At 47.0% G+C, this 57,671-nt stretch carries 56 protein-coding genes and 4 tRNA genes (2 of these 60 cut by a window edge); 6 read left to right on the top strand and 54 right to left on the bottom strand.

Annotation, left to right across the window (positions count from 1 at the left end; all coding sequences use genetic code 11):
* The 16 genes from KVG29_RS06215 to KVG29_RS06140 all read right to left on the bottom strand — a co-directional run.
* Window positions 1-755 carry the 5' portion of a PHP domain-containing protein gene (locus KVG29_RS06215; protein WP_252227369.1) on the bottom strand. It extends 112 nt beyond the left edge of the window, so only the first 755 of its 867 coding nucleotides appear in the window; its start codon is at window positions 753-755; the stop codon falls past the left edge of the window.
* 38 nt (window positions 756-793) lie between these two features.
* Window positions 794-1,741 carry a dipeptidase gene (locus tag KVG29_RS06210; RefSeq protein WP_252227368.1) on the bottom strand — a complete coding sequence of 316 codons (948 nt, stop codon included), beginning with the start codon at window positions 1,739-1,741 and terminating at the stop codon, window positions 794-796.
* A 139-nt stretch (window positions 1,742-1,880) separates the two neighbouring features.
* The gene (locus KVG29_RS06205; protein ID WP_204486267.1) at window positions 1,881-2,141 is read right to left on the bottom strand and encodes a stage V sporulation protein S; all 261 of its coding nucleotides are present in this window, start codon (window positions 2,139-2,141) and stop codon (window positions 1,881-1,883) included.
* A 136-nt stretch (window positions 2,142-2,277) separates the two neighbouring features.
* Window positions 2,278-3,834, bottom strand: coding sequence for a ribonuclease Y (rny, locus tag KVG29_RS06200; protein WP_252227380.1), 1,557 nt, complete (start codon window positions 3,832-3,834; stop codon window positions 2,278-2,280).
* Between the two features lie 388 nt (window positions 3,835-4,222).
* Window positions 4,223-5,248: a recombinase RecA gene (recA, locus tag KVG29_RS06195; protein ID WP_252227367.1), complete on the bottom strand. Its 1,026-nt coding sequence runs from the start codon at window positions 5,246-5,248 to the stop codon at window positions 4,223-4,225.
* A gap of 124 nt (window positions 5,249-5,372) precedes the next feature.
* Complete coding sequence (locus KVG29_RS06190; RefSeq protein ID WP_252227366.1) at window positions 5,373-6,608, bottom strand: competence/damage-inducible protein A; 1,236 nt, start codon at window positions 6,606-6,608, stop codon at window positions 5,373-5,375.
* 17 nt (window positions 6,609-6,625) lie between these two features.
* Window positions 6,626-7,162: a CDP-diacylglycerol--glycerol-3-phosphate 3-phosphatidyltransferase gene (gene pgsA, locus KVG29_RS06185; protein WP_252227365.1), complete on the bottom strand. Its 537-nt coding sequence runs from the start codon at window positions 7,160-7,162 to the stop codon at window positions 6,626-6,628.
* A complete protein-coding gene (rimO, locus tag KVG29_RS06180; RefSeq protein WP_252227364.1) occupies window positions 7,146-8,480 on the bottom strand; it encodes a 30S ribosomal protein S12 methylthiotransferase RimO in 1,335 nt (444 codons plus the stop codon). The genes pgsA and rimO overlap by 17 nt, the downstream gene beginning before the upstream one ends.
* A gap of 18 nt (window positions 8,481-8,498) precedes the next feature.
* Entirely contained in the window at window positions 8,499-10,721 is a 2,223-nt protein-coding gene (locus tag KVG29_RS12400; RefSeq protein WP_276576426.1) for an FtsK/SpoIIIE family DNA translocase, read from the bottom strand.
* Between the two features lie 129 nt (window positions 10,722-10,850).
* On the bottom strand, window positions 10,851-11,690 hold the full coding sequence (uppP, locus tag KVG29_RS06170) for an undecaprenyl-diphosphatase UppP (protein ID WP_252227363.1): 840 nt from the start codon (window positions 11,688-11,690) through the stop codon (window positions 10,851-10,853).
* Window positions 11,691-11,824: 134 nt separating this feature from the next.
* Window positions 11,825-12,049: a YlzJ-like family protein gene (locus KVG29_RS06165; protein ID WP_252227362.1), complete on the bottom strand. Its 225-nt coding sequence runs from the start codon at window positions 12,047-12,049 to the stop codon at window positions 11,825-11,827.
* Entirely contained in the window at window positions 12,046-12,789 is a 744-nt protein-coding gene (locus KVG29_RS06160; protein WP_252227361.1) for a ClpP family protease, read from the bottom strand. The genes KVG29_RS06165 and KVG29_RS06160 overlap by 4 nt, the downstream gene beginning before the upstream one ends.
* 112 nt (window positions 12,790-12,901) lie before the next feature.
* Entirely contained in the window at window positions 12,902-14,122 is a 1,221-nt protein-coding gene (gene dapG / locus KVG29_RS06155) for an aspartate kinase (protein WP_252227360.1), read from the bottom strand.
* Window positions 14,123-14,150: 28 nt separating this feature from the next.
* Window positions 14,151-14,741 carry a dipicolinate synthase subunit B gene (locus KVG29_RS06150; RefSeq protein WP_252227359.1) on the bottom strand — a complete coding sequence of 197 codons (591 nt, stop codon included), beginning with the start codon at window positions 14,739-14,741 and terminating at the stop codon, window positions 14,151-14,153.
* Window positions 14,738-15,640, bottom strand: a complete 903-nt coding sequence (dpsA, locus tag KVG29_RS06145; protein ID WP_252227358.1) for a dipicolinate synthase subunit DpsA — start codon at window positions 15,638-15,640, stop codon at window positions 14,738-14,740. The genes KVG29_RS06150 and dpsA overlap by 4 nt, the downstream gene beginning before the upstream one ends.
* Window positions 15,641-15,773: 133 nt before the next feature.
* Window positions 15,774-16,139, bottom strand: a complete 366-nt coding sequence (locus KVG29_RS06140; protein ID WP_252227357.1) for a dUTPase — start codon at window positions 16,137-16,139, stop codon at window positions 15,774-15,776.
* A 329-nt stretch (window positions 16,140-16,468) separates the two neighbouring features.
* Here KVG29_RS06140 and KVG29_RS06135 point away from each other — a divergent pair, with 329 nt between their 5' ends.
* Window positions 16,469-18,040 (top strand): class I adenylate-forming enzyme family protein, encoded by a 1,572-nt coding sequence (locus KVG29_RS06135; RefSeq protein ID WP_252227356.1) that lies wholly within the window; start codon window positions 16,469-16,471, stop codon window positions 18,038-18,040.
* 357 nt (window positions 18,041-18,397) lie between these two features.
* Here KVG29_RS06135 and KVG29_RS06130 read toward each other — a convergent pair whose 3' ends face one another.
* The 6 genes from KVG29_RS06130 to KVG29_RS06105 all read right to left on the bottom strand — a co-directional run bounded on the left by KVG29_RS06130 (window position 18,398) and on the right by KVG29_RS06105 (window position 24,959).
* Window positions 18,398-19,567, bottom strand: a complete 1,170-nt coding sequence (locus KVG29_RS06130; protein ID WP_252227355.1) for a Ger(x)C family spore germination protein — start codon at window positions 19,565-19,567, stop codon at window positions 18,398-18,400.
* Window positions 19,554-20,660 carry a GerAB/ArcD/ProY family transporter gene (locus KVG29_RS06125; protein ID WP_252227354.1) on the bottom strand — a complete coding sequence of 369 codons (1,107 nt, stop codon included), beginning with the start codon at window positions 20,658-20,660 and terminating at the stop codon, window positions 19,554-19,556. The genes KVG29_RS06130 and KVG29_RS06125 overlap by 14 nt, the downstream gene beginning before the upstream one ends.
* Entirely contained in the window at window positions 20,657-22,258 is a 1,602-nt protein-coding gene (locus KVG29_RS06120) for a spore germination protein (protein WP_252227353.1), read from the bottom strand. Before KVG29_RS06120 ends, KVG29_RS06125 begins: the two co-directional genes overlap by 4 nt.
* Window positions 22,259-22,463: 205 nt before the next feature.
* On the bottom strand, window positions 22,464-23,789 hold the full coding sequence (locus tag KVG29_RS06115; RefSeq protein WP_252227352.1) for a DUF1015 domain-containing protein: 1,326 nt from the start codon (window positions 23,787-23,789) through the stop codon (window positions 22,464-22,466).
* Between the two features lie 99 nt (window positions 23,790-23,888).
* Window positions 23,889-24,509 (bottom strand): hypothetical protein, encoded by a 621-nt coding sequence (locus tag KVG29_RS06110; RefSeq protein ID WP_252227351.1) that lies wholly within the window; start codon window positions 24,507-24,509, stop codon window positions 23,889-23,891.
* Between the two features lie 105 nt (window positions 24,510-24,614).
* Window positions 24,615-24,959: a cupin domain-containing protein gene (locus KVG29_RS06105; protein ID WP_252227350.1), complete on the bottom strand. Its 345-nt coding sequence runs from the start codon at window positions 24,957-24,959 to the stop codon at window positions 24,615-24,617.
* Window positions 24,960-25,581: 622 nt separating this feature from the next.
* Between KVG29_RS06105 and KVG29_RS12395 the strand changes: the two genes are divergently transcribed.
* The 4 genes from KVG29_RS12395 to KVG29_RS06090 all read left to right on the top strand — a co-directional run bounded on the left by KVG29_RS12395 (window position 25,582) and on the right by KVG29_RS06090 (window position 28,352).
* The gene (locus KVG29_RS12395) at window positions 25,582-25,707 is read left to right on the top strand and encodes a hypothetical protein (RefSeq protein ID WP_276576424.1); all 126 of its coding nucleotides are present in this window, start codon (window positions 25,582-25,584) and stop codon (window positions 25,705-25,707) included.
* 239 nt (window positions 25,708-25,946) lie between these two features.
* On the top strand, window positions 25,947-27,059 hold the full coding sequence (spoIIP, locus tag KVG29_RS06100) for a stage II sporulation protein P (RefSeq protein WP_252227349.1): 1,113 nt from the start codon (window positions 25,947-25,949) through the stop codon (window positions 27,057-27,059).
* 149 nt (window positions 27,060-27,208) lie between these two features.
* The gene (locus tag KVG29_RS06095; protein WP_252227348.1) at window positions 27,209-27,433 is read left to right on the top strand and encodes a peptidoglycan-binding domain-containing protein; all 225 of its coding nucleotides are present in this window, start codon (window positions 27,209-27,211) and stop codon (window positions 27,431-27,433) included.
* 172 nt (window positions 27,434-27,605) lie between these two features.
* The gene (locus KVG29_RS06090) at window positions 27,606-28,352 is read left to right on the top strand and encodes a glycerophosphodiester phosphodiesterase (RefSeq protein ID WP_252227347.1); all 747 of its coding nucleotides are present in this window, start codon (window positions 27,606-27,608) and stop codon (window positions 28,350-28,352) included.
* Between the two features lie 247 nt (window positions 28,353-28,599).
* Here KVG29_RS06090 and KVG29_RS06085 read toward each other — a convergent pair.
* The 11 genes from KVG29_RS06085 to hisZ all read right to left on the bottom strand — a co-directional run bounded on the left by KVG29_RS06085 (window position 28,600) and on the right by hisZ (window position 35,978).
* Window positions 28,600-28,689 (bottom strand) — tRNA-Leu (locus KVG29_RS06085).
* A gap of 6 nt (window positions 28,690-28,695) precedes the next feature.
* A tRNA-Cys gene (locus tag KVG29_RS06080) sits at window positions 28,696-28,770 on the bottom strand.
* Window positions 28,771-28,774: 4 nt separating this feature from the next.
* A tRNA-Gly gene (locus tag KVG29_RS06075) sits at window positions 28,775-28,849 on the bottom strand.
* Between the two features lie 152 nt (window positions 28,850-29,001).
* Window positions 29,002-29,077, bottom strand: a tRNA-Phe gene (locus KVG29_RS06070).
* A gap of 223 nt (window positions 29,078-29,300) precedes the next feature.
* Window positions 29,301-30,059, bottom strand: a complete 759-nt coding sequence (gene hisIE / locus KVG29_RS06065) for a bifunctional phosphoribosyl-AMP cyclohydrolase/phosphoribosyl-ATP diphosphatase HisIE (protein ID WP_420840531.1) — start codon at window positions 30,057-30,059, stop codon at window positions 29,301-29,303.
* A gap of 133 nt (window positions 30,060-30,192) precedes the next feature.
* The gene (gene hisA, locus KVG29_RS06060) at window positions 30,193-30,912 is read right to left on the bottom strand and encodes a 1-(5-phosphoribosyl)-5-[(5-phosphoribosylamino)methylideneamino]imidazole-4-carboxamide isomerase (protein ID WP_252227345.1); all 720 of its coding nucleotides are present in this window, start codon (window positions 30,910-30,912) and stop codon (window positions 30,193-30,195) included.
* A 132-nt stretch (window positions 30,913-31,044) separates the two neighbouring features.
* Window positions 31,045-31,638 carry an imidazoleglycerol-phosphate dehydratase HisB gene (hisB, locus tag KVG29_RS06055; protein WP_252227344.1) on the bottom strand — a complete coding sequence of 198 codons (594 nt, stop codon included), beginning with the start codon at window positions 31,636-31,638 and terminating at the stop codon, window positions 31,045-31,047.
* Between the two features lie 3 nt (window positions 31,639-31,641).
* Window positions 31,642-32,703, bottom strand: a complete 1,062-nt coding sequence (gene hisC / locus KVG29_RS06050; RefSeq protein WP_252227343.1) for a histidinol-phosphate transaminase — start codon at window positions 32,701-32,703, stop codon at window positions 31,642-31,644.
* A complete protein-coding gene (gene hisD / locus KVG29_RS06045; protein ID WP_252227342.1) occupies window positions 32,696-34,000 on the bottom strand; it encodes a histidinol dehydrogenase in 1,305 nt (434 codons plus the stop codon). Before hisD ends, hisC begins: the two co-directional genes overlap by 8 nt.
* Window positions 33,984-34,634, bottom strand: coding sequence for an ATP phosphoribosyltransferase (hisG, locus tag KVG29_RS06040; protein ID WP_276576423.1), 651 nt, complete (start codon window positions 34,632-34,634; stop codon window positions 33,984-33,986). Before hisG ends, hisD begins: the two co-directional genes overlap by 17 nt.
* A gap of 111 nt (window positions 34,635-34,745) precedes the next feature.
* On the bottom strand, window positions 34,746-35,978 hold the full coding sequence (hisZ, locus tag KVG29_RS06035) for an ATP phosphoribosyltransferase regulatory subunit (RefSeq protein ID WP_252227341.1): 1,233 nt from the start codon (window positions 35,976-35,978) through the stop codon (window positions 34,746-34,748).
* 276 nt (window positions 35,979-36,254) lie between these two features.
* On the opposite strand from hisZ, the gene KVG29_RS06030 reads away from it, so the two are divergent.
* Window positions 36,255-37,058 (top strand): histidinol-phosphatase HisJ family protein, encoded by an 804-nt coding sequence (locus KVG29_RS06030; protein ID WP_252227340.1) that lies wholly within the window; start codon window positions 36,255-36,257, stop codon window positions 37,056-37,058.
* 17 nt (window positions 37,059-37,075) lie between these two features.
* On the opposite strand, the gene atpC is transcribed toward KVG29_RS06030, so the two are convergent.
* The 21 genes from atpC to iorA form a co-directional block, all read right to left on the bottom strand.
* The gene (gene atpC / locus KVG29_RS06025; protein ID WP_252227339.1) at window positions 37,076-37,489 is read right to left on the bottom strand and encodes an ATP synthase F1 subunit epsilon; all 414 of its coding nucleotides are present in this window, start codon (window positions 37,487-37,489) and stop codon (window positions 37,076-37,078) included.
* Window positions 37,490-37,493: 4 nt separating this feature from the next.
* Window positions 37,494-38,900, bottom strand: coding sequence for a F0F1 ATP synthase subunit beta (gene atpD, locus KVG29_RS06020; protein ID WP_252227378.1), 1,407 nt, complete (start codon window positions 38,898-38,900; stop codon window positions 37,494-37,496).
* 19 nt (window positions 38,901-38,919) lie between these two features.
* Complete coding sequence (gene atpG / locus KVG29_RS06015) at window positions 38,920-39,795, bottom strand: ATP synthase F1 subunit gamma (RefSeq protein ID WP_252227338.1); 876 nt, start codon at window positions 39,793-39,795, stop codon at window positions 38,920-38,922.
* A 21-nt stretch (window positions 39,796-39,816) separates the two neighbouring features.
* The gene (gene atpA / locus KVG29_RS06010; RefSeq protein ID WP_252227337.1) at window positions 39,817-41,607 is read right to left on the bottom strand and encodes a F0F1 ATP synthase subunit alpha; all 1,791 of its coding nucleotides are present in this window, start codon (window positions 41,605-41,607) and stop codon (window positions 39,817-39,819) included.
* Window positions 41,604-42,083: a F0F1 ATP synthase subunit B gene (gene atpF, locus KVG29_RS06005; protein ID WP_252227336.1), complete on the bottom strand. Its 480-nt coding sequence runs from the start codon at window positions 42,081-42,083 to the stop codon at window positions 41,604-41,606. Before atpF ends, atpA begins: the two co-directional genes overlap by 4 nt.
* A gap of 171 nt (window positions 42,084-42,254) precedes the next feature.
* Window positions 42,255-42,473, bottom strand: coding sequence for an ATP synthase F0 subunit C (gene atpE, locus KVG29_RS06000; protein ID WP_252227335.1), 219 nt, complete (start codon window positions 42,471-42,473; stop codon window positions 42,255-42,257).
* Window positions 42,474-42,569: 96 nt separating this feature from the next.
* Window positions 42,570-43,247: a F0F1 ATP synthase subunit A gene (locus tag KVG29_RS05995; RefSeq protein ID WP_252227334.1), complete on the bottom strand. Its 678-nt coding sequence runs from the start codon at window positions 43,245-43,247 to the stop codon at window positions 42,570-42,572.
* Window positions 43,235-43,549 carry a hypothetical protein gene (locus KVG29_RS05990; RefSeq protein WP_252227333.1) on the bottom strand — a complete coding sequence of 105 codons (315 nt, stop codon included), beginning with the start codon at window positions 43,547-43,549 and terminating at the stop codon, window positions 43,235-43,237. The genes KVG29_RS05995 and KVG29_RS05990 overlap by 13 nt, the downstream gene beginning before the upstream one ends.
* A gap of 207 nt (window positions 43,550-43,756) precedes the next feature.
* Complete coding sequence (locus KVG29_RS05985; protein ID WP_252227332.1) at window positions 43,757-44,914, bottom strand: GNAT family N-acetyltransferase; 1,158 nt, start codon at window positions 44,912-44,914, stop codon at window positions 43,757-43,759.
* A 2-nt stretch (window positions 44,915-44,916) separates the two neighbouring features.
* On the bottom strand, window positions 44,917-45,816 hold the full coding sequence (locus tag KVG29_RS05980; RefSeq protein ID WP_252227331.1) for a DUF2156 domain-containing protein: 900 nt from the start codon (window positions 45,814-45,816) through the stop codon (window positions 44,917-44,919).
* A gap of 99 nt (window positions 45,817-45,915) precedes the next feature.
* Window positions 45,916-48,576: a cyanophycin synthetase gene (gene cphA, locus KVG29_RS05975; RefSeq protein ID WP_252227330.1), complete on the bottom strand. Its 2,661-nt coding sequence runs from the start codon at window positions 48,574-48,576 to the stop codon at window positions 45,916-45,918.
* 5 nt (window positions 48,577-48,581) lie between these two features.
* Window positions 48,582-49,391 (bottom strand): cyanophycinase, encoded by an 810-nt coding sequence (locus KVG29_RS05970; RefSeq protein WP_252227329.1) that lies wholly within the window; start codon window positions 49,389-49,391, stop codon window positions 48,582-48,584.
* 220 nt (window positions 49,392-49,611) lie between these two features.
* A complete protein-coding gene (locus KVG29_RS05965; protein WP_252227328.1) occupies window positions 49,612-50,151 on the bottom strand; it encodes a hypothetical protein in 540 nt (179 codons plus the stop codon).
* A gap of 87 nt (window positions 50,152-50,238) precedes the next feature.
* On the bottom strand, window positions 50,239-50,895 hold the full coding sequence (locus KVG29_RS05960) for a response regulator (RefSeq protein ID WP_252227327.1): 657 nt from the start codon (window positions 50,893-50,895) through the stop codon (window positions 50,239-50,241).
* Between the two features lie 8 nt (window positions 50,896-50,903).
* Window positions 50,904-52,085 (bottom strand): sensor histidine kinase, encoded by a 1,182-nt coding sequence (locus KVG29_RS05955; protein ID WP_252227326.1) that lies wholly within the window; start codon window positions 52,083-52,085, stop codon window positions 50,904-50,906.
* 166 nt (window positions 52,086-52,251) lie between these two features.
* Window positions 52,252-52,845, bottom strand: coding sequence for a 5-formyltetrahydrofolate cyclo-ligase (locus KVG29_RS05950; protein WP_252227325.1), 594 nt, complete (start codon window positions 52,843-52,845; stop codon window positions 52,252-52,254).
* A gap of 38 nt (window positions 52,846-52,883) precedes the next feature.
* Entirely contained in the window at window positions 52,884-53,999 is a 1,116-nt protein-coding gene (gene alr / locus KVG29_RS05945; RefSeq protein ID WP_252227324.1) for an alanine racemase, read from the bottom strand.
* Window positions 54,000-54,029: 30 nt separating this feature from the next.
* A complete protein-coding gene (locus KVG29_RS05940) occupies window positions 54,030-54,455 on the bottom strand; it encodes an ACT domain-containing protein (RefSeq protein ID WP_252227323.1) in 426 nt (141 codons plus the stop codon).
* A gap of 17 nt (window positions 54,456-54,472) precedes the next feature.
* Window positions 54,473-55,771 (bottom strand): phenylacetate--CoA ligase family protein, encoded by a 1,299-nt coding sequence (locus KVG29_RS05935; protein WP_252227377.1) that lies wholly within the window; start codon window positions 55,769-55,771, stop codon window positions 54,473-54,475.
* A gap of 124 nt (window positions 55,772-55,895) precedes the next feature.
* Entirely contained in the window at window positions 55,896-56,471 is a 576-nt protein-coding gene (locus KVG29_RS05930) for an indolepyruvate oxidoreductase subunit beta (RefSeq protein WP_252227322.1), read from the bottom strand.
* A 1-nt stretch (window position 56,472) separates the two neighbouring features.
* Window positions 56,473-57,671, bottom strand: partial view of an indolepyruvate ferredoxin oxidoreductase subunit alpha gene (gene iorA, locus KVG29_RS05925; RefSeq protein WP_252227321.1) — the 3' portion only. 529 nt of this gene lie beyond the right edge of the window; 1,199 of the gene's 1,728 nt are visible here — the last part of the coding sequence; its start codon lies beyond the right edge, outside the window; it ends in the stop codon at window positions 56,473-56,475.

Genomic DNA, 57,671 nt, shown 5'->3' with positions numbered 1-57,671 from the left:
CCGCCTGTTACAATAAGGCCGTGATTGCTGGCAAGAGTCTTGTAATGCTCACACTGCTCGGGGGTGTGTTTACTGTGAATGGCTTCGATGCCCTGAACGCCAAGTTCTATGGCTAGCATGGTATACTTTTGGTCTTTGAGCAAACCGGGATGCGCCAGCACCGGCACTCCGCCGACATCTTTGATGGTCTTGATGCCTTCTTCAAGGGTTAGGTGGTACCTGGGTTCATAGGCGGGACAATCGGTTCCAATATACCTCTCAAAAGCTTCGGCTATATCCTTTACTATGCCTTTTTTAACTAGTACACGGGCAATATGTGGCCTTCCCACAGCACCCTCAGTCACTTCCTGTTCAACCTCTTCAAAGGATATATCGAAATTGTATATCCTCCTTAGGTTTTCGACCATCTTTTTGGCTCGTGCCCATCTGGCATGGCGTATGGTTGCAAGCATATCCTGAAGCCAGGGGAGATCATAGTGGATGTAATAGCCTAGTATGTGAATCTCCTCGTCATCTACCTGGGTGTTGAGTTCTATACCCGGGACAACCTGTACTCCCAACTGTTTTCCGGCTACCATGGCCTCTTTTAAGCCATCGGTGGAATCGTGGTCGGTAACGCCAATTGCTCTAAGGCCTGCCTGCAGGGCTTGCCTGACCAGCTGCGATGGGGTTAGTAGCCCATCGGAAGCTGTGGTGTGGGTATGTAAGTCGGCAAAACATCCATGTTTCTCCTGTGCATCAAAGTTGTAAACCATGTGCGGCACTCCTTTGTCTATTTTTGATATAATATTGGCTATTTTAATATCTTCTCCATTACGCGCAAAAAGTTGTTATGGCATATCTTCTGCACATCTTCTTCACTGTAGTTTAATCTGAGCAGCTCTTCTATTATATCAGGAAAGCTCTGTGGGCCTTCTATTCCTTGAGGGAGCGTTTCAATACCGTCAAAGTCAGAACCAAAAGCTATGCAGTTTATCCCTGCCAAACCGGCAATGTGTTCTATATGTTTTATTATATGGACAATTCCCACATCTTCTGTTTTGCTTAAGAAAGGGGGGTAAAAGTTTATGCCAATGACCCCGCCTTTTAAGGCAATTGCCTTGATCTGCTCATCATCCAAATTCCGGGGATGCGGACATACCGCTTTGACATTCGAATGCGAGGCTATGACTGGCTGCTTGGAGACCTCCATTACATCCCAAAAAGCCTCTTCGGATGCGTGCGATACATCTACAATCATTCCCAGGTCGTTCATCGTTTTTACCACTTTCGTGCCAAAAGGCGTAAGGCCATACCTGTTATAGTCATCCATTGCAGCGCCTGCTATCTGGTTGCTGCGGTTCCAGGTAAGGGTCAAAAGCCTTACCCCTGCGCTGTAAAGCACCTCTAAATTAGAAAGCCTTTCTTCCAGCACATCCCCACCTTCCACCGCCAACAAGGCACCGATTCTGCCTGCCTCCAGCGCATCCTTTGCATCGGCCAAGCGCAGGATAGGGTGAAAATAGGTAGCGTATTTATCGAGCATCCGTTGGTATTTGTCAATAAGCTGTAGTCCCCTGTGCAAGTACTTGTCGGTGGACGACGGGTCCATCCACACGGCAAAGAACTGGATACCCACCCTGCCTTCATAAAGCCCTGAGAGGGAGACATGGTTATTATTCGGGCATTCCATGGCGTTTATGTCATCCAGCTTGCTTATGGTATCGCAATGGCCGTCTATCACAAAAAATTGGCTGTACATGTCCCTTGCTAAACCTCCAAATTGTCAATATAATATAAAAAAATGGGTCCTCTACTTTCAGCATATGTCGATGTGGCGCCCGTTGTAAGTCCATAGCAAAAAATAAAACCTACCTTGCGGTAGGTTTTATCGGTAGGTTTTATCGAGGTTCAACAATCAATTTTATAGCCGTTCTCTCTTCTCCGTCGATTATGACATCGGTAAAGGCGGGGATGCATATCAGGTCTATGCCGCTAGGTGCTACAAACCCTCTCGCGATAGCTACTGCCTTTACTGCCTGGTTGATTGCCCCTGCTCCTATCGCTTGAAGTTCGGCCGATCCTCGCTCGCGTAAAACCCCTGCTAATGCACCTGCGACAGCGTTAGGATTGGATTTAGCTGATACCTTTAATACCTCCATGGTTTGACCCCCTATTGCTTTTTTTGTTTTGAATGATTCTCTATTTCGTATATTCTACATTTATTAAAAAAATCCTTCTTTTGGGATGTAAATTTTCTCGTGTAAAAACATACAATAATAATGAAGAACCTAAAATTTAAAAAGGTGTGACATACGTCGTCACACCTTTTTTTGCGTATTCAATGGCTCTAGTCTCTCTGATAACATTGACCTTTATTTGCCCTGGATATTCAAGCTCTTTTTCTATACGCTTTACTATCTCTCTAGCCATTAAGAGCGCCTGGTCATCGCTTACCTTATCAGGTTTTACTATAATCCTGATTTCACGTCCTGCTTGGATTGCAAAGGATTTTTCTACTCCTGCAAAAGAATTGGCAATCTCTTCAAGCTTTTCTAACCGCTTGATATAGGCCTCCAGAGTTTCCCTTCTGGCTCCCGGCCTTGCTGCAGAAATGGCATCGGCCGCCTGTACCAGTATAGCTTCAACGGTATTGGGCTCTATATCGCCGTGGTGAGCCATTATGGCGTGCACCACATCTGTGCTTTCGCGATACCTCTTAGCCAGGTCGGCTCCGATTTGAGTATGAGAACCTTCCATTTCATGGTCCACCGCTTTCCCAATATCATGTAGCAGACCGGCCCGTTTGGCAAGCTTCTGGTCCGCCCCCAGCTCAGCAGCCATGATACCCGCCAGGTGAGCTACCTCAATGGAGTGCTTCAACACGTTTTGGCCATAGCTGGTCCTGTATTTCAGCTTGCCCAGCAACCTGACCAGTTCGGGATGAATCCCGTGCACCCCAACCTCAAATATGGCCTGCTCACCCGCTTCGCGTATCTGGTTCTCAACTTCTTTTTTGGCCTTTTCTACCATTTCCTCTATGCGAGCCGGGTGTATTCTTCCGTCCAATATGAGCTTTTCAAGGGCAATCCGGGCAATTTCCCTCCTTATGGGGTCAAAACCCGACAATATGACGGCCTCTGGAGTATCGTCGATTATCAAATCGATTCCTGTCAGCGTTTCTAAAGTACGGATATTGCGCCCTTCTCGCCCGATAATCCTCCCCTTCATCTCGTCGTTGGGGAGTTCCACAACTGAAACGGTGGATTCCGCTACATGATCAGCGGCAAACTTTTGAATAGCCAGCGATATTATATCACGGGCTTTCTTATCAACCTCCTCCTTTAGCCTGTTCTCATACTCTCGAATCTTCATGGCTATCTCATGGGTAAGCTCTTTCTCCACATTGCTCAGCAGTATCTCTCGAGCCTGATCCTGGCTTAACTGTGCAATGCGCTCCAGTTCGCTTACCTGACGCTTATACAGCTCTTCAACCTCTTCACGCATCCTCTGAATTTCTTTTTGCATATTGTTCAGGCTTTCTTCCTTCTGCTCCAGAACCTCAGCTCTTTTATCGAGGCCTTCCTCCTTTTGTTGGAGTCTGCGTTCTATCCTTTGAATTTCATTTCGCCTTTCGCGACTTTCCTTTTCAAATTCGCTTCGCAGTCTGTGAACCTCTTCTTTTGCCTCAAGCAAAGTCTCTTTTTTTAAGGCCTCAGCCTGCTTTTTAGCCTCCTCAACGATCTTTCTGGCGGCCTCTTCGGCGTTGCCTATCTTCTCCTCTACAATCCGCTTTCGGTAATTGTATCCCAGGACGCCCGCTCCAATGGCTACTACTACCAGGGCAAGTCCCATTAGTAGTATTTCTGCCACGGATTAACGGACACCTCCTCGCTACTTCAATGGAGCACTGCTAAAACAAAAAAACGTCCTCCCTTTCCTCGTTCGTCCAGCGGGCATTGGGGTGGATACATGAGTACCACACGGATTTACACTAAAAATCAGGTGTAAACCACTTACTTTTAATTGTATATCTTTTACCGATACATGTCAACAATTGAGGCTGCAAAACTCCGCGAACCACTCCATCTTATAGAAATAGAAGATGAAGCTTCCTGCTTCCACGACACCGTTTGGTATCTCCACAGGCGTGAATTCGGGGCGTTCCGACCAAATTTGCAATTCATCTCCATTCTATAGAGAATGGAGACTTCTTACAACTACTAGGCTAAATTGCCATCTTTCATTCTACCACATCTCCGCTGGAAGCAGGGGCTCCCGTCACTCGCCCTAATTTAAACTCTTCTCGTACCTTCTGTTCGATCTCAGCCGCTATATGGGGATTCTCCTTGAGGAACTGTCTGGCATTCTCTTTCCCCTGCCCAAGCCTTATATCGCCGTACGAATACCACGCACCGCTTTTGTTTACAATATTGATGGAGCAAGCCAGATCCAGTATGCTGCCTTCCCGGGAAATGCCTTCCCCGTAGATGATATCGAACTCTGCTTCTTTAAAGGGTGGGGCCACTTTGTTCTTTACCACCTTTACCCGGGTGCGGCTGCCTATGGTTTCAGATCCCTGCTTTATGGTATCCACGCGCCGCACATCCAGGCGCACCGATGCATAAAACTTAAGCGCTCTTCCTCCAGGCGTGGTTTCAGGGTTACCGAATGTCACGCCAACCTTTTCCCTTAATTGATTTATAAAAATAGCCACTGTTCGGGATTTGTTTATGGCACCCGACAGCTTGCGCAGCGCCTGTGACATCAACCTGGCTTGCAGGCCAACATGGGCATCGCCCATTTCACCTTCCAGTTCAGCCCGCGGCACCAGAGCTGCCACCGAGTCAACAACGATCACATCAACAGCCCCGCTGCGCACAAGGGCTTCGGTGATCTCTAGCGCCTGTTCCCCGGTGTCGGGCTGCGAAACCAGCAGATTATCTATATCGACGCCCAGATTTTTAGCGTACTGGGGGTCCAGCGCGTTTTCGGCATCTACAAACGCGGCTATGCCACCGGCCTTTTGTGCCTCGGCAATGACGTGCAGTGCCACCGTTGTTTTGCCCGAAGATTCGGGGCCAAAGATCTCTACAACCCTCCCCCTCGGTAATCCTCCAACCCCCAGTGCAATGTCCAGGTCCAGCACCCCTGTCGATATTACTTCCACATTCATATGGGGGGATTGCCCCAGCTTCATGATTGAACCCTTGCCGAACTGCCTCTCAATCTGGCTAATGGCCATCTCAAGCGCTTTTGCTTTATCCATGACCTTAAACCCGGCTTTTGAGCCAGGTACTCACCTGCCTCTCTTTATTTTTCTCGAACACACGTTCTAATTCAATTATAATGCAATCTATAGAGAGGGTCAAGCATTAAAAGCCTGCGTCATCTTAAAGCTCCAGCAGCTTTCGGCGTAACAGGTCGAGGGCTGTATTTGCAGTGGAGAGCTTGATGCGCTTTCTGTCTCCCTGGTTGCGGAAACGTTTTACCTCCACATCGCCACCCATCGCAATAGCAATATATACCAAACCCACAGGCTTTTCAGGGCTTCCACCGCCGGGACCAGCTATACCCGTCACAGCAAGGCCTATGTCAGCACCGCTAGTTTTTAAGATTCCCTCAGCCATTTCCTGCGCCGTCTGCGGGCTTACAGCGCCATAAGCCTCCAAGGTCTCAGGCTTTACCCCCAGCCGGTTTATCTTGGCCTGATTGCTATAAGTAACGCATGTTTCGAGAAGATTTTCAGAGATTCCCGGCACATCGGTGAGCAAATTGCTTATTAGGCCGCCGGTGCAAGATTCGGCCACCGCCAGGGTCAGCCCCTTCTCTTTAAGCAGCCTGGCCACCACCGTTTCTAGACGATCATCATCTACGCCATATACGGCCTGCCCAAGGCGCCTACGTATTTCATCCTCAACGGGTTTCATCAGCTCAAGTGGGTCTTGGGATCGATGGCACTTGACCGTCAATCTAAGGGTCACTTCGCCGTACGCCGCTAAAGGCGCAATGGTCGGATTGGTCTGATTTTCAAGCAGATCCTTTATCATCTCTTCTACGGCCGATTCCCCAATGCCGTATATTCTGAGAACCCTTGAAAAGATCTTTTCGTTTCCTTTTTGAGCTAGATAGGGAATTACGTGGTTTTCGAACATGGGCTGCATTTCGTAGGGGGGACCAGGCAGCATGATGAAGGTCCTGCTGTCCTTCTCGATAATGGCCCCCGGAGCTGTTCCTACATCATTGGGAAGAATGATGGCCTCCCTGGGGAACATGGCCTGCTTTAAATTGTTTTCGGTCATGGTTCTGCCTCTTCTTGCAAAAAACTCGCGTATTGCCTGCGCACTGGGCTGATGGAGAACAAGCTCCAGCCCCAAAAATTCGGCAATCGTCTCCTTTGTAAGGTCATCCATGGTTGGCCCCAATCCGCCGGTGGTAATTATGATATCTGCTCGCTTACATGCAATCTCAAGCGCTTCCAGCAGGCGCTTCCTGTTATCCCCCACCACGGTATGGTAATACACGTTTACGCCCACCGATGAGAGGCGCTGAGAGATGTACTGGGCATTGGTGTTTGCGATCTGGCCCAGCAGCAGTTCACTTCCCACCGCAATGATTTCCGCATCCATGATATTCCCATCTCCTTTTATTCGTTGAGTATATGGATATTCTTGTAGATATAATCGATGCCCGATACTATGGTGATCACGACGGCCAGCGCCAGGGCTATCCTATCAAAGGGGAAACCTATCCATTTGAAAGGGATGTTGTCCAGCATGATAGCGACTATGGCGATTATCTGAGTGATGGTCTTGGCCTTGCCCCACCAGCTGGCTGCTATGACTATTCCCTCTGAAGCGGCCAGTACCCTGAACCCTGTGATTATAAATTCCCTGGTTATTATTATAATGGCCACCACAGAGGATATCTTGCCCATTTCTACTAGAATGACCAGTGCGGCTGTCACCAGTATTTTGTCTGCAAGAGGGTCAATGAACTTACCGAAGTTTGTGACCTCATTTCTCTTCCGTGCTATATACCCGTCCACCGTATCGGTGCTGGCTGCCACAATGAATATGAGGGCTGCAACGAAGTTGCTGTAAGGAAAGTCTGAAAGCAACAGCGCCATAAATATGGGCACCAGCATTATCCTTACAATGGTTATCTTATTTGCCAGATTCATAATCTTCCCCCAACAAATCATATTCATATGCCTTGGTTATCTTGATATCCACAAAATCGCCGGCTTTAAGCGGCCTGTTGCTTATTACAAACACCTGTCCGTCTATCTCAGGCGCTTCACCGTACGACCTACCGAAGTAAACGCCTTTCGAGCTTGTCCCTTCTATCAAAATCTTGCAGACCTGCCCTATCCTTTGACGGTTCAGCCTCTTGGATATCCTCTGTTGTACGCTCATCAAAGCATCCCTTCGGGTTTCTTTTGTCTTATCATCCACCTGCTCGGGAAAGCGGGCGGCCGGCGTTCCCTCCTCCCTGGAATAGGGGAACACCCCTACTCTGTTGAACTGAAATTTTTCGACAAATTCGACCAGTTCTTGAAATTCCTCCTCTCCCTCGCCTGGGAAACCTACAATGAGCGAAGTGCGAATTATTATGTCGGGTATCCTTTTTCTCAATTTTGAGAGGAGGTTTCTAATCTGTTCCGGATTGGCTGGTCGGTTCATTTTCCTGAGTATTTCAGGATGGATGTGCTGTATAGGTATGTCAATATAATTGCACACTTTTTCTTCCTCGGCTATAGTATCGATGAGCTCATCAGTCACCCTGTCAGGATAGCAGTAAAGCAGGCGGACCCAGACAAGCCCGGGGATTTTGACCAGCTCCTTTAGCAGCCTCACCAGCGATATATCCCCTTTGAGGTCCTGGCCGTACCTGGTCAAATCCTGGCCCACCAGTATTATCTCCTTTACGCCTCTGTCAACCAAATGCTGGGCTTCATCAAGCACCTCGTCCAGGGGACGGCTGACATGAGGGCCTCTGAGCTGCGGTATGACGCAATAGGTACAGCAGTTGCTGCATCCTTCCGATATCTTCAAGTAAGCCGTGTGCGATGGGGTGGTCAGCACTCTGGGTATGCCTTTGATGTCTGGAAACTTGGGTTTATCCACAGCGGCCAGGCGTTCGTGCTTTGACTCACACTCGTTGATTACATCCAAAATCTCAGTGAAACGGCCGGTACCTATCACGGCATCCACTTCGGGGATCTCATCCATAATCTCCTTTGAATACCGCTGGGCCAGACAACCGGTCACAATGAGCAGCCTACACTTGCCTGTCTTCTTATATTGTGCCTGTTCCAGTATGGTTTCCACCGACTCCTCTTTGGCCGGGTCAATGAACCCACAGGTGTTTACTATTATGACCTCTGCCTCCTCGGGCCTGTTGACAATGGTGTGGCCGGCCTGGGAGAGCAGTCCCAACATGACCTCCGAATCCACCCTGTTTTTGTCGCAACCTAGAGAAACCATTCCTACCTTCATGAGCGAAACTACAGCCTCCTATTTTACATCCTTGTACAGCCTTTCAAACTCCTCGCGGGTTATGAGCACGTTTCGTGGCTTGCTACCCTCAAAGCCGCTTACTATTCCCCTTGCTTCCATTTCATCTATAAGCCGAGCGGCACGGGCATAACCTATGCGCAGGCGCCTCTGCAGCATGGAAATGGAGGCCTGGCCAGCGTCTATGACGATCTCTATGGCCTCCGGTAACAGCTCGTCGTGCTCGCCCAGGCCGGGCGATTCCTCATCGCCTTCGATTCTTTCCATGGCTTCGGCATTGTAAGAAGGAGCGGCATTTTGGTTCTTAATGTAATCGGCAACCGCTTTTACCTCTTTTTCGGATATGAAGCATCCCTGAACCCTTATGGGCTTGTTGACGCCAACAGGATAAAACAACATGTCGCCGCGCCCCAACAGCTTTTCAGCACCACCTATGTCCAGGATGGTTCTTGAGTCAACCTGAGAAGAGACTGCAAAGGCAATACGCGATGGAATATTGGCCTTTATAAGCCCGGTGATCACGTCCACCGAAGGCCTTTGCGTGGCAATCACCAGATGGATCCCCGCCGCCCGTGCCATTTGCGCAAGGCGGCATATGGCATCTTCAACCTCAGAAGGTGAGACCATCATGAGGTCAGCAAGCTCGTCTATGATTACCACTATCTGTGGTAAGCGCTCATCCTCGTTTTCAACCATGCTGTTGTACCCTTCTATATCCTTCACTCCAGCATCGGCAAACAGGTTGTAGCGCGAGGTCATCTCCTGCACCACCCAGTTGAGGGCTCCTGCCGCCTTTTTGGGATTGGTCACAACGGGTATGAGCAGGTGCGGTATCCCGTTATAGTGGTTGAGCTCCACCACTTTCGGGTCTACCATGATGAATTTAACCTCTCGTGGGGATGCCTTGTAGAGTATGCTTACGATGATGGTATTAATACACACGCTTTTGCCAGAACCTGTAGCTCCGGCTATGAGAAGGTGCGGCATCCGGGCAATGTCGGCAATTACGTTTTTACCGGCTATGTCTTTGCCCAAGGCCACCGCCAGCTTTGACGGATGGAAGATGAACTCCTCCGATCCAAGCACCTCTCTCAATAAAACGGGTGATACGTCCCGGTTGGGCACCTCAATGCCGATAGCCGCTTTGCCGGGGATGGGGGCTTCTATGCGCACCGAAGGAGCCGCAAGGTTTAGCGCTATATCGTCGGCCAGGCTGACAATTCTGCTCACCTTCACCCCCGGAGCGGGTTGGAGCTCGTATCGTGTGATGACCGGCCCCCGGCTTATTTGGGTAACTTTAGCACTGACACCGAAACTGTTTAAGGTCTCTTCAAGCAGCCTGGCATTATTCTCGGCTATTCTGTCCTGTTCCCTATCGTTGGTGCTTGCAGGCGGTAGCTTCAGCAAGTCCAGAGGGGGGATTATATATCCCTCTTTCTGCAGGTTTTCCAGTCTAACATTTTGAGCCTGTACACCATGGTGTTGATCCCCTTGCTTATCTTCCTGTTTCCTTGCCTTTCGCCGCGAAAGCGGCAATGTATCCTTTTTTTCTTGAAATGCCTCATCAAGGGGATGTAGGTCTTCACCGTTCTTTTTTTTGAACTCCTCCACAGGGATGATCTCCCCAACAAAGGGCTTGTCTTCTTTTTTCTTTGTGCATTGTTTATGGAGCACAGGCTTTATGGAGCCGTATATATTCTGTCCCACATCCTTGAGCGAGAGGTTGGTCAGCAGGAGCAGATTGATGATCACAAAAGCGCCCAGAAGCACATAACTGCCCGCCAGGCCAAACAGCTTATATACAGCGAATACAAAAGGCGCCAACAGGGCTCCGCTGCCTTTAACCTCTTGCCCTTTTGTGTAGGACGAATGCACGAAAGCCGTTATGCTGGCCGAATCAAAGTGTTGAAAATACGATATATGGATGATCGACATAATAAAGGCAACGGTGAGAACGATAAGCAGGAGTTTGAGCTTGTTCACCCTCTTGCGATAGGAGATTATGGTCAGTATGCCCGATATAACCATCAGTGCGGGGATGGTGTAACCGACAAGGCCGAACAACCCCATTACCAGCTCTTTGAGGTATCTACCCACGATGCCGGCCTGATCGGTGTATATGCTTATAAAGGCAAAAAGGCCCACTCCAATTAGTAGTACCCCTGTCGCTTCATGGTATATTCGACTGTTGCTTTTTGTGCTCCTTTCTTTCTTCTTCGACATGTGAAATCACCCTTATATTGATATTCTACACCATCCCTCTAAATTCCTGCTACAAATTCGCCTGAAGTTTCCTGCTTTTAGGTCAAATCTGAAGCCCAATGGTTGGCAAAGCCAAATGAAACAGGCCATTTACGCTGCAAACCATGTATAAAGTATGGTTAGGATGCCCAAGCCCCAGCAGTAATAAGAGAAGTAGTTGAGCTTTTTTTTCTGCAGTGCCGAGATCAAAAGGTGAATGGCTAGATACCCTGAGACGGCCGCAGCGGCAAATCCTGCCAGCACCGGCATAACCTCGTGTGTAGCCGATGCACCTTCAAAAGCGTCCTTACCTTCCAGCACTACCGCTCCCAGTATTGCAGGTATGGAGAGCAAAAACGAAAAGCGCGTGGCCAGCTCGCGACTGAAGCCCCTGATGAGCCCTGCAAAAATGGTGGAACCCGAGCGGGATATACCGGGAGTGATGGCCAGCCCCTGTATGAGGCCAACGGTTACCGCATCCCATGCCGTCATGCTCTTTAAGTCTTTTCTGCCGTTTACTAGGCCATTGGCTATCCACAGCAATATGCCGGTCACAATGAGGGCATAGCCAACAAAATCTGCCGTTTCAAACAGCTGAGAAAACAAGTCTTTGAATACCAGTCCGATAACAGCGGTGGGTATGGTTGCTATAATTATCATTAGCATGAGAACCCTATAAGGCCTGGTGTGATCCAGCAATTTGGGCTTTTTGCCCCGTATATACTCTCCCAGCAGTACGAAAAACTCGCTGATGAGATTTAAAACATCCCGCCAATAGTATATGAGCACTGCCACAAGGGTGCCCAGATGGAGTATTACGTCAAAAGCCAGATCTGCCTCTTCGATGTTGAAGACCTCCTGTGCGATAACCAGGTGCCCTGAGCTGCTGATAGGCAAAAACTCCGTAAGGCCCTGCAGTATCCCAAGAAGAATTGCATACAGAAGACTCAAGCAATCCGCCTCCCCTACCCAAATAATGAACGTTATCATTATATCACTCTTTACTCAAGAACGCCATATGGGATTTATAATAAACAAATAAGCCCAGGTAAACTCGTCTTACCTGGACTTATAAGAAAACGGGCCTATATTTTGGGTTCAAGCTGTATAATGGTTCCCGGTTGCAGCCTTGGGTTCAAGTAGTCAAACGGGTTGGTGCTTAAAATTCGGTTGATTTGATATCTCTGTTGGCCCGCAGGCAGTACTTCAAGCTTTACGTTATTCCATTCTATAATGCGGAAGCCTGGTCTGGTTTGAGCTGTGAAATCGCCGAAGATGAACTGGAGCGGGACAATGGTGTGCAGTATCAATGTACCTCTCCCCCTTTGTCTTGAGAGATCAGCTCTCTGAGCTTTAACATGGCATCCCTCACACCTCCGACGTAGTCTATTATGCCGTAGCGTACAGCCTCTTCTCCTATAAGCACGGTTCCCACATCGCTTGACAGCCCACCGGTCCCTATGAGGAGCTCATTGAGCTTCTCTTTGGAGATCTTTGAGTGCCGTACAATGAAGTCCACCACCCTGTCTTGCATCCTATTTAAATATTCGTAAGTCTGCGGTATTCCAACTACCAGGCCGGTCATGCGAATGGGATGAATGGTCATTGTGGCACTGGGGGCGATGAAGGAGTAGTCGGCGCTGACAGCCAGGGGGACGCCTATGCTGTGCCCGCCGCCCAAGACCAGGGACACCGTGGGCTTGGACATGGTACTTATCATCTCGGCTATTGCCAGCCCGGCCTCAACATCTCCTCCCACCGTGTTTAGGATGAGCAATAATCCCTTGATGTTTTTGCTCTCCTCTATAGCCACCAGCTGGGGGATAACGTGTTCATATTTAGTGGTCTTGTTTTGAGGCGGCAGCATTATGTGGCCTTCTATCTGGCCTATTATCGTCAGGCAGTGAATATCGCTATCCAGTACCGGGGGTGCAGATACTGCCCCAAATTCCTTTATGTTGCCAGCCTGAGGGTATGGGAAAGAGACTCCCTCATCCGCCTGTTCGGGTTGCTGGGGTTGTGTGGTCGGATTTTCGCTCTTGCTCAACATACCATCCTCCGTAAGCATTTAAGATTTTATAGCAAACGTTAACAAATCAAATTGCCTTTCTCTTAAGGCTAGTATTTCCCAAATAAAAAGAAAAAATGAGCCTGAATAAGGCTCAACGAGTATGCAGCTTAAACTCATCATGTAGCGCCATCAGGGCTTTTGCCGTGTCTTCACCCTTTATCAGGCAGGAAATGGTGGTATGGGAATCGGCGGTTTGAAGTACCTGTATCTGGTTTTTCAACAGGGCTTTTATGATCCTTGCCATGACTCCCGGAACGCCTCTCATCCTGTTACCTACAGCCGATATTTTGCTGCAATTGTATATCATGGAGTATGAGCAGCCGAGCTGATCAAGAATTGTCCTGGTTTTAGCTGAGTCATTGCCGTCTATGGTGAATATCATCTTATCGGGGAATATATTGATGAGGTCGATGCTTATGCCATTTTCGGCCAGTCGGCTCAAGGCGATGTTTTGTAGCTGCGGATCCAGGTTCTCGATTATAACCTGGGTCCTGTTGAGCATATGAGATATGCTGGTAACTACCTGGTTGGGGTCATGCTCTGCAGTTTGAGCGTAGTCGCTTTCATAATATGATGAGACCATGGTGCCAGGGCCATTGCCGTTGATGTTTTTAATGATGAGCGGTATGTTGTAGCTCATGGCTATTTCAACGGCCTTGGGGTGAATGACTTTAGCCCCCTGGTCAGCCATCTGAAACACCTCGGAATAGGTCAAGTGCTTGAGCACGCTGGCGTTGGGAACTATCCGGGGATCAGCGGTCATGATGCCATCCACATCGGTATATATCTCTATGAAAGAAGCTGAAAGGGCTTTACCAAGTACAGCAGCTGTGGTGTCGCTGCCACCCCTATCGAGTGTGGTTACGTCCCCATCTTCAGTAACCCCTTGGAATCCGGCCACAACGGGTATTTTCCCCATCTCCAGGTACATGCGTATTTTATCAGGTTGAACCCTCAGTATGTTGGCATTGCCGTAATTGTTGTCGGTGATGATGCCCGCCTGCCCGCCTGTTAAAGCTACAGCCTCATACCCCTTCGCCCTTAGAGCATTTACCATGATGACGCTAGATATGATTTCACCGCACGACATGAGCAGATCCATTTCCCTGGGATGGGTGTCTACGTACTCATTTTTTGCGAGGTCTATCAAAGTATCGGTGGCATAGGGCGCTCCCTTTCGTCCCATGGCCGATACCACCACCACGGGATGATAACCGCTCTTTTTTGCGTTTATGACCTTTTGTACGGCTTTGGCCCGCACCTCGGGAGTAGCCACAGAAGTGCCCCCGAATTTTTGTACCACTATCTTCATGTTCAATTCCTCCATGTTTAAGCATGCCTTATTCTTTTTTCTCTATGAGCACCGGTTGTATCTGCTTCCCCTCAAGCGCAAGCAATACGGTATCTATTATCTTATCCATATCGGCAATTAAGGAATTGGGTTTGTTTACCGGGTCATCCTGGTAAAACGGCACCAGGTATACGTTCTTTACATTCATGATTTGGCCTAAGTTTTTGGCATTGTTACCCAGCGCATCATTGGTAGATACGGCTATTACCACCGGCCTTTGATTGCGAAGGTGTGCTTTGGCAGCCATCAGAACAGGGGTATCGGTAATGCCATTAGCCAGCTTAGCCAGGGTATTCCCTGTGCAGGGCGCTATGACCACTACGTCCAGCAACTTTTTGGGGCCTATGGGTTCAGCTCCTACTATATCAGCAATGACTTTATGCCCGGTAATGCTTTCCACCTTTTGCCTGAAATCGGCGGCTGTGGTAAACCGCGTATCGGTGGATGCAACGGCATATGAAAATATGGGATATACTTCAGCGCCTTCATCCACAATTCTTTGTAGGTGTATAAGCACCTTATCAAAGGTGCAAAACGATCCAGTCACGCAAAAACCTATTTTTAAGCCTTTCAGCTTCATGCCTTCAACCCCCTTATCATACCAAGTTTTTGAGCTCTTTCAATCAATTCTTTTATTACGCAATACACAATTCTCCCGGCAGTTTTGGGCGCAACTATGCCTGGAAGGCTAAGTTCCAGATAAGCCCTGATTCCAAATTCCTTTGCGGCTTCAAAATCGGTTCCACCCGGTGCAGAGGCAAGGTCGATGATTACCGCTTCTTTAGCCACCTTTTTGAGCCTCTCGCGGGTGAGTACGAGATGTGGAATGGTGTTGAATATTACCTGCTGTGAACCCAATACGGAATCCATGTCGTCGAGATGGACACCGTTATAACCATTTTCGTATATCCATGCCAGGTCCTCTGGCTTCCGTGCTTCCACCGTTACCCTGGCACCGATGCCCTTAAGCATCCTGGCTAGGCACTTTCCAATCCTTCCATAACCCAGTACAAGCACGTTTGCTCCGTGAAGGGTTATATCGGTCTTCTCCATGGCTCGCTGTATGGCACCTTCGGCAGTTGGGATGGCATTGAGTATGGCAAAGGACTCTTCCTCCAGGATGTCGAAAAAGCGTATGTTCTTTTCTTCAGCCTGCTGCTTTATATCATGATCAGCTTTGCCCAAAATAATGATGGTTGACTGGTCAACCTTTTTCATAACCTGTTCGAGGGTTATGGACTGTGGATCCGATTGTATATTTATATAGCCATACCTGTTTTTATACGGTATAGGAAGTATAAGGGCATGGCAGATAAAGCATTCATCTTCCAAACCTTTATATATCTTTACTCTATCATTGGGTATATCCTGGAAACCCACTGCCTTGACGATGAATCCTTCCTTGGCAGCCATGTTTATGGCTTCAATCTGCCTTGCGTCGCCGCCTATAAACGTAAGTATAATTTGATTGTTGGTCATCCAATCGCCTCCCTTCCGGTAATACATTGTATGAATAAATGCGGAATATAGTGCAGGATAAGCGCATAAAAAATTTCTGTGTATATACTTTATGTATACCTTTGAGCAACACTAAAGCAAAAATAAAAAGAGGCTATTTAGCCTCCCATTCATAGCCGCTTTTTTCGGATCTGCCTTCTTGCCGGTTGAAGTTTTCTTTGTTTTTTGCCAAATACGCCTGGTACAGGTCTTGGGCCGTCATGCCCGCCTTTATGCACATGCTGATGAGAAAATGGAGTATATCCACCAGCTCTTCCTTTACGGCATTGTAATTTACTTCCTTTGGGTTTTTCCACCACTTGAAATTGACTTCGTTGAGCAGTTCGCCCAGCTCTGAAACCATGGCCAGTACTTCCTTTTGTATCCATTCTTCGGGTTTGATATGCCCTAGGTTGCGCTTTTCAATCAAAGCCTGATCAAACCTGGCTTGAAGTTCAAATATGTGCTCTAGCTTGTCCATTTTTACTACCCCTTTACTATTTTTTTAATATACATTCCCTCAATAAATTGAAGGATATTGGTTATGACCGACGGACATCAAGCGCTACGCCGGCACCATGAGACACCTCTATCCCTCCTGTATTAAAGTTTAAGTAGCTGCCAGCACTGCCTCCTTCTTGGTTAAATTATACCATATAACAAGCACATCTTGACATAAATATCGCCACTACTTACAATAAAGGATAGATGGATTGAACAGCTTTTTCTTGAAGAACGGTATGACGGGAGGCCGTTTTATTCAAGATTAGCATTTAAAAAGTAGGATGGAAGAATGGAGGTCTTATTTTTATGCCCATCACGGATATGCTTTCCATGAATGCCCGAATCTATCCCGATGAAATCAGCCTGATAGAACGGGATCCGGCTGCTGGTACTCGCCGTCAAATCACATGGAAGGAATTTGATAACAACGCTAACAGGTTTGCCAATTTTTTGTTGTCTCGTGGGATCAAAAGAGGGGATAAGGTAGCCATATTGCTGATGAACTGTCTGGAGTGGCTTCCTGTCTACTTTGGAATTTTAAAGGCGGGTGCCTGGGCAGTGCCGCTGAATTTCAGGTTTACGGCAGAGGAGATAAAGAAGTGCCTCGAAACCGCCGAGGTGAAGATACTGGTTTACGGGCCCGAGTTTAAAGACAGAATCGATTGCATACGCGGTAGGACAGCCTATCTTCAGGACCTCGTGTTTATAGGCGATAACCAATTAGTGGGGGTGGCGGACTGCAATTATTATGATATCCTAAGTAGTTTTCCATGTGATGCACCTGACGTGCCCTTGTCTGACGAAGAGGAAGCAGCGCTGTATTTTACTTCGGGCACTACCGGCATCCCAAAGCCCATAGTTTTAACCCATGGCAATCTTGTATCAGCGTGTATAACCGAAAATCACCATCACATGCAAACACATGAAGATAATTTCCTGTGCATTCCCCCTCTCTACCACACAGGGGCCAAGATGCACTGGTTTGGCAACCTCATAGTGGGCGCAAAGGCCGTCATACTGCGCGGCGTAAGCCCGCGGTGGATATTGGAGGCGGTATCAGAAGAGCAGGTAACCATAGTTTGGCTGCTGGTGCCCTGGGCTCAGGATATTCTTGACGCCATCGAAAGAGGGGAAATAAACTTAAGCGATTACAGGCTGGACCAATGGTGGCTCATGCACATGGGCGCTCAACCTGTCCCCCCAAGCCTTATTAAGAGATGGAAAAAATATTTCCCTTATCACAGGTATGATACCAACTACGGCCTCAGCGAAGCCACCGGTCCGGGATGCGTACACCTAGGGATGGACAATATCGATAAAGTGGGTGCCATTGGTTTGCCGGGCCATGGCTGGCAGGCGATGATCGTGGATGAAAATGGCAATCCAGTACCGCAGGGGCAGGTGGGCGAGCTCATCGTTAAAGGCCCGGGTGTCATGAAAGGATACTATAAAAATCCTGAAGCCACCAGCAAGGTTTTAAAAGATGGCTGGCTGTATACCGGCGATATGGCGCGTCAGGATGAGGATGGGTTTATCTATCTGGTGGACCGCAAGAAGGATATCGTCATATGCGGCGGCGAAAACATATTTCCTGTGGAAATAGAAGACTACTTGAGGTCCCATGAGGATATAAAGGATGCGGCGGTAATAGGCCTGCCCGACAGGCGACTGGGCGAAATTCCGGTGGCTATAGTTGAGCTTAAGTCGGGCAGAAATCTTACCGAAACTGATATCATGGAGTTTTGTCAGGTTTTACCAAGATACAAGCGACCGCGAAGGGTGTTTTTCGATAAGATACCCCGTAATCCCACCGGTAAGATTGAGAAGCCCAAGCTAAGGGAAAAATGGTGTGGTCAAAGCGCAAGCGTCTTTGTGTAGGATTTTTTTGATATCAGTGGCCACAGGCTTATAAGCCTGCGGCCATCTTATTTTTGAATTGGAGAGAAGGATATTTTGTACAATAATGGGTAATAATTAAAAAAGAGAGGTTGTTTAGCCTGTTTAAGACGAGGGGAGAATACTATGAGCCTGTTTTCAATATCACGCGTTTTCATCGCACCTTACTTTTCGTTTTTGACAATTTTATGTAGCCTGGTTCTTTATATGATTTATCGATCGGATGTGCCTGACAAATTTCCTAAGGAGCAAAAGATTGCAAAATGGGGCAGCTTTGTATATCTGGTAATTGGTGTGCTTTCCTTTATTTTTTTCCAGATTTGCTGGATAAGATGATTGCTATTTGATTACTCCCACTCTTCTTAGCTTTACATCCACCTCCATTTCAAGAGATGTATTGGCAAAATACTCCCTCCAGTTGTTCTTATTTTTTTCCCAGAAATCCGGATAGTAATTTTGTACCCTTCGCCCAAACTCTATACAATCGGTTTTATAGTCATCTACCAGTTTATTAAACACCTCGCTACAAGATCGTATGATTTTTTGTTTCACCAAATCTTCAACTTGGCGAATAAAACCGATGTCATAGATATTAAATATTTCGCTTTGAATCTCAGCTATATCCCCTTCTACCTCCATTTTGGCTTTCATAATAAACCTGTTACCGTCTAGAACGGGCTTTATGGATACTTTGTTGTCCGTGATGTTAAATACAAAATTTCCCGTTTTAGCTTTGTCACCGGAAATATCAATGGTCCCCTTGGCCGGTTCACCGTGAAGCCATTTCAGGCTCATGACCTCGGAACCAGTAAGCCATGTCACCAGTTTATCCCCCCTAAATACTCCAGCTCCTTGAAGAGTCAGGGTATCTTTCTTTATTATAATACTTGGTAAGCATACATCGTGCTTTCGTATAAAGTGCCTCTGCATTATCCCAAAATCCATGGGCATAAGCACCATCAGGCTTCGTTTTTCGTTTTCGTCGAGCAAATCGCTGATATATTGCGACGTGCTTTTAACGGTTTTAGGCTGTACTTTAAATACTTCGCTGGCTTTTCCTTTACTTACTGCCACCTTGGTGCGCTGCCTTATCCTGGGATCTCTGAAGAAAAAGTCGATATACTTGCCAATTCCCTTTTTTGACAACTCCTCTCCAAAAACTACCACCTGTAAATGGTCATAATTGGGCACCTCATTGAGCGTGGCCATGAGCGTCTGTTCTGCCATCATTAAATTTTTTGCTTCTATGCTAATATTTAACGTTGATGCTTCCTCACCCCCTCCTCCTTCTCCCTGTCCGCTTGGCCCCAGCATAGCGGCTGGCAACGCTATTTGATATGTTACCATAACCCTTTCCTCATTTTCACTTGCACTCTTTGAGGGATCTAACCCTATTCCTAATATGAAAGCATTCTTTTCTATTTCCACCATATCCCAGCAACCCGTCATTGTAAAGGCGACAATAATGGTAATAACCGCTGTTGCAAGATATTTGTTATTTATTATCATTTTTAAAAATTTCCCCCTTTTTAAGAATAACAGCCAATATGTAGAGTACAACCACTACAGCCAGCAAAGATAACCCTAAGTAGCTCACATACTGTGAAAACATGCTTATCTCCTTTACATTCTGTGGAAACAATGCCAGCATATATATTACCGGTACAATCAAAAGTATAAAAGGCTTGTAATTTCTAAGCCCCAGCAATCTTGTTATTGAAACGGAAGAAAGGTAAAGATAGGAGGATAATGTTGTATAGGCCCCCAGTATCCAAAAGATCATAAAGAAAATGTCAAATCTCTCCGCGAAACCCCCAGGGAATTTAATATACCTTGCCAGCTGAATGGTGGGATACAACGAACGTGCAACAGGTTCAACTCCGGCTATACCCACTGTGACTGCCACAAATAGAGAATAGATAAAAATTGAAGGCAGTATGCCACAAAAGCCGTATTTTACGACTTTGCTGGCGTCCTGAACATAGGGTGTAATGAACAGAAGTACCTCAAAGCCGAGATAGGAGATTGCCAGGGTGGGAACAGCGTGGATCCACTCAAAGATATCCTGTTTGAATGCAGGGAGCAGCTCTTCAAAATTAAAATTTTTCAGGGATAATACGATTACTAGCAGCATTGTACCGATTACGAGGGGTTCAAAGAATTCGCATATCTTAGCAATCGAGCTGATACCGTTAAGACATAAGTAAACTGCCGCCAACAGAAAGGTAATTATCAACACTTCCAATGGCGTATTTTCAAGCAACAGCACTTTTATGGCATCGCAAAATAACCTTAAGACAGTGGTTACTATGCTTATGAAATAAAAAAAGAACACAAAGCCCAATATTTTGGCTGGGACCAAGCCTATTATCTCCTTGCTGTATTCGATTATAGTACTGTTTGGAAATCTTCTGGCCAGCAGTGCGGTTATAATCAGCATCAAAGCCATTAATACCCCGGTAATAAAGGTGGCAATGAAGCCACCCGCTTTGGCTAGTTCGGTAGCTGTACGGGGTAGAGTTAATACCGTTACCCCTATAATGGTAGAGGATACAATAAACAGAATTTGTATATTGCTCAATCTGTCGCTTCTTTCTTTCATTGGGTCTCCTCCTTGATAGGGTCTTGATCCCGCCGATCGATATCTACAGGATATGTGCTGGTGGGCCTTCGCATCATGACTTGGCTGGGTAAACGTATAAAAAAGTCCTTCCAGTCTTGATACCTCATAGGTGCCTGGGGCGTCATGTAGCTTACCCCAAAGCTCTTTATGGTTACTAAATGCACGCTTAAAATAATGAAACCCAGTATAACGCCATATATGCCAAATATAGCAGCTAAAACAATAAAAGGAAAGCGAAGCAACCTTATGGCCATGGCAGCGCTGTATGATGGAATGAGAAATGAGGCTATAGCGGTGATGGCCACCACAATGACCATAATCGGGCTGGTAATTCCCGCTCTGACAGCCGCATCCCCTATGATCAAACCGCCTACTATACCTATGGTTTGGCCGATTGCCCGCGGCAGCCTGGCTCCTGCTTCTCTGAGAAGCTCAAAGGTAAGCTCCATGAGCAGGGCTTCAACAAAAGCCGGAAATGGTACAGTTGCGCGGGCGGCAGCAATGGATATTGCCAGGTTGGTGGGAATAAAGCCCGGGTGAAACGATACAATAGCTACGTATAGCGCCGGCGTCAGCGATGCAAAAATGGCTCCACTCCAGCGCAAAAGTCGAATGATGGAAGCCAGTATCCAGCGTTCATAATAATCTTCAGCGCTTTGAAAAAACTGATAAAATGTGGCGGGAACAATAAGAGCATAAGGGCTGTTATCCATCAATATAGCCACTCGCCCTTCTGCCAGACTGGCCACGGTCTTATCAGGGCGCTCAGTAACCTCAATCTGCGGAAAAGGAGTAAGATAGCTGTCCTGAATATACTGCTCTATCTGGCTGCTGTCCAAAAATATATCAACATCTATTTGGTTAAGCCGCCGCTCTACCTCTTCCACCAGCTCTTGGTTGGCCACTCCTTTAATATAGGCATAGGCCACGTCCGTTTTGCCACGCCGACCAACCTGGACAGTTCTTATCACCAGATTGGGGTCCTTGATTTTTCTTCTCAGCAAAGCCGTGTTTACCCTCAGCGTTTCGGTAAATCCTTCCCTCGGCCCACGAATTACAACTTCCGATGGAGGCTCTTGTATGCCGCGCTGAGGCCAACCCCTGGCATTTGCTATCAGGATTTTGTCAAATCCGTCTATTATGACGGCGACTTCACCAGATAGGACACGCAAAAAAGCGTCGTCTAAGGTTTTTACTTCTCTAACTTCGCCTACCGTTAAAGTATGAAGTTTGACAACTTCAAATATTTTATCTAGCTGTATCGGTTGGTTCAAGTTGGTTTCCAGTAAGGCAATTTGATACATCATGGGTTTCAAAATTTGTTCATTAATTACTGCTGTGTTCACCAACCCATCAACATACACCAGAGCGCATGGTATGCTCTGCGTTCCCAAACTGAATTCGCGAAATACTACATCGCTGCTATCCTTCAAAAAAGCCTTAAACTTTTCTAGGTTTTTACTGACTTCCTTATCCAGCGTCAAATCAACCTGTTCTTCGCTCTTTAGCTTGGGTGGATTGTTCTCTTCCATCTTCTTTCTGTTTTTGGGATTGGGTTGACTGTTTATGTACTTCATAACGGTTACCCTCTCTCTTTTTATCGTCCTCAGCTAAATGTAACATAGGCGCTTTTTAAGGTCACTGTCATTCTAAGTAATAGAATACACAGATGAACATTATTTATTCAGCATAATAAAAAAACGGCAGGATTTTGGTCCTGCCGTTTATAAACTGCTTCGTGCTGTAGAGCATGGGTTTTCCCACGCTTCAAGGAACATAACGTTAAAACTTGTTTATCACCAATCCAGTCAACAGCTTTGGATAAAAGTAAGTGGATTTTTGCGGCATCTTCTCTCCGGCCAGCGAAACTTCTTTAACTTGCTTAACAGATGTGGGGTTGACAAAAAAGGCCATCTGGCACCTGCCTTCTTCTACCCACTCTGCCCCTTCCATCAAATCGTGGGTGTAAGTGATAAACTCCTGATTGGCCATCTCCTCCTTACCTATCCCCAGGAGGGGCTCCAGCAGCAATGTGTGAAGTATGGTGACATCCAGGCTTTTGTATGATATATCGTGCTGGGGTAGGCGCTCATTCATGGTTTCTATGCTCTTGAGCGTCAGGACATGGCAGCTTTTTAAATTGCCATCATAAAATACAAAGCTATGGCTTCCTTTTTTAGTGAGTATGTTGTCCATTTCCTCTACCCGCTGCTTCAAAGTCCGCCCAGAAAATAGGTGTTCCTCTATGACAAAATCCCTGGATGCATTCTGCAGAAATTTTTCTTTGGAAAAATTCTTAATCCCGCTTATCGCGCGATGGGTGGGAAGTATAATAAGTCCAGGGTCTTCCATCTCTACCATCATCATCATCACGAAGTTATAAAGCTCATCGCCAGTATGGTGCGAGTTTTGAGCCATGCGCTCGTTGCGGTATGTAAGGGCGGTCTCGTACCGGTGATGGCCATCTGCGATATAGAGCTTCTTATCTGCCATATTCTCCTGGATTTGCGCTATCACAGGATCGTCTGACACAACCCAGAGCCTCTCCACGATGCCCGGGATGGCCTCAACCTCTATATCAGGGGAATTGGCATCAATATTCCGTTTGAGTAGCGCCGGGATGGCCTTCTCAGGGTCATCGTAAAGCGCAAATATCTGGCTGAAATTGGCCTCACAGGCCCGCATAAGCTGTAACCTGTCGGCCTTTGGCTTGGAAAGGGTATTCTCATGCGGCAGTATAACGCCCTTTGAGAACTCCTCCAGCCTCACCAGCCCTACAAATCCTGTCCGGGTATACGTATTTCCGTTTGAGAGGCTGAACTGCTGCTGATAAATGTAGAACGAAGGCTGCTTTTCCTGAACCAGTATTTGTTTTTCGATCCACTCCTTTAAATACCGGGCAGCCCTCGTATATTTGTTGTTGTGTTCATCATCTCCAGGCTCTTCCTTCCCCAGCTCCAGGCGGATTATGTTGTATTCACTTATTTGGTAGAACCGGTCCTGTTCCGCCGGCGATATTACGTCATAAGGAGGAGTCATCACCTTTGACAAATCGTCTATCTTGGAAGTATTGTAACGTAAGCCCTTAAAAGGTATAACCTGTGCCATATTTCGTACACCCCTATATATTTTTTAATAAACTCATTTTATATTATCTTTACGGGTGTCGTCAAGAAGATGAAACAGGTTATACCCGATACCTACGGCCTAATCCCTGTCCCTCAAGCTATTAAGGTAATCAATGAGGTCTGAGGCTTCCTGTTTGGTCAGGGCTTTGCTTTCGGCCTTGTGATACCGCTGTTGCAGTATCTCTTTCATTTGCGCTTCGGAATATCCCAGGGCGTTATATATAGCATATATAGCCCTTCGCTGTGCCTCGGTGATGGGCTCCTCGCGAGCAGGGGTTTTTGCCTCCCTTTCCCTGGCCTCCACTGGACTGTCAACTACATTCTCCCCTTCTTCCAGTTCGGGAGCAAACTGCGTGCCGTATCCCAAAGCCGCCAGGGCACGGCCATAGGCCTTGGTATATGCCTTCTCTATATAATCTTCAAAATCGTCTCCGGTTTCAGACCCTACCCCTATCTCAACGTTTCCCCTGCTATCGGTCACTTCAAGCTCAAAATAGGCAAACCTGTTGTGAGGGTCTATGATCTTATCCCGGATGACAGTTTTTGTCCCCTGTCTGTTTTCATCGCGAAACCACACCATCCGCCACTTAACCTCCAGGTAATCGGCATAGTCGGTCTCCCAGCTATTGATCCTGGGATTCCAGCGACGGATAGGAAGTTTTGTCAGGTGTTCTTCTGGATTGAAAGTTCCGCCATCCATTCCTGATCAGTGCTCCTTTGTTTTTTTGTATTCATTGTGTTTGTATTTATTATGTGAAGATATATATGAAAAAACACTGATATATTTATGGAAACGATGGAACGATCAATCCAGGACGATGACGGCAATCAGCTCCAGGGGTTCATCGCCGCAGTTTTCAACCGAGTGCCCTTTTCCGCCTCCTGTAAACATTGCATCTCCTGCTTGTACATAATGTATAGTACCATTGTCGTCAACCTTGCCCCTGCCTTTTAAGAAATAGAACATCTCGGTCTCATTGGCGTGTTGATGGAACCCTATGGAGCACCCCTTTTCCAGAGTTATTTTTGCAAAAAGCCGGGTTTTGGAGGGCAGCTGTTCTTTTCCTATATGCGTGATCTTGACTGTGCCATTTCCTCCCCTCATCCGCTCCCTGAGCTCAACTTCCATTTCATGGGCCTTGATGACCATCTTCTATCCTCCCCTTTCCATGTTTTTGAAATATTTATACTGAATCTTGTCAGCAGACAAGTTGTTTCGTACATCGTTTACACATTTTGCAAAAACGCTGCTGCATGCTCAACAGCTTGTATATGCACCTATCATACTTTTTGTGGTTTTATGGATATTATTATAATATTTAAACCCTTACCGTATAAAATCTTTGCCTGAGAATTATTTTATCACATTTTTTGCAATTCATCTCCATCTTATAGAAGTCTGAGTATTTTTTACCGTAAAGCGGTTAAAATAGCCGCTCTGGTCGCATAAAAACAGTTAAGGTAACTCTAAAAAATTTTTTGAGCACAGCGTATAAATCTTTTTAAACTGGTTAACATAAATAGCGAAAGGGCACGTAACGGTTGAGCCCAGATCCATATATGCTCAGACGGGGCGTATATGGGTCGGCCAAAGACTGCATACAGGTCGCGTCAGGCCTGTATGCAGTCGGCGGGAAGATCCCGTGTGGCGGGGAAAAGTTTTATTGCAGTCGTACCTTTATGATTGCAATAAGATTCCAACCTGTCACACGGGGTCGAGCGAAGATCATACAGGGTGCCGAAGGTCATTGCACTAACGGTCCTGTGCAGCCGTGAGGTTGCACAGGGCTGTACAGGTATCCTGTATGGTCGAACGAACCATCACGATAGGTGATGACCTGTTTGGTCATGGTCCGAAAGTTACGGCTGGTTCGTGCTGTAGGATCATGGCTGGATAATCAGTTACCTATCGTGGTGCAAGGTAGATCGTTACGTGCTCTTTTGTTTTTTGTGGTTCTTATATAAAAACGTATGTCGTCATCGTCGGCCTTATCTCTATAGCGGAATTTACCTCTGGACCATTCAGGAATAAAAAAGTAATATCTGAAAAATATTATTTTTACAGTTTTAGCGTTACCAAACAAGAATATAATGGGGTGAAAAAATGTGCAGCAAATTACTTCCTTTATTCCTTCTTATGATTTTATTGTTAACAACCTCCATTTATCCCGTCAATGCTGATGACTGGTATCAAAGTCAGCCGGATCATTTTACCGTATATCTTTCAGATGGAACGGTTCTCTTCAGAATTGGAAGAAGGGTATACGTAGACGACGAATACGTCAGCCAAGACAATAAAAAATATAGGATTACAAAAGTTAACCTTTCAAATAAAACAGCCATAGCTGAGTTTATAGAAAATATTGAACTACCGGATATTTCGGATCTGTTTTTCAGTTCCTCAATGCCGGTTTTGGCACAGAATGAAAACAGGACCATAGGAATTTACTGTACACACACCGATGAATCATATGTACCGTCAGATGGAGCAGCCAGCATAAGGGCAAATGGAGGCATATTGGATGTCGCTAGAAGATTCGGGGAGGAACTCATAAATAGAGGAATAAAAGCCGTGGTTGATACAACCCCTCACGACCCTCATGATGCAGGAGCGTATAGGCGTTCCAGACAGACAGCTTTTAAAATAATAAAAGACCACAGCCCGGCTGCCCTTTTTGATATACACAGGGATTCGGTTCCAAAGGAAGAATATATAACGAGATTGAACGGAAAAGAAATTACCAGAATACGCATTGTAGTGGGAAGGAGCAACCAGAACCGCGAAGTAAATGAATCATTCGCATATCGCATAAAAGCGGTCGCTGACAAACGGTATCCAGGCCTTATAAAAGATATCTTCATAGGCAAAGGAAATTATAATCAAGAGCTTCATCCCCGCTCCCTACTTTTGGAATTTGGGACATACGACCACATGAAGGAACGCGCCTTGAAGGCAGCCTCGCTTTTTGCCGAAGTGGTAGATATAGCCCTTTTCGGTGGTACTGCCAGATATGGTGAAACGCGTCGAGAACAACAAAGGGGAACGCCGCAAGAAGAACAGGTACCTGAGCCACAAGAGAATACTGGAGCGGGAAAAGGATTGCTCATTTTATTCCTTTTTGTACTCGCTTGTGGAGGTGCTTTCTTCTTCTTGAGTCAGGGAAAAGAAGAGGCATTGCAACAGGTTCAAAATATCAAAAATCTTGTTTTAGCCATAAAGGAGAGCATAGCAACCCTTTTGCGCAAATAAGCCTATATCCATTGGGTTGGGACAGTAAGTGCTACAAACCAAAGCTGTTGGTATAAAATTTAACGACTATGATAACGCCTCCCGGAGCAGCAGCATATCATAGATAATATAATCCTCATTTGCTAATACGCCGGGAGGAGGATAAAGCTGTGGTATGTAGAAGGAGGATCTTGCGCATAGGCAACTGGGGTGATGATGTCGTCATTTTGCAGAATATACTTGCCAGCCTGGATTATTACACTGGTCCCATCGATGGAATTTTTGGCCCCCTCACACGCCAGGCAGTTATGCGGCTTCAGGCCGATAATGGACTGGTACCCGATGGAATTGTAGGCCCCCTGACCTATAATGTCATTGACCAATTAGTGCCCTGAAGGTTATAATTGTCTTGTGGTTTGAAGGTACATTTGCTCACGCTAGTACGCACCGTTTTTATTGTAGCACGCAACGCAATGCTATTGACAATCCTATAATTGGACCACCTAAATCGCTGATAATTTTTTACTCTTCTTAAAGTAAACCAATTGAGAAAGGGGACATTTTAATATGCCTAAGCCTTTAATTATAGCACACCGGGGAGCTTCTGCTTACGCTCCCGAAAACACGCTGGCGGCTTTCAAAAAGGCTATTAACTTAGGAGCTGACGGTATAGAGCTGGATGTACACCTCTCAAAAGATGGAGAAGTAGTGGTAATTCATGATCGCACCATTGATAGAACCAGTAATGGAAAAGGCCAGGTGGCAGAGATGTCTTTAAAAGAGCTTAAAGCGCTTGACTTTGGGAGCTGGTTCTCCGATGAGTACCAAAAAGAAAGCATACCTCTATTGAGAGAGGTATTAGAACTCTTGAAAGACTGGAACGGTTTACTAAATATCGAATTAAAACAAAATGGATTAGAACGCTATCCGCAAATAGAGGAAAAAGTTTTAAACTTGCTGGGTACATACGGATTTTTAGAGAGGGCAATCATTTCTTCTTTTGATCATTACAGCTTAATGAAAGTAAAGGAAATCGATCCTTCGATGAGGATATGTCCGCTATATATGGCCAACCTGTATAAACCATGGGAATATGCTTACATGCTCAACGCTTTTGCTATTCATCCCCATTATCATACAGTAGTTCCAGACCTCGTAAAAAAATGCCATGAGTATAATATACAGGTCAACGTTTATACGGTAGATTGTCCAGAACATATACAACTTATGGTAGATGCTGGTGTAGATGGTATTATTACTAATGTACCAGATATTGCCATTCAAGTTAGAGGACAATCTTTTAAATTTATTTAAAGATTAATCTCAAAATTGATCTCTAGAAATATTATATCCCCTGCGACAAAAAAACATCAAGAAAAAAGAAGGTAACGATTCAGCTGTTTTCTTTACCTGTTCTTATCCTTTTGCGGCAGCTCTCGGTGAAAAGGCCGGCCTGCTCCAAATAAGGCTGCACGACTTAAGGTATATACATGCTACCCTGTTTACTGACCCCATCAAAAATAAATTCCAGGATTTTCAAAACCCTGGAACCCTTGATTTTTGGTGCCGGAGGCCGGACTCGAACCGGCACGGCCTTCTTCAGACCCCAGGATTTTAAGTCCTGTGCGTCTGCCAGTTCCGCCACTCCGGCAAAAATTGGAGGCGCCGCCCAGATTCGAACTGGGGAATCGAGGTTTTGCAGACCTCTGCCTTACCACTTGGCTACGGCGCCATGTTGGAGCGGGAAACGGGATTCGAACCCGCGGCATTCGCCTTGGCAAGGCGACGCTCTACCACTGAGCTATTCCCGCATACTATTCTTTTTTATGTTTTTAACTCGCTTTAAAAACCTTGTTGGTTTCTCTCCCGTCCTTTTAAGCGCGCTGCTTATTTTTTAAAATTTTTCGCACACAGAAACCTCTGTTTGCCTCTCGCATTTTAATCTGTTGAACCGAGATAATCGTGGTGCCTCGGGGCGGAATCGAACCACCGACACGCGGATTTTCAGTCCGCTGCTCTACCAACTGAGCTACCGAGGCCTGTCACTTTCCTTAAGCAGCCTATTCATCCGTCGCTATCAGCATAAACAGCGCAAGTGCTTTATCCGCCCCTTCCAACCGTCATCCTGCTGTAACGTCCCGCTGACTATTATTAGTATATAGTAGTCACAATTATAAGTCAAAAGTAACCGCAGTGGATTTATCACGATTATCTTTATATTTCTTTTAAAATCTCGCATTATCTTTATCAATATCCTGCATTCTATCTTCGCCTCTTTAATTCATCATATACCTCTTCAAGGGATATACCCTGTTCAACCAGCACAACTAGCAGGTGGTACAGGAGGTCACCTATTTCGTACACAACTTCAGATTTTACTCTGTTTTTTGCTGCAATGATCACCTCGGATGATTCCTCTCCCACCTTTTTTAAAATCTTATCGATGCCCTTTTCAAACAGATAACATGTATAAGACCCTTCCCTGGGATGCTGTTTTCTGTCTACGATGACATCATACAGCTCCTGCAGTATCGACGCTTTTTCGTTTGTATGGTTTTGCTCTTCGGATGATTTCTCATACGTCTCTGTAGTAGACTGCCCGGCTATGCCATCCGTTTTATATTCGTCATTTTTTTTCACATCAGCGTACACCTCCTCAGGGATAAACACCCTTTCTCCCTTTACGACCCATGTACCGTTGGCTTTATCGGCAGCACGGTAAAAACAGGATTTATAACCGGTATGGCAGGCGGCCTTAACCTGCTCCACCTTAAACAGCAAGGCGTCTCCGTCGCAGTCGATGAATACCTCCTTTATCTTCTGAATGTGGCCCGAAGTTTCACCCTTCATCCATATCCTTCTGCGGGTTCTGCTCCAGAAATGAGTTATTCCGGTTTCAAGGCTTTTTTTCAAAGCCTGGCGGTTCATATAGCCCAGCATCAGCACTTCTCCCGTATTCTCATCCTGAATTATGGTGGGGACCAAACCATCACTGTTAAATTTCACTTCATCCATCAACATGATCAAAAATTCCTCCTTTAGGCCTATTGTGCTTTTAATTAACTGCTGAACTGCCTATTCAGTGATAAACCCCTTTCACCACTCTGCCGCCGTATACATCCAGACAGGGTATGATTCTTACCGCTTCTATCTTCTATCTCTCCTCCAGTTTTAAGGATTGTTTTAGGTCTATCTTGCCGCTGTACAGCGCTTTACCTATGATGACGCCAGCCGCTCCAACAGACTTAAGCTGAGCTATGTGTTCGAGAGAGCTTACACCACCCGAGGCTATTATATTGAGGCCTGTCTTTTCTATCATCTCCCTGGTAGATGGTATGTTTGGCCCCTCCAGCATGCCGTCGCACAGTATATCGGTGTAAATCACCGTCTCCACTCCCATCTCCTTCACCCTTTTGCCCAGCTCAACCGGCGTTATATCGCACTCCTCTACCCAGCCTCTGGTGGCTACCCTGTTGTTTCTGGCATCTATCCCAACAGCTATGGAAGTTCCAAAACGGCTTACGGCCTGCTCAAGCAACACAGGGTCTTCCACTGCCGCTGTACCCAGTATAACCCTGGCCACGCCAACCTCCTCCAAAAGGTAGGCTATCCTTTCCATGGAGCGTATACCACCGCCTGTCTGAACCGGTATATTCACTCTTTTTACGATTTCCTTTATAATGCTTTCATTTTGCGAATGCCCATGGAAAGCCCCGTCTAGGTCCACCACATGGAGGAATCGTGCACCTTTGGCTTTCCATTGCTGTGCCACTTCTACTGGATCATCGCTGTAAACCGTCTGGTGCTCTGCTCTGCCCTGTATAAGTCGAACGCATTTCCCGCCCTTTATATCTATTGCTGGATAAATAGTCATATCCTAAAATTACCCCCAGTTTTTCAAATTTACATGTATTTGTCTCCACAGCATGCTCAAGATATAAGCCAACACTCTGTGCATACCAGTCTTAAAATCAAAATTGCTTTCATCGTATTTTCGAGGCTCTTATCAGTCAATAATCCCCTTGGTGGAAGGAACTTTATCCGCATTTTTTTCCAAAGCCACAGCCTGCCTCAAAGCCCGCGCAAAGGCCTTAAACGAGGCCTCCAGCATGTGATGGGCGTTTTTGCCGTATAGAACCCTTACATGCAGTGTGACTCCGCATTGATTGGAGAAAGCCCTGAAAAACTCCTCGGCAAGCTGGGTATCAAAATTTCCCACCATGGGAGCAAGCGGCGGCATCTCGTAATGCAGATAAGGCCGTCCGCTTATGTCCAGGCTTACCATGGCCAGCGACTCGTCCATGGGCACAAAAGACGTCCCGTAACGGGATATTCCACTTTTATCTCCCAGCGCCTGTGCAAAAGCCCTGCCCAAGACGATGCCCACATCCTCCACTGTGTGATGGCCGTCCACATTTAAGTCGCCACTGCATTCCACAGTAAGGTCAAAGCCGCTGTGCCCTGCCAGGATGGTGAGCATGTGGTCAAAAAATCCGATACCGGTATCTATCCGAGCCTGTCCCTGTCCTTCCAGGTTTATCTCCACCTTTACGCTTGTTTCATTGGAACGCCTTTCTGCCCTGCCTATCCTTTGACTCATACTTTAACCCTCCAGTATGCGTTTTAGCGTTTCTACAAAGACCTCGTTATCCTGCCTTGTACCTACCGTGACGCGCAGATGATTTTTGAGCCTGGGGTCATTGGGAAAATTGCGAACCAGTATACCTTCCCCTATCAGCTTTTTATAGACCATTTCGGCATCGGGAACTTTTATAAGCAGAAAATTGGCCTTTGATGGATAAACCTCGACTCCCTTTACGCCACGTAATTTATCGTACAGTCGTTCCCTTTCGTCTACTATGGTGGCAATTCTGCTGCCAAAAATGTCGATGTTTTCAAGCACCAGCTGTGCCGCCCTCTGTGAGAAGCTGTTCAGGTTGTAGGGTGGCTTTACCGCGTATACCTCTTCAACCAGCTTTCGGTTTCCTATAAGATATCCAACGCGAAGGCCGGCCAGTCCGAAAGCCTTTGAAAAGGTCTTGAGTGCCAATGCATTGGGGTAATTTACGATTTGGCCCGCAATCGAATCTCCGCAAAACTCGCCGTAAGCCTCATCCACCACTACCACGCCATTAAAAGCCCTGATCTGGTTTATAAGCTCATCTTTATCTATGACGTTGCCAGTAGGGTTATTGGGAGAACATATGAACACGAGCTTGGGTTTGTATTGTTCTATCGCCTTATAAAACGCGCTCACATCGTAGTCAAAGTTGTCGTCTAGCGGCACCTCTACGGGTATGCCACCGGCTATGCGGGTAAATATTCCATACATTGTAAACGATGGGCTGGGACACAGCACCACGTCCCCCTTTCCCACAAAAGCGCTTATTATAACCCTTATCAGCTCATCTGAACCGGCCCCTACTATAATCTCATCGGGCGAGACGCCGCAGTATCGAGAAATGGCCTGCCTTAAGGCGGTTGAATCGGAATCGGGGTATCTGTTAAATTCACACCCTTCCATCAATTCTTTTGCCAGCTGTTGCCTGATGACATCCGGCAGGTCATAGGGGCTTTCATTGGCATCTAGTTTTATTTTATAAGGCACGCTATGAACCTTGTAGGGCTTTAAAGCTTTAAGGTCGTTTCTGAGGAATTCAGCCATTATCTTTAAACCTCACTTTTATGGAATTTGCGTGAGCGGTTAAACCTTCCCTGTTTGCAAACTCTATGACATCGTGAGATACGGCTTTCAACGCTTTTTCAGTATAGAATATTATGTTGGATTTCTTTACAAAATCGTATACTCCCAGGGGTGAGAAGAAACGCGCCGTACCGCCTGTAGGGAGCACGTGGTTGGGGCCTGCCATATAATCCCCCACCGGCTCAGGAGTATAGTGCCCCAAGAATATAGAACCCGCATGTTTGACGGCCCCCAATATCTCAAAGGGGTTGTGTACGGCCAGTTCCAGGTGTTCTGGTGCAATGGAGTTTGTCAGCTCTATGGCCTGTTCAATAGAATCTACAACGATCAGGGCTCCAAAATCCCTCAAAGAAGCCTGTATGATGTCCTTTGATGACAAGCCCTCAACCTGCCTTTGCAGTTCCTCAAGTACACGGCTGGCTAACTCGATAGAGGTGGTTACAAGAATGGCCGAAGCCATGGGGTCGTGTTCGGCCTGCGACATGAGGTCGGCCGCCACAAAGGCCGGATTGGCCGAACAATCGGCCAGTACCATCACCTCGCTGGGGCCGGCTATCATATCGATGTCCACGTAGCCGTATACCTCCTTCTTAGCCAGCGCAACATAGATGTTCCCCGGCCCCACTATCTTGTCCACCCTGGGTATGGTTTTGGTACCAAAGGCCAGCGCGGCTATGGCCTGCGCCCCCCCTATTTTAAATATCCTTTTGCACCCCGCCTCGCAGGCCGCCACCAGGGTATACGGGTTTACCTTTTCGTCCTTCCCGGGCGGTGTGGCCATGATAATGTCAGATACACCTGCCACCCTGGCAGGAATGACATTCATGAGCACCGAAGAGGGATATGCCGCCCGCCCACCCGGTACGTAGACTCCAACCCGCTCCATGGGCACTACACGCTGTCCCATGATTACACCGCTTTCATCGCATACTGTCCAGGAATTTTCAAGCTGTCTGCTGTGAAATTTCCAGATATTATCCCGGGCGTGTTTGAGTATATCTATATAACTGCCATCCACCTTTGAATAGGCCTCCTGGATTTCCTCCTGGGATACCAGCATCTCATGTGCGCTGGCGTAATGTACTCCATCAAATCGAGCGGTATATTCAAGTACTGCTTCATCCCCTCGCTGCCGAACAGCCGAAAGTATTTCCAAGACAGCGTTTTTTTCCTTCTCAAAAGATGCCTGCCAGCGGCGGCTCAGCCTGCTCAATATCCATGCGGTATCCTTGCCCCTTCCGTCAATTAACTTCACCATTTCTCCGTTCCTCCAGTACCGTTTGAATGTTATTGATAAGTGCCTTTATCTCCCTGTTCTTCATCTTCAGGCTGACGCGGTTGACCACCAGCCTAGCGCTTACACTGCATATCTCTTCCAGTATCACAAGCCCGTTCTCTTTAAGGGTCCTGCCGCTCTCCACTATATCCACAATTACATCCGACAATCCCGTCAAGGGTCCCAGCTCCACCGACCCGTTCAGCTTTATAATCTCCACGTCCTTGCCTTTCCGGGAAAAATAGTTGCGCACTATATTGGGGTATTTTGTAGCCACACGGGTATGAGAGCGCGTGATCCAGGTATCCTGCTTTTCAGGGAAACCGGCTACCACCAGCCTGCACTGGCCGAACTTTAAATCCAGCATCTCATACAGAGAACGCCCTTCCTCCAGCAGCGTGTCCTTGCCCACAATTCCTATATCGGCTATGCCGTATTCCACATACGTTGGAACATCGCTGGGCTTGACCAGTATCATGCGAATCCGCTGGTCGGGAGTAAAAAAGATCAATTTCCTTGACGGCTCTTTAAGCTGGCCACAACCAACCCCTGCAGCCTCCAGAACGTCTATGGCCTCTTCCATCAGCCTTCCCTTGGCAAGAGCTATGGTTATCAATGAAACTTTCCCCTTTCTGTGAAGTTAAATTGCACAAAACGAGTGAGTTCAACTAAAAATAGCCACAAAATGCTGATACGCTCAGTGTAAACGTCAGCTTGTATATGTCTGTCAGCCTGTATCCTCCTCAAAATCGACTTCGTGCTCAACGACCCCCTCTTTTTCTTTGAACTCTACCACCCTTGGAATACGCCTCTCTCTGGCATAATCCAGGGGGTTTGCGAAGCCACCGGTGGGCAAAAACATCTCCACCCTCTTATTTCTGCTTTTAAGCTGTTGCATAAATTCATATGCCCTACCCATCTGTCCATTTTCAACCACCACCAGTACATCTACCTGCGGTATCTCTTCCAGTTTTCCCTGGCGTTCCAAAGCGATGAGCAGGCGCTTTATTCCCACTGCAAACCCTGTAGCCGGCAGGTCGCGTCCGAACTCGGATACAAGCCTGTCATACCGGCCGCCGCCGCACACCGGATAGCCCAGCCCTCTTGTAATTCCCCTAAATATTATGCCGGTGTAAAAGTTGAAGCTTTGAACCATCCCAAGGTCAAAAGTGACGTAACGGTCAAACCCATAGTCCTTTAAAATCCCGTACACTTGATATATGTTTTCAAGGGCGGCCCTGCATTTAGGGTTGCGAGAAATTTTCATGGCCTCTTTCAAGATTTCGCTGTCTCCATAGAGCTGTGGCAACCGGTACATCGTATCCTTAATATGTTCCGAAATGGGCAGTTTTTTAAGAAGCATCTCAAGGGCCAGCATGTTTTTCTGGTCGATCAGGGCTCGGATTTCTTCTGCCTCCTGCTCGGATATCCCCGCTTCTTCGATCAAGCCCTTAAAAAATTCCACCTGTCCTATATCAATCTGAAACTCATCAAGCCCCAGATCCAGAAATAGCTGTATGGCCATTGCTATGACCTCTGCATCGGCTTCGGGACCGCCAACGCCCAAAAGCTCTACCCCTGCCTGTGCCACCTCACGCTGTTTGCCGGCTTGAAATTCGCCATATCTATATACATTTCCCAGATAGAATAACCGCAGGGGAAGGGGATGATTTGCCATCTTGGTTCCCACAACCCTGGCAATAGGCATGGTGATATCCGGGCGCAGTACCAAAATCCTGCCCTCCGGGTCAATTAATTTGAACATCTGCTCCTGGTCAATAGAAGGCTTTACCCCGGCGAATACGTCAAAAAATTCAATTACCGGCGTCTCTATTTCATTGTAACCGCTCAAATAAAAAAATTTCCTGATCCTGTTTTCTATCCTCCGCTTGTTGTAGCATTCATCGGGCAGGTAATCCTGAACGCCATCGGGCAGGCTCAACTTCAGCTTACCTATCATCAAAAACCCCCGTCCAATTTGGTGCTTTAATTAATTAAACTGATAAAGCGTTAAACTTGTGTATATTATATTACAAACTTTATAGCAATGTCAAATATGAATTTGTATTTTGTTGTTATTCTGTGATAATGCATATTGAAATTATTCTGATAAAATGTCATGTATGAGAAAGGAGATATTCAATCGGGCTGTCTATCCGCTTTTTATTGACGAGCGGCAACAACGACTATAAAATAGTATGGAATCCAATTTTATTAAAGGCGGGGATAAGAATTGTTGGACTACCACATTCACAGCACATATTCGCTGGATAGCCGTATGTCTATGGAGGCGGCGTGCCTACATGCCATTGAAGCAGGGCTTCAAGAAATCGCATTCACTGACCACATAGACATCGATTGGCCGGATAACAGCATTCCACCCTTTGACATCAAGACGCTGGACAGGTATTTTGAAGACATAGAAAAAATGCAGGATATGTTTAAAGGGCAGCTGATGATAAAAAAGGGAATTGAAATCGGCTTGCAGCCACACATCCTCAATGAGTGTACCGATATCATAAAAGCCTACCCCTTTGATTTTGTAATAGCATCGGTTCATATAGTGGGAGGGGTTGACCCTTATCTGGGAGTCTTTTACCAAGGGAAGACAAAAGAGGAGAGCTACAGGCAATACTACGAGGAAGTACTAAAGCTTGTTAAGTCGTACGATGACTTCAACGTTTTGGGGCATTTGGACTATATAAAGCGGTACTCCCCATTTCCCGTTGAAGAGACAGACCACCTCCTGTGCACTCCCCTGGTGGATGAAATATTGAAAACTCTCATCAGCAAAGGCAAAGGATTGGAAGTCAACACATCTGGCTACCGCCATGCATCCGGATCTCCTATGCCCCATCCCGATATAATTGCAAGATACAGGCGTCTGGGCGGCAAAATTCTTACGCTGGGTTCAGATGCCCACGCGCCTGAACATGTGGCATTCCGGTTTGAAACCGCCCTCATGGAAATAAAAAGGTCAGGGTTTGACACGCTCACCTCTTTCACCAGCATGCAGCCTGAATTTGTGGCTATACCCTGACCTGGACAATCAAGGGCCTAATCAATGTTGTAACGCTTCTTTACTTTGAGCCTGGCCATGGCTCGAGCCATGGCGGCCTTTGACTGGTAATACTCCTTCATGCTCCTGCGCAGGCGTATCCTCTCCTGAGCTCGCTCAAGAGCGGCCCGGGCGCGCCTTTCATCTATTTCTTCTGGCCATTCCACCGAATGGGACAGGATGATAGTCTCATCGGGGCGCACTTCCATAAACCCTTCGTTTATAGCCGCCTCGCGCCATTTGCCGTTTTGCTTAATCTTCAGCGTCCCAATGGCAACCAGAGCCACCATCGGGACGTGCCCTTTCATGATGCCCAGCTCGCCATCCGAGCTGTTTACTATTACCATCTCCACGTTTCCCCTGAAAAAGGTCCTCTCAGGGGTTATGACCTCGAGATAAAACTCTCCCGTCATTTTATCAGCCCGCTTTCTTCATCCTCTCGGCTTTTTCAAATACCTCATCCAGGTTTCCTACCATGAAAAATGCAGCTTCGGGCACATCGTCCACCTCTCCATCTACGATAGCACGGAAGCCCTCAATGGTTTCCTTGAGCGGAACAAATTTGCCTTCAATGCCAGTATAGGTGGCTGCCACATGGAAGGGCTGTGACAGGAATCGCTGGATTTTACGCGCCCTGTAAACAGCTAGCCTGTCTTCCTCGTTGAGCTCTTCCATGCCAAGTATTGCTATTATGTCCTGCAGCTCTTTGTACCGCTGCAAAATTTCCTGAACCTTACGTGCCACCCGGTAATGCTCCTTGCCCACTATCCTCGGGTCAAGGATCCTCGAGCTGGAATCCAAGGGGTCAATTGCAGGGTATATGCCCATCTCGGCAATCTGCCTGGACAGAACGGTGGTGGCATCCAGGTGAGCGAATATGGTTGCAGGTGCCGGATCGGTCAGGTCATCAGCCGGCACATACACCGCTTGAACCGACGTGATGGAGCCATTTTTGGTGGATGTTATGCGTTCCTGCAGTGCGCCAACCTCTACAGCCAGGGTGGGCTGATATCCCACTGCTGAAGGCATTCTACCCAGCAAGGCGGACACCTCGGCCCCTGCCTGAATGAAACGGAAGATGTTGTCTATAAAAAGAAGTACATCCTGGCCTTCTCTGTCTCTGAAATACTCCGCGATGGTAAGCCCAGTCAGCGCTACCCGCATTCTGGCGCCCGGCGGCTCATCCATTTGGCCAAAAACCAGAGCCGTCCTTTCCAGAACGCCCGACTGCGTCATCTCGCTCACCAGCTCATGCCCTTCACGGGTACGCTCACCCACACCCGTAAACACCGAAACCCCGCCATGCTGGGTGACGATGTTGTGTATGAGCTCCATGATGAGCACCGTCTTACCCACTCCGGCTCCGCCAAACAGGCCAATCTTGCCCCCTTTGGGATATGGAGCCAGCAGGTCTATAACCTTGATTCCTGTTTCCAATATGTCGGTGGCTGGTCGTTGCTGTTCAAGGGGCGGTGCAGGATGATGAATAGGAACCCTTTCCTGCGCATTTACAGGCCCCTTGCCGTCGATTGGCTCCCCTACGACGTTGAAAACCCGGCCCAACACTTCCTTACCAACAGGTACAGAAATGGGAGACCCAGTGTCATACGCTTCCAGCCCTCTTTTTAAACCATCTGTGGCCTCAAGTGCAATGCAGCGCACCTTGCGGTTCCCCAGGTGCTGAGATACCTCAGCCCATACCACCCTTGAACCGTCCACTATCTTTACGGCATTGAGTATGGCTGGCACATCCTCAGATTCAAACTGTATATCAATTACTGGACCGACAATTTGCACTACTTTTCCCTTGTTCTTGTATTCCATATATGTCTCATCTCCTTCATCAGTACCGCTTTTCAAGTGCGGCTACACCACCCATTATTTCGGAAATTTCGTTGGTGATGACTGCCTGCCGTGCCTGATTGTACTTGATCTGCAGCTCGGCTATCATGTCATCGGCATTCTTTGTAGCGGTATCCATCGCCATCATCCTGGCCTGTTGCTCGCTGGCAAAAGACTGTATCAACGCGCCGTATATCACCCCAAGCAGATACTTGGGGATCAGCAGGTCCAGCACAGCTTTGGGCGAAGGGTGATACAGTATATCGGCGCGGTACTCTACATCAAGGCTGACGTCTAAAAAAGCCGACAGTTCAACCGGCAGTAGTTTTATAACCCTCGGGATCTGCTTCACCGTCGATTCCATATGGGTGTAGACGATGTATAGCTCATCCATCCTGTTTTGGCTATAGGCATCTATCAGCTGCTCGGCCATATCCCTTGAATAGTGAAAATTCGGGTTTTCTGCTGCGTACAAAAAATCATCATTGACGTTATAACCTTTTCTCTTGAAAAAATCGCGGGCTACATGGCCCACTACGAATATATCAACAACACCTCTGTGCTGTTGTATATGCGAGAGGGCTGTCTGCAGCACGTTGTGGTTGTAAGCCCCGCACAGCCCTTTATTCCCTGCAATAACCAGATAGGTGGCCCTTTCATCTCCCCTTGGCACAAAAAAAGAATGGTCGATTTCAGGGCTATGGACTATGATATCCTTTAGAGTAGAGCGTATCTTCTCGAAGTATACGTAATTGGCTCTGTATTTTTCCATGGCCCTGCTGAGCTTGGACGAAGCGATGAGGTACATGGCCTTAGTTATCTGGCGCGTTTGACGTATGGTCCTGATCCTGCGCTTGATTTCAATCACACTGTACATAAAGATATCACCTGCACATCTTCACTTCAAAAAAGTCTGTTTAAAATCCTTCACAGCAGCCTCTATCTCGGCCATATCCTCTTCAGTTATATCGCCGGTCTTGCGTATATTTTCAACCACATTTCTGTGATAGCAATCCATATACTCGATAAACTGCTGTTTGAACTCCTGAATTCTGCTTACAGGTACGTCCAACAGCATCTTCTTGGTGACCACGTACAGAAGTACTACCTGATGCGCCACATCCATTGGATGATACTGCTCCTGCTTGAGTATCTCGGTGATCCTCTCCCCCTGTGCCAGCAGCTCCTGCGTGGATGGATCAAGCTCTGAACTGAACTGGGAGAACACCTGTAGCTCTCGGTACTGCGCAAGCTCCAGCCGCAAAGTACCTGAAACTTTAGCCATGGCTTTGATCTGGGCCGCTTTCCCTACCCTTGAAACTGACAGCCCAACATTTACAGCTGGACGAATACCGGCAAAAAACAGCTCGTCTTCCAAAAAAATCTGGCCATCGGTTATTGAGATCACGTTGGTAGGGATATAGCCTGATATATCGCCAGCCTGGGTTTCTATGATCGGTAGCGCTGTCAACGACCCGCCACCCTTTTCTTTGCTCAGCTTGGCCGAACGCTCCAGAAGGCGGGAATGCAGATAAAAGATATCTCCAGGGTAGGCCTCACGCCCCGGAGGACGGCGCAGGAGCAAAGATAACGTCCTGTATGCTATGGCATGTTTGGACAAGTCGTCGTAAACGATGAGCACGTCCTTCCCCTTGTACATGAAGTACTCCGCCATCGCACAGCCTGCATAAGGGGCAATGTACTGCATTGGAGCCGAATCGCTGGCTGTTGCCGAAACCACGATAGTATAATCCATGGCCCCCATTTCCCTCAAGATGTTGATAATCTGAGATACCGTTGAAGCTTTTTGACCGATGGCTACATACACGCATATTACATCCTTATCCCTTTGGTTGACTATCGTGTCCAGGGCAATAGCGGTCTTTCCCGTCTGGCGGTCGCCTATAATCAACTGTCGCTGGCCTCTGCCTATAGGTATCATGGAGTCTATGGCCAGCAACCCAGTCTGCAAAGGTTGGTTTACCATATCCCTCTCATATATGCCGGGAGCCTTCTGCTCAATCTCCCTATAGCCTTCAGCGCGAATAGGGCCTTTCCCGTCAAGGGGCTGTCCCAGAGGATTGACCACCCTGCCCAGCAGGCCTTCACCTACCGGCACCTGAACAACCCGACCGGTGCTGTAAACCATGGACCCCTCCATTACCGAATTCTGGTTGTTAAGCAATACTGCACCCACGGTGTCCTCTTCAAGATTAAAGGCGATACCGAATACATCGCCTTCAAACCTCAGAAGCTCACCATACCTGCAATCGCTTAAACCGCTGATTAATACCACGCCATCCCCTGAACGTATTACGCGGCCCACGTTTTCAACATCAAATTCCTGCTCGTATTCCTGAATCCTGTCTCGAATGAACTCGCCAACAGATTCCATATTGATGAGCTGGTCGGACGACTTAAGGTCAATCCCCAGGTCAACCATATCGCCTTTTTGAAGCCCAAGCAGGTGTTCCCTCATCCTATTAAGCTGACCTTTTAAGCTTCCGTCGTATATCCTGTCGCCAATGGCTACTATAATCCCGCCTATTATTTCAGGCTCCACCTTCAAAGTAAGCTTTACTTTTTTACCCAAAAAAGTCGAAAACCGCTCCTCTATCTGCGCAATGATTGCCTCATCCAGTGGAAAAGCAGACCATAAGGTCCCTGTTTCAACGTTTGCTGTCATCATGTTTCCACCTTCTCCAGGAATTTCTCTATCATGGCTTTGTTTTGTTCAGGGGTTATATGGCTCTGCAGGACCTTGGAAGCCAGCTCTACAGCCAGGTTGGCAGCCTGAGCTTTGAGCGCCTCGATTGCCTGTTCCCGCTCCTGCTCTATCTGTCGCCTGGCCTGTGCCAACATGGCCTCTGCCTGGCGCTGCGCCTCCTGCTGTGCCTCCCGTATGCGCTCCTGTGCGGTGCGCTCAGCCTGCTCCATGATAGCCTTTACCTGCTGGCGCACCTTTTCAAGCTCTTCCCTGGATAAACGCTTATTCTCCTCAATCTCGCTTTCGCGCTTTTTGAGCTCCTCTATCTTTGCCTCAAAGCTCTGGGTACGCCTATCCAGAAAGGTCTTTATCGGCTTGAAAAGCAGCCATTTCAGGATTAAGTAAAGTAAAATTACGTTAAATATATGAAAGATAAACGTCCAGATGTATTCTTTCATGTCGAATTCACCGTTTCCTCAAATTTTTTGTTTTTTATCCGTCAAAAAAGAATATTTCGTGAGAAAGCGGGCATCAAACGGCCTTCATCCTCACGAAGCTAAACCCCTCAATTAACCGGTTAATCATTTAATAAAGGGCTTACCGCATGAAAGCTTTACTCCCTGAAAGCCTTATCGCAAAAAGATTATGAGCAGCGCAATTACAAAGCCATATATGGCTATAGACTCTGTAAGAGCCAGGCCCAAAAGCAGGATCCTGTTGATCTGGTTTACGGCTTCCGGCTGCCTTCCGGTGGCCTCAGCGGCTTTACCGGTAGCAATGCCCATGCCGATACCTGCACCCAAACCAGTCAAAACTGCCAGTCCAGCACCAATAGCAGCTAATCCCATTTTAAGTTCACCTCCTGAAATGATTATCTGTACCGTATTGACTACATCAATTTACTTTTTTGTGACATCGTGATGCCTGTTTACATTATGCTATAGCTATTCTATGGCCTCACCTATAAAAGTTAACGATAAGGTGATGAATATAAAGGTCTGTATAAACCCATCAAACAGGGTAAAGTATATTGACAAAAACGAAGGAACAATCACAGGTATCACCTTATAAATCAGTTCCATCACCACCAGGCCTCCCAGGATGTTTCCAAACATTCGGGAAGCCAGCGACACAGGCACCGCCAAATCGGTTAGGGCTTTGATGGGGGCGATAAACGGTACAGGCTTGGTATAATCCTTTAGCCTGCCCCACAAGCCCTTTTTCCTGATGCCATAGAGATTAATCAGGAAAAAGGTGATGATGGACAGCGCAAAGGTAGTTGCAATGTAAGTGGTAGGAGGCCTCAATCCCAACAGCTCAATGGTGTTTGCAAACCCGAGGTAAAGCACCAGTGTACCAATATAAGGCGCAAGCTCTCCGCTGAATTCATGCACTGTATCGTGCGAAAAGCTGTACACCCATTCCACCAACAGCTCAAGGATGTTTTGAAAGCCCCTCGGGACATACTGAAACCGGGGGAAAATGTAAAATCTTACCACAAAAGCAAAGATTATCAGCCCTGCACTGACAATCCAGGATATACACACGGCATCGGTCACAGGCATTCCGCCCATTATTGGTATGGTAAACCACACCTTAGGATTTATATCTATTCCTTCCATACGCCATCGCTTCCCTTCTGTTTAATAGTCTTCACAATATGGCGGTTTTTCTTGATAACATAGAAAAAGGTGTACAACACCATGCCGGAACTCAGGGACAACAGCAGCGTTACTGACCAGGCAGCCGCCAATGTTAAAACAAGTAAAATAACAAAGTTTTTGACAGCAATCTGTACAAAAAATTTTTTGCCCATCCTGCCTGACCGAAGGACCCTTGCCACCACGGCTTCGGTCAAGCGCATCACTTCTCGCTCAATAAAAAAGCCGCCTGTCAAGCCGGCCAAAATCATAACAACCTTCAAGTTCCTGCTACCACCCTGCAAACTCGCACTTAAGATTTTCTGCCCAACAATTGATTTTGTTTTATTGTATAAACTCAAGTATAAAAAGTCGCTCGAAAGTTGTCAATATTAAATTTTGATTCCTATTTGGCCAAAAAGAAAAAACAATAGTCAAAAATCGTATATAGCACTTTATTGCTGCGACATAGGTTAAAATTCTAAAGAGATCTAATAATCCTCTATTATATAGTTGACAGCCGGTGTGAATATGCTATCTAAATGATCAATTGCTCTGTCGTCCCGCACATCGAGCTTACCCTGCTTTTGGGCCTGCATTGGCGTAATATAGCCCCAAAGCAGCTGGGCAAGCGTTGTGATGGGGATTACAGCTTGCGGCAATGCGCTACATGAAGCCACTTCCATAAATCCGCCAGCATTGCGAAGGTTGAAAACCCCTTCATTCCACTCCAGCACAGGGTCTATAACCTGGATCTTCAAATCAACCTCCCTTGAAGGCCTCAATACCTTCAAAGCTTGTCTTACGTCCACAATACGCCCCATCACGTAAGGCTGTTTGTACATCACACCCCGAGGATTGGGCATATCCGTGTAGGTGATGTCGTCAGGCGGTGCATTCCAGGCAATGGTATCAGCCTGGGAATAATGGTTGGCAATGAGCCTCATCAGCGCGCTTTTGGCTTCTGGAGTAGTATAGATGAGCTCACGGACCTTGCATTGGCGGTTTGAAATCTCAAAGAGCACATAACCTACCGCCTCAGAATCCTTGATTACTATGTATCCAATGCCACCGGCTATATGGAGGTCATCCAGCAACCGATCCCAGTCATCCTCATTTCTCACCACATATCCATTATATGCTTCCATAAATTTTTGGTAACACATATTCATCAGGTGTATTTGCTCTTTTTCGGCAGGTATTATGTCATCCAGGATTTTGCCTGCCGGGCCCAATATCTCCAGATCTCCGCTATACATCAAGTGGTGGTAACATATCTCCCACCCGTATTTCCTGTAGAAATCATAGCGAAAGGGCAGCAAAATTGACACCCACTCCTGACGCATGCGCATAACTTCAAAGGCATGCCGGATGAGTGCCCTCGCATCGCCTCTTCCCCTGTACTGCGGCCAGGTTGAAAGGCCCACCAGGTATGACGTCTTCACAGGTTGTCCCCTCAGCATAATTCGATAGGGCAAAAGCTGAAGGGCGCAGCGAACATTTTTCCCCTGGTAAACTGCCAGAGTATTTTCACTTCTGTATCTCCTGCTAAAAAACCAATTGACAAACTCGGGAGGGTCGTCAAAGCAGTATTCCCACAGCCTCTTTATTTGCGCCATATCATCAGGTCCAGCAAACCTTATCTCCATGGTTACTCCTCCAGCAGATACCCGGTATACTTCTCCACCATTTTAACCGGATGGTACGACCTCTTTGCCTGCCGCAAGCCAGGTATCCCCATGTCCTCCTCACGATTTATATAGGGTACATCCTTCCAGCAATGCTCAGCAAACTGCTGATTGATCATGGCATAGCATCCGTGATATTGCGTATTGGCTTTTTCTATGTGAATGACAGCCATCTCGGGGTTAAGGAGTTCTCCTAAAGAAAATGCCTGGATCTTGCCGTCGATCCTCAATGCACCGCCCTTGAGCTTTAGGGCATCGAAATTACGCAATGCCTCAAGCACAGCCACCTTTTCATGTTCCAGCCCGGGGGCTGGATCCTTGTTTTCCATCCATTCCAGCTCGGCCTGTATGCATTCTTCTATGTTGCTGTCGTCTACCGGTTCATAGGTGTACTGATAGCTTCTCAAGAATTTATTGATGTGATTCCTCTTTTGATGGTATTTCTTTCCTCTCAAGTGAATGAGGTCCTGGGTAAGGTATACATAGTCATCGTTGTTGGGATCCCGTTCGAACTTAAACAAGCCGGGCACCGCCTCATCAATTATCCTTCGGGTGATATCGGTAACTCCTTTCATTACAATAGGATATCCCTGTTGTTTGAAATATTGAATCAGCTTATGAATCGCGCTATTGACGTTGCCGTCTTCACCACCCAAAGGTGGGAAAAAGAAATGAAAATCTTTCCCGAACCTTCCTATGGTACAAAGGCAGCCGTCAATTATTGAAAACCTTAAATTGAAAGCATGCCGCCATATGAACATGTTTGTAAAAGTAAACTCAGAATTCTCATAATGTCTCAAGGAAAAATAGTAGTCAAATACAGGCTTATCTTCCAGCTCTATTTCCTTGAAATGTATATCCACGATTACTACCCCTTTCTTTTCTTTAAATATATAATATAATTTTGTGTTGCTTAAACACAAATTTTATTGATGGTCGGGGTAGCAATCGATTTTGTGCTGCTATTGCAGCCTGGTGAGTTCCAGCATGGCGCTGTCACTATCGCTATTTGCCCCTGCTTCAATATTTGACAGCATCCCTTTTATCGTGGCCATCACAGGTTCCAGCTTCTCGTAGAATATCACAATCAAATCTCCAGGCTTTGCCCTTCTCATAGCTGTTTTAAGAGCCTCAACCTCTGAAAGAATTATCTCTACATTGCCAGGATCCATCCCTGCAGACAGGACCCCTTCCTCCAATAGCTTGGCGACCTCACCCCTGCGCCGGCCTCTCAGGTCAACGTCTTCCTTGATTATGACGCTGTCAAAACCCTTTCCGGCTATAAACCCTATGCGCCTAATGCTGCTGTCCTGCCTGTCCCCTGGAACCCCTATAATTCCAACCGTTCGCAATGCCCCCATCTTTTTGATGGCTTCTATGACATGGGTGTAGCCACTGATGTTGTGCGCATAGTCCACCACCACCCTGAAATCCCTTATATTGAACACATTAAAGCGACCAGGGTTGTGGATCTCATCGGCATAGAAGGAAGCCAGTGCTTTTTGTATGGTTTCTATGGGGATTTTCATGGCATAAGCAACGCTTACAGCTGCCAAGCTATTCTCAATATTATATACCAGTTTTCCACCGTAAGTAGCCGGGATCCTGGAGACATCCATGCACTGTATAAATCCGTCTCCCGTAGCAATGGTGATATGCTGCCCTTTTAGAAACACGGCAAGCCCCCCGCCTATGAGGTGCCTGTGCACAATGATGTTGTCCTCCTGCCTAGAAAAGTATATTATGTTGCTTCGCGCTCGCTTGGCGGCCTCCACCACCATGGGGTCATCGGCGTTCAGCACCACATACCCGTTTGTCTTTACGGCCTCTATCACCAGTGACTTCACATGCAGCAAATCCTCAAGGGTATAGACCTCGTCAATCCCCAGGTGGTCTTCGCTGATGTTGGTCAAAACAGCGATATCGCTGAGGTCATAGCCCAAACCTGATCTAATGATGCCACCACGGGCGGTCTCCAGCACCGCCACCTCCACGCTCTTATCTGTCAAAATTATCTTTGCACTGGCGGGGCCCGTGGTATCTCCTTTCATGACACAGCGGTCGTTTATAAAAACACCGCCGGTCGTTGTCATCCCCACAGTATAACCGTGTGTCCTGAGAATGTGGGCAATCATGCGAACGGTGGTGGTCTTCCCATTTGTCCCTGTAACCGATATTATAGGGATGGAGTGTCTGCTCCCCGGGGGGAAGAGCATATCTATAATATGTTGTGCCACGTTCCTCGGCTTACCCTTGGATGGATACAAGTGCATGCGTATACCGGGCGCGGCGTTTACCTCTATTACCGCACCTGTACCCTCTTCTATCGGTTTGGAAATATCGGGGCAGGCAATATCAATTCCTGCAATGTCAAGTCCTATTATCTGAGCTGCCCTTACCGCAATGTCACAATTTACCGGGTGTATCTTGTTGGTACAATCGATGGCTTCTCCGCCAGTGCTTAAATTGCCGTTGGCTTTAAGGTACACCCATTTGCCGGCAGTAGGAATGCTATCTACAGTGTATCCCTGTTTTTTCAGCAACGCCAGCGATATCTCATCTATCTTTATTTTGGTGAGCGGTTTTTCATGGTCTTCCCCTCGCCTCTCGTCCTTGTTTACCATATCCACCAGCTGAGCGACAGTATGTATGCCGTCTCCCACCACATGAGCCGGAATTCTCTGCGCAACGGCCACCACCCTGTCGCCCACCACCAGCACACGATAATCGTTCCCCTTGATATACTTCTCCACTATGACGTTTTCATCCACCTGTTTGGCAATGTTGAAAGCCTGGGCCACTTCCTCAGGGGTGGTAAGGTTGAGGGACACGCCTTTTCCTTGATTCCCCTTTTCTGGCTTGACCACCACGGGATAACCCAGCTGTTGCGCTATATCCAGTGCATCTTCAAGCGAAGTGCATACGCTGCCTTCAGGGACGGGTATTCCTGCCTCCCTCAATATCTCTTTGGTCAGGGCCTTATCGCAGGCTATATCAACCGAAATGCAGCTGGTATTCTCGGTTATGGTGGCCTCTATCCTTTTTTGATATTTCCCGTATCCCAGCTGCAATATGCTGCCATTCCCGATTCTCATAACGGGGATCCCTCTTTCCAGTGCAGCCTCAACAATGGCTTTGGTACTGGGCCCTAATTCACTTTTCATGGCCTTATCTTTTATCCTGTTGAGATGTGAATTGAGGTCAAAAGTCTGACCACGACATAAGGCTTCCACCAGTTGAACGGTACACCTTCCTGCTTCCAAACCTGCTATCTCATTTCTGTAGGCGTACACAATGGTATATTTAGTTGAATCTTTGATTTGCCTCGCCCTGCCGAAGCTGACATCATATCCCAGAACATGCTGTATCTCTAGGGCACAGTGTTCGATGACGTGTGCCAGATAGGTGCCCTCCATAAGCCTCGTAACAAAGCCACCGGGGCAGCCCAGGGAGCAGTGGTGTTGGTACAGGCCGGGTAGCAGATTCAACAGCGTATCGTTAAATCCCCTTATATCCTTTGTAGCTATATCTGCCAGCTCTTCTAGGTCCACAACCATTTTGATTACCTTTTGATGGCTGTAAATGTTTCTTCCTTTGAATGCCTTAATCTCACAAATCTTCAAAGCAATTACCTCCTAATTACCGGTCTTCGGGATTTGATATCATACCTATAACCTGCTGGAAGTACATGCATTACGACGTTGGTCAGCGCCAGTATTTCGTCGGGCTTCAGTTCGGAAACGTTGGTAAAATTCAGGGTTTTGCCGTCGAGTATTGTCACAGCATGGGAACCAATCACTTCGAACACCGCATTGCCATCTATTATGATGGCAGTATCCTCGTCAATCCCCACTCCTAGCATGTGCGGGTTTTGGGCTATAGCGGTAAGTAGGCGCCCAATCCGGCCCCTCTGGGCAAAGTGCTGGTCTATCACTACGTCTCTTAAAAGCCCCAATCCTGGTGCCATCTTCAGCGTACATTTTTTTGGCGCATCGTCATCATTGCCCGAGGTGATCATGGTCTCGCTCATGACAGAAGCGCCTGCACTCGTTCCGGCAATCACAACCCCGCGGTAATACGCTTCCTTTAACTTCTCTTCAGCTTTAGTACCTCCAAGAAGGGAGGTGATGCGCAGCTGATCGCCACCGGTAAAAAATATACAGGTGGCATCATCCATCTTGTCTACAAGTTCATAATTGTTAGCATGACACCTGGAATCTATATGTATAACATTTATGTCCCGTACCCCAAAGCGCTCAAATATACGTGTGTATTCTTCGCCTATGCTTTTGGGATACTCGGTGGCCACTGTCATAATCACGATATTTCCATCTTGCCCCCCTGCCAGTTCAACAAGCTTTTTTAAGATTACGCACTCACCTTCTTTGTCTTCTGCTCCGCCAATTATCATGAGCTTGCCCTTCACTTTTTCCTCCATACCCAGCTCCTCCAGCGATATTGATGCAATATCTTTATTTTTCCAAAAATATAGAACATTATTCCATATTATTTTGCAAAAAAATACACCCGCAACAAGCGGGTGTATCCCTGTTAAAGAATGGTACTATAAATCCTATCGTATAAACTATTAGAATTGCTACAGGCAGACAAGTGGCTTACAATATGATGAATTGGCATATAAATAACTATGTCTTATATCAAAAGCTTATATTCACCTTTGATTTCTCAGCTCTCATTGCCTCGGCATTTTCTATGGCCTCTAAAATTTTCTTTCTCTTGCGAAGCCCATCTATATAACTAATTCCTGATAACAAAGGAAGCAAAGCAATTGGTATTATGGCTATATCGGGCATCATTTTTTCAAATGTAACAAATATCTTGGTATATGGTACCAGCCAAATCCGCAAAACAGTGCTAAACCAATTAACACTGCCTGCAGAAGGCTTAATGCTAATAGCCAGCAAATATAAAATTACGCTCGGAATAGAAGCTATGAGACCGGCTATAAAGCCTTTGTACGGGGCAAAAGCCTCCTTTTTGGCGTCATCCAGTCCTTTACTGCTCATGTCAGCGTATATTATCAACCAGAATATCGCTATATAAACAAGCCCTACAAGCCACTGGTATACTTGATTTTTTTCAAGAATACCGAATAATGCCGGCATAAATATAAACTGAACCAGCGACATGACAGCATGGGTCCCTAATAGCTTCAAACCCTGTCTTATGGGTCCCACTTTATCCCCTCCCCTCTTGTGTTATTATACTATAAAACAAGCATCATTTCCAGGCAATCTTGAAGAGGAGGGGCAGACTACAAAATATTATTTTAAATGGTTTTTAAACACATAGATGGCAGCCTGTGTACGATCGTTTACATCCAGCTTTTTAAATATATTTGACACATGGTTTTTAACCGTCTTCTCGCTTATGTACAGCTCATTGGCAATTTCCTTGTTGTTCTTGCCGTCGGCTATGAGCAGCAAGACCTCAATTTCCCGCGGGGTTAAGTTGTGCTGTTCAAACTGCTTTCTTACCGAATGATAGCTCATCTTGTCGAAATCCTTTATAAGTTTACTAGAAAGATTTGGCTGTATGTAAGTCTCTCCTCTATACACGTCCCTGATGGCCTTCAAAAGGTGATCAACGTCAGCATCCTTCATGATATACCCGGACGCACCTATTCTTACTGCTTCCAGGAGGTATTCCCGGTCGTCATGAACCGTGAGCACTATTATCTTGACCGGGCAACCTCTTTCCTTAAGCTCTTTTATAGCATATATGCCGTTTTGAACAGGCATGTTTATGTCCATCAAGATCACATCAGGGTTGAGCTGAAGGGCCTTTTCCAACACCTCTTTACCGTTGGAGGCTTCCCCCACTACTTCTATATCATCCTCCAATTCAAGCAATTGCTCAAGCCCTTTCCTGAAAAGAGAATGGTCATCAGCGATGAGCACCTTTATCTTTCTCTGCTCCATAGATTTAATTAACCCTCCTTTTCGATAGTATTAATGGGTATTTGCAGTGAAACCGTGGTACCCTTTCCTTCCTGGGATTGAACAGTCAATTTGCCTTTAAGCAGCTCAGCTCGCTGCTTCATGCCATATATGCCGAACCCACCTTCATGGATATCGGCTCTTTTCTGCCCTTCAACTTTTTCTTTATCAAAGCCTATGCCGTTGTCGGCAATCCTGGCAATCAAAAAACCATCTTTGACATACATCTTGATATGAACCTTTGTTGCCTTTGAATGCTTCTTTATGTTGCTTAGCGCTTCCTGTACGATCCTGAATACGGCCACTTCAACCACTTTATCCACAGCATTTTCATCGAGGTCATAAACTTCTAACGCCACGTCTATGCCGGTATCTTCAATGAACGTCGACACATAGCGCTGAAGCGTGGGCACCAGGCCTAAATCATCTAGGGACATGGGACGTAGGTCGAATATGATTCTCCGTATTTCCTGAAGGCTGGATTTTACAAGCTGTTTTAGCTCGCCTATTTGCTTCCTGGCCTTCTCTATGTCCCTATCCAGCAGTTTTTCGCAGAGCTCGCACTTGAGTACGATATTTGACAGCGATTGGGCAGGGCCGTCGTGTATGTCTCGAGCCAACCTCTGGCGTTCCTGTTCCTGGGCGGTGATTATCCTTATGCCCATCATTTCTTTTTTCTGCAGCTCATGTATTGTACTGCTTATATTGGTCAGCGCATCGACAAGATAGTTCATGGCCACAGCCACATGGGTAACCAAATATTCGGCTCTTTCTACGATTTCCCTTGCTCGCCGAATACGCATCTCAAGCTCGGTCCTCTGAGCAATCAGGTACTGTTCGTTTTCCCTTTTAAGAGCCAACTTAATCTGCAGTTCCCTGGCGATATCGTAGGCCTTCTTGATGTCATCCTCGCCGTAGAGCTTAAAGTTTTTGCTGACTACCATAAGTCTATAGCGGCTTTCTTTTTCTAAAAGCGACAGCCTCTCTACTTCTTCTATCGCTTCTTTTACTTTACTTTGCAGCTCGGCAAGCTTAACCTCCAGGTCCTTCCATTCCTGCCGGGCGCTCTCAGCAATCTCAAATATCTGCTTTTTTCCGTTTTCCAGCGCTTCTATGGTCTTTTTTACTATTTCATCCAGCTGTTCAATGCTGATTTCTTCGACCAAATCCATTCCCTCGCATACAAGAAAATTTATATAATTGTTTCATTTATTCGACAAAATAATTAAAATTCCTCTTTAAGATGACAACGAAAATGATTTGAGCACATAAAAAATTAAAGGCATGGGGCTTTTGACTCCATGCCTTCTTTTGTGTAAATTTTAGCTATACTGCACTTTATTCATTCTGCTTTTTTATGCCACTTTCGGTTATAATCAGATCCATTGGAACATCAAAATGGCAAATGGGCACGCTGGGCATCACTTGAAAATCGAAAGCTAGACCTACCTTTTTGGCCAAAGGCGGAACCTTCATCAAAAAGCGGTCGTAGTACCCTTTACCGTGGCCTATTCGATTTCCATGTATATCAAATGCAAGGCCAGGTACTATTATTATCTCCAGGGTGCTGGGATCAACCGGCCTTATAAACTCCCTTCTGGGCTCGAGTATTCCGTAATGTCCGGGTACAAGTTCGTCCAGCCCTTTAATTTCGGAAGCCAGCAGGTCAACCGTTCTGGGGATGCAAACCGGCACCACCACAGTCTTACCGGCTTTCAGCAAACCTTGAATTATTTTCTCGGTCCTTACTTCCCCCGGCATGTTTACATAGACCATGATGGTTTGGCTATTTTGGATAAAGTCCAAAGAGAATAAGATCTCGGCTATGCGCCCGCTCTTTTCATCGATTTCCTCCTGGCTCATCTCCCTTCTGCGCCTCAACATGATCCGCCTTATATCTTCTTTTGCCACAGCTTCTGCCTTGTCTATCAACGTATATCAGCTCCTCCTATGCTTTTCCTATATCTTCATCAGATGTAGATTCTGGGTATTCTGCGCCCTATACCCGTCAGAATTTCATACGAGATGGTGCCGCACAGCCTTGCGATATCTTCAGCTGAGATGGTCTCCTCTCCCTGGGTTCCAATGAGCACCGCAGTATCACCAGGTTTTACTCCCGGGATATGGGTCACGTCCACCATGACCTGGTCCATGCACACCAGGCCAACGACGGGAGCCCTATGGCCGTTTATCAAAACCCATCCCCTGTTGCTGAGCAAGCGGCTGTATCCGTCTGCATAGCCTACCGGGAGTGTTGCAATCCGCATGGGGCTCTGGGCAATAAAAGTTCTACCGTAGCTGACGCTATCGCCTTTATCTATATCCTTAACGTGCACCACCTTGGTCTCCCACTGAAGTATCGGTTCAAGGTGTACCAATGAGCGCTTGACGGCTGCGGAAGGGTAATAGCCGTACATGGCAATTCCTGCTCGAACCAGGTTGAAGTGGGTATCAGGGCAATCGATAATGGCAGCGCTGTTGGCAGCATGAACCCACTTGAAATTTATGCCGTCACTGCGAAGGGCGTCAAGAACGCTTAAAAACCGCCTCCTCTGTTGATTGGTAAAGGACTTGTCTTCATCATCCGCGGCGGCAAAATGAGTAAATATTCCTTCAAGCCTCAAATGGCTGTACGACTTTACCTCGGCACAGAACTTCCTTATGCCTTCAATATCTACCAGCCCAATACGTCCCATGCCGGTATCCACCTTGAGGTGAACGGCTATCTGCTTGTTCAGCCGCTGTGCTTCATGATTTAAAAGCCTTACCACCTCCAGCGAAAACACGCACTGAGTTAAATCGTATTCTACTACCGTCTTTACCTGAGTCTCATCTATGCCCCCAAGCACCAGAATGGGTGCGGTAATACCAGCCTCTCTGAGCTCTGCCCCTTCCTCCGGTATGGCAACTCCCAGCCACGAAGCACCGGATACCAAAGCCTGGTGCGCCACACCAATTGCTCCATGGCCGTAAGCATCTGCTTTTACAACCGCCATCAGCTGAGTAGAGGGATTTAATATGCGCTTTATATTTTTTATATTCCTGTCCAACTTGGCAAGGTCGATTATCACTTTACTGGGCCGCATTTCAAATCACCTGAATCCTGATCATTTTGCTCACAAACCATTTACATCATCCTCTGTAAGCACGCTAACATTTTCCCTCTTTAATATTTCCTTGGCTGCTTTGAGGTCATCTACTTTAAATAGTATGAGGGCTCGTTCGGCAGGCCGCCGCACAAAAGAATACAGGTACTCCACGCTTATATCCCCTTTGCTCAATATATCGAGTACCCGGTGCAGGCCACCAGGCCTATCGGGAACTTCCACTGCCAGCACCTCGGTGGTATTCACCGTATACCCAGCCTCACGCAATACCTCCAATGCCTTCTCAGGATTGTTAACTATGATTCGCAATATGCCAAAATTGGTTGTATCAGCTATCGATATGGCGCACATGTCAATGTTGTGCTCAGCCAGCACCTTCGTGACTTCGGCCAGCTTGCCTTTTTTATTCTCCAAAAACACCGATATCTGAATCACGGGGTTTTCCTCCCTTCTTACAACTTTCGCCGGTCGATTACGCGCTTGGCTTTGCCCTCTGAACGCTCAATCGTCTTGGGTTCGACCAGCTTGACCTTGACTGACAAGCCAAGGGTGCTCTGTATCTCGTTGGTTATCCTGCGGTTGAGTTCCTCCAGCTTGCGAACCTCATCGGAGAACAGCCTGTTGGATACTTCCACCCATACCTCCAGCACATCCAGGTTGTTTACTCTGTCAACCACCAGCAGATAATGCGGCTCGGTCTCTCCAATCTCCATAAGTATACTCTCGATCTGCGAAGGAAATACATTTACCCCCCGCACTACGATCATATCGTCAGTCCTGCCCAACACCTTCTTCATTCGGACATGGGTACGCCCGCACTTGCAGGGTTCATAGTTCAGAGCGGATATATCCCTGGTGCGATACCGTATCACGGGCAAACCCTCTTTTGTAATGGTGGTGATTACCAGCTCACCCTCCTCACCTTCCGGTAACACTTCTCCAGTTTCAGGGTCAACTATCTCGGGTATAAAATGGTCCTCAAATATGTGAAGCCCGCACTTGTACTGGCACTCGCTGGCAACCCCGGGTCCTATCACTTCGCTCAACCCGTATATGTCTATAGCCGATATCTGAAGCTTTGATTCTATTTCCCTGCGCATACCCTCGCTCCAGGGTTCAGCACCGAAAATCCCGTACTGGAGCTTGAGCTCTTCCTTTTTTATTCCCATTTCTTCCATGGTCTCGGCTATGTGCAACGCATACGACGGAGTACACGCCAGTACAGTAGTGCCGAAATCCTTCATGATCATAATCTGCCTTTTTGTATTGCCGCCCGAGACTGGAATGACCGAAGCGCCAATTCGCTCGGCGCCGTAGTGTACCCCCAGACCCCCTGTAAAAAGGCCATAGCCATAGGCTATCTGGATCACCGAATCCCTGGTGGTGCCTCCGCACACTAGAGTCCTGGCCATGAGCTCCGACCAAGTGATGATATCCTTTCGGGTGTAACCCACCACAGTGGGCTTACCCGTTGTGCCGGAAGAGGCATGTATCCTAACGATTTCGCTCAACGGAACGGCAAAGGTGCCGTAAGGATAATTGTCCCGAAGGTCCTGTTTGGTGGTGAAAGGAAGCTTATGCAGGTCTTCAACGCCGTTTATGTCCTCGGGAACCAACCCCATCTCCTGCATGCGCTGGCGATAATATGGCACGTTGTGGTATACCCTGCGCACCGTTTCAACCAGACGGCGCGACTGCAACTCTTTCAGCTGTTGCCGATCCATACATTCATGGGCTTTATCCCAGTACATTTCTACCACACCTTCCTTAATTCCATAATATGACCTGTTTCTTGAACTCTTTGCTTCTTCGTTTTTTAACCAACTTTTATGATGCTTTTTATTAGCCATCAAAAACGATTATGATAACTCCAAACTATATCCAATTATATCCCCTGTGAAATGCCCTTAAATTGATTTCGAGTGTTTTGGGAGGAACAACCGTTTTTATGGCTTTCTCCCACATTTGAGGTGCAATATCCAACAATCGCGCCAGCACCCCAATTAAGACCATATTGGCCACCTTTATGTTCCCCAGCTCCTTTGCAACGGCCAGAGCGTCAAATAATACAGCACCAGGACAAACTTTTCGTATCTTGTCTTCCAAATCTTTGGGATACTCATACGCTCCCATTATCACTGACATGGGTTCTATCTCCTGAGAGTTTATTATAGCTCTACCCTGCTCTTTCAAAAAATGAATCCACCGCAGCGCTTCCATCTTTTCAAAAGCCAGCAGTATATCGGCAGTACCTGGCTCAACCAGCGGCGAAAACACCTTTGTACCGTATCTTACATGGGTGACCACGCTGCCGCCTCTCTGTGCCATTCCATGAACCTCGGATATCTTGACGTCATATCCCAAATCAACAAACAGGCTGCCCAGCACTCTGCTGGCAAGAAGGGTACCCTGTCCACCAACTCCTACTATGAGTATGCTTCTGGTATCCATATTATTCACCTGCCCTTCTTATTGCACCGAATTTGCAAACCTTAATGCACAATCCACACCCATTGCACAGAGCCTGGTTGATGTGCATACCATCGGGTTTTTTCTCGATAGCAGGGCAACCCAAGCGCAGACAAACACCGCAAAGCCGGCAGATATCCTCATCGATGGACAAAGGGGCTTTCATCTCCTTGGACAGCAGAGCACACGGACGCTGTGCAATGACTACAGACGGCTCTTCCCTCTGCGTCTCCTCCTTGAGAACCTTCTCCACTTCTTCAAGGTCAAAAGGATCAACCACCCTGACGTGCTCTATACCTATGGCTTTTATGAGGTTTACCAGGTTGAGCGGCGGAACAGCCTCACCTTTGATGGTACGCCCCGTCCCTGGATGGTCCTGATGCCCCGTCATACCCGTGGTGGAGTTATCCAGTATGACCACGGTGGAAGCCCCCTGGTTATAAACTATATCTATAAGCCCTGTGATCCCCGAATGTATAAATGTTGAGTCGCCGATCACTGCCACCAACCTGCGCGAGAAATCCTTCCCCCGCGCTTTTTCCATTCCATGAGCCATCCCCACGCTAGCTCCCATGCATACGCAGGTATCGATGGCCTCAAGGGGTGGCAAGGCCCCTAAAGTATAGCATCCGATATCCCCGGTGGCGTGAAGCCTGAGCTTTTTCATGACGTAATATATACCTCTATGAGGGCAACCAGGGCACATCACAGGCGGTCGTGGCGGAAGGTCCTGCGCTGGCCTTACGTCAGGCGCCTTGCCCGCGATTTTCTCCAGTATCATGTTTGCGCTCAATTCGCCCTGCACAGGAAATATCTCTTTCCCAATGACAGGAATTCCCCAGCTCTTGATTTGCTCTTCCAGCACCGGCTCGAGTTCCTCTAAGACACATAGCTTGCGCACCTTACTGGCAAACGATTCGATAAGCCTTCGCGGCAGGGGATTGATCATGCCCAGCTTTAAAAAGGAAGCATTGGGCAGTGCCTCTTTGGCGTATTGATAAGTTATGCCGCTGGCTATGATGCCTATCGAGGTATCTCCCATCTCGACGCGGTTTATCCACAAATCGTTGGCAGCTTCGGCCAAAGCCTTCATACGCCTTTCCACTTCCACATGGCGTTTCCTGGCCATGGCCGGCATCATAACGTTTTTATCGGGAAGCTTTTTGTATTCTTTAAGCGGTA

This window comes from Caldicoprobacter algeriensis (assembly GCF_023838525.1).
Lineage (GTDB): Bacteria > Bacillota > Clostridia > Caldicoprobacterales > Caldicoprobacteraceae > Caldicoprobacter > Caldicoprobacter algeriensis.
This window is presented reverse-complemented; position numbering and strand designations above follow the sequence as displayed.

Bases quoted from the DNA above. Each gene is read 5' to 3' on its own strand.
- hisB (WP_252227344.1), bottom strand. From the start codon at position 31,638: ATGAGTCAAAGGATAGGCAGGGCAGAAAGGCGTTCCAATGAAACAAGC.
- KVG29_RS06210 (WP_252227368.1), bottom strand. From the start codon at position 1,741: ATGTACAGCCAATTTTTTGTGATAGACGGCCATTGCGATACCATAAGC.
- KVG29_RS06125 (WP_252227354.1), bottom strand. From the start codon at position 20,660: ATGAAAGAAAGAAGCGACAGATTGAGCAATATACAAATTCTGTTTATT.
- rimO (WP_252227364.1), bottom strand. From the start codon at position 8,480: ATGAAGGTAGGAATGGTTTCTCTAGGTTGCGACAAAAACAGGGTGGAT.
- KVG29_RS05995 (WP_252227334.1), bottom strand. From the start codon at position 43,247: ATGGAAGGAATAGATATAAATCCTAAGGTGTGGTTTACCATACCAATA.
- hisD (WP_252227342.1), bottom strand. From the start codon at position 34,000: ATGGTGAAGTTAATTGACGGAAGGGGCAAGGATACCGCATGGATATTG.
- KVG29_RS05970 (WP_252227329.1), bottom strand. From the start codon at position 49,391: ATGGAGGAAAAAGTGAAGGGCAAGCTCATGATAATTGGCGGAGCAGAA.
- KVG29_RS06115 (WP_252227352.1), bottom strand. From the start codon at position 23,789: ATGGCACAGGTTATACCTTTTAAGGGCTTACGTTACAATACTTCCAAG.
- atpD (WP_252227378.1), bottom strand. From the start codon at position 38,900: ATGGAATACAAGAACAAGGGAAAAGTAGTGCAAATTGTCGGTCCAGTA.
- KVG29_RS05935 (WP_252227377.1), bottom strand. From the start codon at position 55,771: ATGTACTGGGATAAAGCCCATGAATGTATGGATCGGCAACAGCTGAAA.
- KVG29_RS06205 (WP_204486267.1), bottom strand. From the start codon at position 2,141: ATGGAGGTATTAAAGGTATCAGCTAAATCCAATCCTAACGCTGTCGCA.
- KVG29_RS05960 (WP_252227327.1), bottom strand. From the start codon at position 50,895: ATGGAGCAGAGAAAGATAAAGGTGCTCATCGCTGATGACCATTCTCTT.
- KVG29_RS06190 (WP_252227366.1), bottom strand. From the start codon at position 6,608: ATGGATGCGGAAATCATTGCGGTGGGAAGTGAACTGCTGCTGGGCCAG.
- pgsA (WP_252227365.1), bottom strand. From the start codon at position 7,162: ATGAATCTGGCAAATAAGATAACCATTGTAAGGATAATGCTGGTGCCC.
- atpA (WP_252227337.1), bottom strand. From the start codon at position 41,607: ATGATGACAGCAAACGTTGAAACAGGGACCTTATGGTCTGCTTTTCCA.
- atpC (WP_252227339.1), bottom strand. From the start codon at position 37,489: ATGACGGGAGAGTTTTATCTCGAGGTCATAACCCCTGAGAGGACCTTT.
- KVG29_RS05955 (WP_252227326.1), bottom strand. From the start codon at position 52,085: ATGGATTTGGTCGAAGAAATCAGCATTGAACAGCTGGATGAAATAGTA.
- atpE (WP_252227335.1), bottom strand. From the start codon at position 42,473: ATGGGATTAGCTGCTATTGGTGCTGGACTGGCAGTTTTGACTGGTTTG.
- rny (WP_252227380.1), bottom strand. From the start codon at position 3,834: ATGGGACTTGCCCTGGTAGTAGTAGCCATTGGAGCGGGCGTCCTGGGA.
- KVG29_RS12400 (WP_276576426.1), bottom strand. From the start codon at position 10,721: ATGTCGAAGAAGAAAGAAAGGAGCACAAAAAGCAACAGTCGAATATAC.
- hisIE (WP_420840531.1), bottom strand. From the start codon at position 30,059: ATGTTGATGGATGAAGTGAAATTTAACAGTGATGGTTTGGTCCCCACC.
- KVG29_RS06160 (WP_252227361.1), bottom strand. From the start codon at position 12,789: ATGTTGAGCAAGAGCGAAAATCCGACCACACAACCCCAGCAACCCGAA.
- KVG29_RS06130 (WP_252227355.1), bottom strand. From the start codon at position 19,567: ATGATAATAAATAACAAATATCTTGCAACAGCGGTTATTACCATTATT.
- KVG29_RS06105 (WP_252227350.1), bottom strand. From the start codon at position 24,959: ATGGTCATCAAGGCCCATGAAATGGAAGTTGAGCTCAGGGAGCGGATG.
- KVG29_RS06090 (WP_252227347.1), top strand. From the start codon at position 27,606: ATGCCTAAGCCTTTAATTATAGCACACCGGGGAGCTTCTGCTTACGCT.
- hisC (WP_252227343.1), bottom strand. From the start codon at position 32,703: ATGGCTGAATTCCTCAGAAACGACCTTAAAGCTTTAAAGCCCTACAAG.
- KVG29_RS06150 (WP_252227359.1), bottom strand. From the start codon at position 14,741: ATGAAGCTGAAAGGCTTAAAAATAGGTTTTTGCGTGACTGGATCGTTT.
- KVG29_RS05985 (WP_252227332.1), bottom strand. From the start codon at position 44,914: ATGGAGATAAGGTTTGCTGGACCTGATGATATGGCGCAAATAAAGAGG.
- dpsA (WP_252227358.1), bottom strand. From the start codon at position 15,640: ATGACCAACAATCAAATTATACTTACGTTTATAGGCGGCGACGCAAGG.
- atpG (WP_252227338.1), bottom strand. From the start codon at position 39,795: ATGTACAGTGTGATTGAAATCAAGCGCAGGATCAGGACCATACGTCAA.
- KVG29_RS06110 (WP_252227351.1), bottom strand. From the start codon at position 24,509: ATGGATGGCGGAACTTTCAATCCAGAAGAACACCTGACAAAACTTCCT.
- hisZ (WP_252227341.1), bottom strand. From the start codon at position 35,978: ATGATAGGTAAGCTGAAGTTGAGCCTGCCCGATGGCGTTCAGGATTAC.
- hisA (WP_252227345.1), bottom strand. From the start codon at position 30,912: ATGACTATTTATCCAGCAATAGATATAAAGGGCGGGAAATGCGTTCGA.
- alr (WP_252227324.1), bottom strand. From the start codon at position 53,999: ATGCGGCCCAGTAAAGTGATAATCGACCTTGCCAAGTTGGACAGGAAT.
- KVG29_RS06120 (WP_252227353.1), bottom strand. From the start codon at position 22,258: ATGAAGTACATAAACAGTCAACCCAATCCCAAAAACAGAAAGAAGATG.
- KVG29_RS05930 (WP_252227322.1), bottom strand. From the start codon at position 56,471: ATGGATACCAGAAGCATACTCATAGTAGGAGTTGGTGGACAGGGTACC.
- recA (WP_252227367.1), bottom strand. From the start codon at position 5,248: ATGGATAAAGCAAAAGCGCTTGAGATGGCCATTAGCCAGATTGAGAGG.
- spoIIP (WP_252227349.1), top strand. From the start codon at position 25,947: ATGATTTTATTGTTAACAACCTCCATTTATCCCGTCAATGCTGATGAC.
- KVG29_RS06140 (WP_252227357.1), bottom strand. From the start codon at position 16,139: ATGGACAAGCTAGAGCACATATTTGAACTTCAAGCCAGGTTTGATCAG.
- KVG29_RS06135 (WP_252227356.1), top strand. From the start codon at position 16,469: ATGCCCATCACGGATATGCTTTCCATGAATGCCCGAATCTATCCCGAT.
- atpF (WP_252227336.1), bottom strand. From the start codon at position 42,083: ATGAAAGAATACATCTGGACGTTTATCTTTCATATATTTAACGTAATT.
- dapG (WP_252227360.1), bottom strand. From the start codon at position 14,122: ATGAAGATAGTGGTACAAAAATTCGGGGGCACTTCTGTGGCTACTCCC.